At 42.3% G+C, this 54,259-nt stretch carries 45 protein-coding genes and 4 pseudogenes; 26 read left to right on the top strand and 23 right to left on the bottom strand.

Annotation, left to right across the window (positions count from 1 at the left end):
- A pseudogene (locus AACQ81_RS07060) lies at positions 1–97 on the top strand (IS5/IS1182 family transposase); the annotation flags it as partial.
- A gap of 279 nt (positions 98–376) precedes the next feature.
- On the opposite strand, the gene AACQ81_RS07055 reads toward AACQ81_RS07060, so the two are convergent.
- Entirely contained in the window at positions 377–919 is a 543-nt protein-coding gene (locus AACQ81_RS07055; protein WP_237386768.1) for an RrF2 family transcriptional regulator, read from the bottom strand.
- A 582-nt stretch (positions 920–1,501) separates the two neighbouring features.
- Between AACQ81_RS07055 and AACQ81_RS07050 the strand changes: the two genes are divergently transcribed.
- Positions 1,502–2,161 (top strand): methyltransferase, encoded by a 660-nt coding sequence (locus AACQ81_RS07050; protein ID WP_237386767.1) that lies wholly within the window; start codon positions 1,502–1,504, stop codon positions 2,159–2,161.
- A gap of 123 nt (positions 2,162–2,284) precedes the next feature.
- On the opposite strand, the gene trxA is transcribed toward AACQ81_RS07050, so the two are convergent.
- Positions 2,285–2,614, bottom strand: a complete 330-nt coding sequence (gene trxA / locus AACQ81_RS07045) for a thioredoxin (RefSeq protein ID WP_237386766.1) — start codon at positions 2,612–2,614, stop codon at positions 2,285–2,287.
- A gap of 493 nt (positions 2,615–3,107) precedes the next feature.
- On the opposite strand from trxA, the gene ydfG reads away from it, so the two are divergent.
- From ydfG to AACQ81_RS07030, 3 genes are all read left to right on the top strand, one after another.
- Positions 3,108–3,857 (top strand): bifunctional NADP-dependent 3-hydroxy acid dehydrogenase/3-hydroxypropionate dehydrogenase YdfG, encoded by a 750-nt coding sequence (gene ydfG / locus AACQ81_RS07040; protein WP_237386765.1) that lies wholly within the window; start codon positions 3,108–3,110, stop codon positions 3,855–3,857.
- Between the two features lie 136 nt (positions 3,858–3,993).
- Entirely contained in the window at positions 3,994–4,353 is a 360-nt protein-coding gene (locus AACQ81_RS07035; RefSeq protein ID WP_237386764.1) for a DUF1283 family protein, read from the top strand.
- A gap of 36 nt (positions 4,354–4,389) precedes the next feature.
- Positions 4,390–4,686 (top strand): DUF1161 domain-containing protein, encoded by a 297-nt coding sequence (locus AACQ81_RS07030; RefSeq protein ID WP_237386763.1) that lies wholly within the window; start codon positions 4,390–4,392, stop codon positions 4,684–4,686.
- Between the two features lie 78 nt (positions 4,687–4,764).
- Here the strand turns inward: AACQ81_RS07030 and bioD are convergent, their stop codons facing one another.
- Together bioD and AACQ81_RS07020 are read right to left on the bottom strand one after the other, a co-directional pair.
- Complete coding sequence (gene bioD, locus AACQ81_RS07025; RefSeq protein WP_237386762.1) at positions 4,765–5,427, bottom strand: dethiobiotin synthase; 663 nt, start codon at positions 5,425–5,427, stop codon at positions 4,765–4,767.
- A 332-nt stretch (positions 5,428–5,759) separates the two neighbouring features.
- Positions 5,760–6,674 carry a LysR family transcriptional regulator gene (locus tag AACQ81_RS07020; RefSeq protein ID WP_237386771.1) on the bottom strand — a complete coding sequence of 305 codons (915 nt, stop codon included), beginning with the start codon at positions 6,672–6,674 and terminating at the stop codon, positions 5,760–5,762.
- A 198-nt stretch (positions 6,675–6,872) separates the two neighbouring features.
- On the opposite strand from AACQ81_RS07020, the gene AACQ81_RS07015 reads away from it, so the two are divergent.
- Entirely contained in the window at positions 6,873–8,111 is a 1,239-nt protein-coding gene (locus tag AACQ81_RS07015) for an MFS transporter (protein ID WP_237386770.1), read from the top strand.
- Between the two features lie 97 nt (positions 8,112–8,208).
- Here AACQ81_RS07015 and AACQ81_RS07010 read toward each other — a convergent pair whose 3' ends face one another.
- On the bottom strand, positions 8,209–8,841 hold the full coding sequence (locus AACQ81_RS07010; RefSeq protein ID WP_237386761.1) for a helix-turn-helix domain-containing protein: 633 nt from the start codon (positions 8,839–8,841) through the stop codon (positions 8,209–8,211).
- A 286-nt stretch (positions 8,842–9,127) separates the two neighbouring features.
- Between AACQ81_RS07010 and tus the strand changes: the two genes are divergently transcribed.
- Entirely contained in the window at positions 9,128–10,054 is a 927-nt protein-coding gene (gene tus, locus AACQ81_RS07005; protein ID WP_237386760.1) for a DNA replication terminus site-binding protein, read from the top strand.
- Positions 10,055–10,131: 77 nt separating this feature from the next.
- Here the strand turns inward: tus and fumC are convergent, their stop codons facing one another.
- Entirely contained in the window at positions 10,132–11,526 is a 1,395-nt protein-coding gene (fumC, locus tag AACQ81_RS07000; protein WP_237386759.1) for a class II fumarate hydratase, read from the bottom strand.
- A 173-nt stretch (positions 11,527–11,699) separates the two neighbouring features.
- On the opposite strand from fumC, the gene manA reads away from it, so the two are divergent.
- The 3 genes from manA (at position 11,700) to add (ending at position 15,776) form a co-directional block, all read left to right on the top strand.
- Positions 11,700–12,872, top strand: coding sequence for a mannose-6-phosphate isomerase (manA, locus tag AACQ81_RS06995; protein WP_237386758.1), 1,173 nt, complete (start codon positions 11,700–11,702; stop codon positions 12,870–12,872).
- 171 nt (positions 12,873–13,043) lie between these two features.
- Positions 13,044–14,582, top strand: a complete 1,539-nt coding sequence (locus AACQ81_RS06990; RefSeq protein ID WP_237386757.1) for a YdgA family protein — start codon at positions 13,044–13,046, stop codon at positions 14,580–14,582.
- Positions 14,583–14,774: 192 nt separating this feature from the next.
- Positions 14,775–15,776 (top strand): adenosine deaminase, encoded by a 1,002-nt coding sequence (gene add, locus AACQ81_RS06985; RefSeq protein ID WP_237386756.1) that lies wholly within the window; start codon positions 14,775–14,777, stop codon positions 15,774–15,776.
- A gap of 113 nt (positions 15,777–15,889) precedes the next feature.
- Here the strand turns inward: add and AACQ81_RS06980 are convergent, their stop codons facing one another.
- The 3 genes from AACQ81_RS06980 to AACQ81_RS06970 form a co-directional block, all read right to left on the bottom strand.
- Positions 15,890–16,879, bottom strand: a complete 990-nt coding sequence (locus AACQ81_RS06980; RefSeq protein ID WP_237386755.1) for a bile acid:sodium symporter family protein — start codon at positions 16,877–16,879, stop codon at positions 15,890–15,892.
- 132 nt (positions 16,880–17,011) lie between these two features.
- Positions 17,012–18,052 (bottom strand): oxidoreductase, encoded by a 1,041-nt coding sequence (locus AACQ81_RS06975; RefSeq protein ID WP_237386754.1) that lies wholly within the window; start codon positions 18,050–18,052, stop codon positions 17,012–17,014.
- Between the two features lie 100 nt (positions 18,053–18,152).
- Positions 18,153–18,281, bottom strand: a complete 129-nt coding sequence (locus AACQ81_RS06970) for a hypothetical protein (protein ID WP_272903043.1) — start codon at positions 18,279–18,281, stop codon at positions 18,153–18,155.
- A gap of 151 nt (positions 18,282–18,432) precedes the next feature.
- On the opposite strand from AACQ81_RS06970, the gene AACQ81_RS06965 reads away from it, so the two are divergent.
- From AACQ81_RS06965 to nth, 8 genes are all read left to right on the top strand, one after another.
- Positions 18,433–18,861, top strand: coding sequence for a DUF2569 domain-containing protein (locus AACQ81_RS06965; RefSeq protein WP_237386753.1), 429 nt, complete (start codon positions 18,433–18,435; stop codon positions 18,859–18,861).
- A 142-nt stretch (positions 18,862–19,003) separates the two neighbouring features.
- Positions 19,004–19,585 carry an electron transport complex subunit RsxA gene (rsxA, locus tag AACQ81_RS06960; protein WP_237386752.1) on the top strand — a complete coding sequence of 194 codons (582 nt, stop codon included), beginning with the start codon at positions 19,004–19,006 and terminating at the stop codon, positions 19,583–19,585.
- Positions 19,585–20,208 carry an electron transport complex subunit RsxB gene (gene rsxB, locus AACQ81_RS06955; protein WP_237386751.1) on the top strand — a complete coding sequence of 208 codons (624 nt, stop codon included), beginning with the start codon at positions 19,585–19,587 and terminating at the stop codon, positions 20,206–20,208. Before rsxA ends, rsxB begins: the two co-directional genes overlap by 1 nt.
- Entirely contained in the window at positions 20,201–22,327 is a 2,127-nt protein-coding gene (gene rsxC, locus AACQ81_RS06950) for an electron transport complex subunit RsxC (protein ID WP_237386750.1), read from the top strand. The genes rsxB and rsxC overlap by 8 nt, the downstream gene beginning before the upstream one ends.
- 12 nt (positions 22,328–22,339) lie before the next feature.
- Positions 22,340–23,419 carry an electron transport complex subunit RsxD gene (gene rsxD / locus AACQ81_RS06945; RefSeq protein WP_237386749.1) on the top strand — a complete coding sequence of 360 codons (1,080 nt, stop codon included), beginning with the start codon at positions 22,340–22,342 and terminating at the stop codon, positions 23,417–23,419.
- Positions 23,420–23,436: 17 nt separating this feature from the next.
- Positions 23,437–24,063: an electron transport complex subunit RsxG gene (gene rsxG / locus AACQ81_RS06940; RefSeq protein WP_237386748.1), complete on the top strand. Its 627-nt coding sequence runs from the start codon at positions 23,437–23,439 to the stop codon at positions 24,061–24,063.
- A 2-nt stretch (positions 24,064–24,065) separates the two neighbouring features.
- Positions 24,066–24,785, top strand: a complete 720-nt coding sequence (locus tag AACQ81_RS06935; protein ID WP_237386747.1) for an electron transport complex subunit E — start codon at positions 24,066–24,068, stop codon at positions 24,783–24,785.
- Positions 24,786–24,799: 14 nt separating this feature from the next.
- Positions 24,800–25,432 (top strand): endonuclease III, encoded by a 633-nt coding sequence (nth, locus tag AACQ81_RS06930; RefSeq protein ID WP_237386746.1) that lies wholly within the window; start codon positions 24,800–24,802, stop codon positions 25,430–25,432.
- A 216-nt stretch (positions 25,433–25,648) separates the two neighbouring features.
- On the opposite strand, the gene AACQ81_RS06925 is transcribed toward nth, so the two are convergent.
- The 5 genes from AACQ81_RS06925 to AACQ81_RS06905 are packed head-to-tail and all read right to left on the bottom strand — an operon-like array spanning position 25,649 to position 34,925.
- Positions 25,649–29,695, bottom strand: a complete 4,047-nt coding sequence (locus tag AACQ81_RS06925) for an RHS repeat-associated core domain-containing protein (protein ID WP_237386745.1) — start codon at positions 29,693–29,695, stop codon at positions 25,649–25,651.
- Positions 29,696–29,705: 10 nt separating this feature from the next.
- Complete coding sequence (locus AACQ81_RS06920; protein WP_237386744.1) at positions 29,706–30,062, bottom strand: DUF4150 domain-containing protein; 357 nt, start codon at positions 30,060–30,062, stop codon at positions 29,706–29,708.
- Positions 30,052–31,272: a DUF2169 family type VI secretion system accessory protein gene (locus tag AACQ81_RS06915; protein ID WP_237386743.1), complete on the bottom strand. Its 1,221-nt coding sequence runs from the start codon at positions 31,270–31,272 to the stop codon at positions 30,052–30,054. The genes AACQ81_RS06920 and AACQ81_RS06915 overlap by 11 nt, the downstream gene beginning before the upstream one ends.
- A 12-nt stretch (positions 31,273–31,284) precedes the next feature.
- Entirely contained in the window at positions 31,285–33,174 is a 1,890-nt protein-coding gene (gene tssI / locus AACQ81_RS06910; RefSeq protein WP_237386742.1) for a type VI secretion system tip protein TssI/VgrG, read from the bottom strand.
- A gap of 11 nt (positions 33,175–33,185) precedes the next feature.
- Positions 33,186–34,925: a type VI secretion system baseplate subunit TssF gene (locus AACQ81_RS06905; protein WP_237386741.1), complete on the bottom strand. Its 1,740-nt coding sequence runs from the start codon at positions 34,923–34,925 to the stop codon at positions 33,186–33,188.
- A gap of 737 nt (positions 34,926–35,662) precedes the next feature.
- Here AACQ81_RS06905 and AACQ81_RS06900 point away from each other — a divergent pair.
- Positions 35,663–37,603 (top strand): exoribonuclease II, encoded by a 1,941-nt coding sequence (locus tag AACQ81_RS06900; protein WP_237386740.1) that lies wholly within the window; start codon positions 35,663–35,665, stop codon positions 37,601–37,603.
- Positions 37,604–37,811: 208 nt separating this feature from the next.
- Positions 37,812–38,657 carry a class A beta-lactamase gene (bla, locus tag AACQ81_RS06895; RefSeq protein WP_237386769.1) on the top strand — a complete coding sequence of 282 codons (846 nt, stop codon included), beginning with the start codon at positions 37,812–37,814 and terminating at the stop codon, positions 38,655–38,657.
- Between the two features lie 106 nt (positions 38,658–38,763).
- On the opposite strand, the gene yciH is transcribed toward bla, so the two are convergent.
- The 4 genes from yciH to AACQ81_RS06875 all read right to left on the bottom strand — a co-directional run bounded on the left by yciH (position 38,764) and on the right by AACQ81_RS06875 (position 41,448).
- Entirely contained in the window at positions 38,764–39,087 is a 324-nt protein-coding gene (gene yciH, locus AACQ81_RS06890; protein WP_237386739.1) for a stress response translation initiation inhibitor YciH, read from the bottom strand.
- The gene (pyrF, locus tag AACQ81_RS06885) at positions 39,080–39,820 is read right to left on the bottom strand and encodes an orotidine-5'-phosphate decarboxylase (RefSeq protein WP_237386738.1); all 741 of its coding nucleotides are present in this window, start codon (positions 39,818–39,820) and stop codon (positions 39,080–39,082) included. The genes yciH and pyrF overlap by 8 nt, the downstream gene beginning before the upstream one ends.
- Before the next feature lie 137 nt (positions 39,821–39,957).
- Entirely contained in the window at positions 39,958–41,127 is a 1,170-nt protein-coding gene (lapB, locus tag AACQ81_RS06880; protein WP_237386737.1) for a lipopolysaccharide assembly protein LapB, read from the bottom strand.
- A gap of 6 nt (positions 41,128–41,133) precedes the next feature.
- Complete coding sequence (locus AACQ81_RS06875) at positions 41,134–41,448, bottom strand: LapA family protein (RefSeq protein ID WP_237386736.1); 315 nt, start codon at positions 41,446–41,448, stop codon at positions 41,134–41,136.
- A 98-nt stretch (positions 41,449–41,546) separates the two neighbouring features.
- Between AACQ81_RS06875 and AACQ81_RS06870 the strand changes: the two genes are divergently transcribed.
- Together AACQ81_RS06870 and ribA are read left to right on the top strand one after the other, a co-directional pair.
- On the top strand, positions 41,547–41,675 hold the full coding sequence (locus AACQ81_RS06870) for a hypothetical protein (protein WP_272903042.1): 129 nt from the start codon (positions 41,547–41,549) through the stop codon (positions 41,673–41,675).
- A gap of 477 nt (positions 41,676–42,152) precedes the next feature.
- Entirely contained in the window at positions 42,153–42,749 is a 597-nt protein-coding gene (ribA, locus tag AACQ81_RS06865; protein WP_237386735.1) for a GTP cyclohydrolase II, read from the top strand.
- Positions 42,750–42,856: 107 nt separating this feature from the next.
- On the opposite strand, the gene acnA is transcribed toward ribA, so the two are convergent.
- On the bottom strand, positions 42,857–45,565 hold the full coding sequence (acnA, locus tag AACQ81_RS06860; RefSeq protein ID WP_237386734.1) for an aconitate hydratase AcnA: 2,709 nt from the start codon (positions 45,563–45,565) through the stop codon (positions 42,857–42,859).
- Between the two features lie 445 nt (positions 45,566–46,010).
- On the opposite strand from acnA, the gene AACQ81_RS06855 reads away from it, so the two are divergent.
- A complete protein-coding gene (locus AACQ81_RS06855; RefSeq protein WP_237386733.1) occupies positions 46,011–46,832 on the top strand; it encodes a hypothetical protein in 822 nt (273 codons plus the stop codon).
- A 361-nt stretch (positions 46,833–47,193) separates the two neighbouring features.
- Positions 47,194–47,961: a hypothetical protein gene (locus AACQ81_RS06850; RefSeq protein ID WP_237386732.1), complete on the top strand. Its 768-nt coding sequence runs from the start codon at positions 47,194–47,196 to the stop codon at positions 47,959–47,961.
- Positions 47,962–48,020: 59 nt separating this feature from the next.
- On the opposite strand, the gene cysB is transcribed toward AACQ81_RS06850, so the two are convergent.
- Entirely contained in the window at positions 48,021–48,995 is a 975-nt protein-coding gene (gene cysB, locus AACQ81_RS06845) for an HTH-type transcriptional regulator CysB (protein WP_237386731.1), read from the bottom strand.
- A gap of 347 nt (positions 48,996–49,342) precedes the next feature.
- The gene (gene topA, locus AACQ81_RS06840) at positions 49,343–51,940 is read right to left on the bottom strand and encodes a type I DNA topoisomerase (protein ID WP_237386730.1); all 2,598 of its coding nucleotides are present in this window, start codon (positions 51,938–51,940) and stop codon (positions 49,343–49,345) included.
- 307 nt (positions 51,941–52,247) lie between these two features.
- On the opposite strand from topA, the pseudogene AACQ81_RS06835 reads away from it, so the two are divergent.
- Positions 52,248–52,500 (top strand): annotated as a pseudogene (locus AACQ81_RS06835) (DUF2498 family protein).
- A 159-nt stretch (positions 52,501–52,659) separates the two neighbouring features.
- On the opposite strand, the gene sohB reads toward AACQ81_RS06835, so the two are convergent.
- Positions 52,660–53,706: a protease SohB gene (gene sohB, locus AACQ81_RS06830; protein ID WP_237386729.1), complete on the bottom strand. Its 1,047-nt coding sequence runs from the start codon at positions 53,704–53,706 to the stop codon at positions 52,660–52,662.
- A gap of 225 nt (positions 53,707–53,931) precedes the next feature.
- Between sohB and AACQ81_RS06825 the strand changes: the two are divergent.
- A pseudogene (locus AACQ81_RS06825) lies at positions 53,932–54,138 on the top strand (SDR family NAD(P)-dependent oxidoreductase); the annotation flags it as partial.
- Between the two features lie 3 nt (positions 54,139–54,141).
- Here the strand turns inward: AACQ81_RS06825 and AACQ81_RS06820 are convergent.
- A pseudogene (locus AACQ81_RS06820) lies at positions 54,142–54,259 on the bottom strand (IS630 family transposase); the annotation flags it as partial.

The raw sequence follows: 54,259 nt of genomic DNA, 5'->3' as shown, positions 1-54,259 counted from the left end.
AGCAGTAGCTACTCGGTATGACAAATTAGCAAGAAATTATGAAAGTCTCGTTGCTTTGGCATTTTCAATCATGTGGCTCCCTATGTGGGTCGATTGAAACATGTACAACAAAGGTCAACACGCTCTAATATAACTTTAATGCTATCTTCTTTATTAGCTTGTGAAATTACTCGCATTGCTGAGATAGAAGCCCAAAAACCGGCAAAGCCGGAGCCTGCAATCACAATTTTAGCTGTCATTGTTGAATTCCTTAGAAGGTTAATTTAATTAGAAGGGACTGTTTACAGATTTTAGGTAATACACCTTTCCCATCTTTAAAAGACGTAGTTATTCAGAAAGGAAAGGTTGTGATTTCCTATTTTACAGACCCCAGATATTAAGTTTTTCCTCGCTCCCCTTTATTTGTACGAATTGTTCGTGCCTCTATTTTTTTATCCATCCAAGAGTTGACGTCTCTATAAAATTTTTTTGGGGCGATCTGACATAAACGTGCAGCCACATCGGCAAGCGTTTGGTTAGCCAACACATCACGCATTGCTTTTTCAGCCTGAAGTATTACTTTATGAACTGAGCATGTATCAGAAATGGCCCAATCTGGTAGGTTAGTGTTTTCAAAGATAGCACAACGCTGGCGTACTTCCTGACATTCAAAGAGGGGTTTATGCCCTTCAATAGCATCAATAATAGATAAAAAAGTAATTTTTTCAGCAGGAAGAGCTAATCGATAGCCACCACGGATACCTTCATTTGAATTAACTATTCCTGCTTTTTCAAGGCGAGGTAAAATTTTTGCAAGAAAACTTGGAGAGATGCCTTGCAGCTCTGCCAATTCTCTACTGCTAAGAGAACGATCAGGGTTATCAACGAACCAGAGTAAACAATGAATTCCATATTCAACACTGACGGTAATGTATGCCATTTTTTCAAACTTCCTAAGCGCTAATTTATAAACGAGGACAATACATGTCTCCGTTTTACCTGTCAACATAAACTAGGATAATCTTAATCCTTGTTTTAACCAACTTTCAGCATTAGGAATTAAGTATCAAATGAAGAGTACTTAATCAGTTGTTGTGCTATTTCGGTTAAGCTTCAAGACCGCCTCGTCAAAGAGCTTATGTTCAACACCACCACCAGAAGTAGCCCAATAATACTGCCCTACCAACGCATCTTATTTTTATTAACACAGAATCGCCTGAGGAATAGTAATTAAATGTCCATCAAAAAAAACTCCCGTAACAAAATCTGTAATAGCGTAAATTAACAGCATGTTGATAGACTTGGTGGCAACAATATTCAGAGATTGAAAGAAATTTTCAGCATTATTCCCACTATCTGAAATGAAACTGTTTTGACCTTTGCAGATTGTTATCGGTTATTAGCCTTTATTCTAATGATGAAATAAACATCAATTTTTGTATGGTTGAGTACGTTAAATAAAAAACACTCGACTATCTCTATTTTTAATAATTGAGAATAATCCTAACAAAAGGAGTTTGCCATGAATAAAAACAGCAAAAATTATGTAAAATGGTGGTTGGAAAAGGAAAGATTAAGAACTAATAATGGAATTCCTGTAAAAATAACACTGGCAGGAATTAAATTATCTGTTATTCCTCAAGCATTCCTTCCATCCCCATTACAAACGTATTCTACGCCATTACTCATAAAAAACATTATACATCATGATATTACGGGGAAAAAAATTCTTGATATAGGAACTGGCAGTGGTGTTCTTGCCATTTATTCTGCCCTTAATGGTGCATCTTTGATAACAGCAACAGATATCGATGACCATATATTATACCATGCTAAAAATAATGCTTATCTGAATAAAATTACTGATATTCATTTTATAAATAGTAATCTCTTTGAGTCTGTCGAAGGTAAATATGATTACATATTTGCTAATGGGCCAATTTCTCCTGAATCTTGGTCAGAAAAAAGCCTTTCAGGGCATACTATATCAAGTTATGGAGAAACCCTTTTTAGCCAATATCGTAATTATCTGACAGATGAAGGGGTAATGTTTATGACATTCGCAGAATTTGGCCCAATAGAGGTATTCTACAAAACACTTCAAAAGTATTCAGTTATGCAAAAAGAAAAAAGAGAGAAAAAGTTTGGGGTATGGTGGAGCTTTCATGAAATAAAAAAATAAACTCGATACAACCTCCAACAAAAAGCCGGCTATGTTCCGATGTCTTGAATGTTCTATCAAGAATCAGTGGTTGTACTCACTAATTCAATACAACCACTTTCACTTTATACAACCTTAACAAATTTAAGAATCCAATACTTTTGAAAGCATCTCTTTAAACTGAGAAAGTGAAGCTACACCAACCAATGCATCAACGGGCTTGCCATTTTTGAATACAACAGTGGTTGGGATACTACGAATCCCATAACGTGCAGCAATGGAAGGTGCTTCATCAATATCCACCTCTCCGAACGTTGCGCTTTTGCCCATATCTTCGGATAGTTTCTCAAATATTGGAGCAACCATACGACATGGGCCACACCAAGGTGCCCAAAACCGGACAACAGAAATTTCTGTGTTTGAGGTCACTACATCATCAAAATTATTTTCAAACAGTTCAATTAGATTACTCATCATTTCTCCACATAATGTCATTTATGCCTAAAAATCCTTTTAGTTCAGTATGATAAATCAGTCATAGAGTTTATCAGTCTAGACTAGTGTTATCTCAAATGAACTTTATTCAATTATTCTATTGAATATCAGGATAATATCAACCATTGATCGTTCGAATTTTTCACTCTTTCCACGAAAATTTTTTAGTTATTATTGAGAAACTATATTTTAAAAACTGAAGAAAAGCACTGGGTTTACACTACCTGCTTTTGATAGAGTTGAAACAAAATGTCAGTCCCCTATTCCGTCAAATATATTGTTAGTTGATTTATTGAAGGAATCATCAAGAAAAATGACTTTTGGTTACGTAAAAAATTGGTCAAAATGTGGTAAAAATCGTTTCCCCTCGCATCATGAGGAGTAAGGAAGTGATCTACAATTCTGGTATGTTATTTATTTTTTAAATAATTTCCCAGCCATACAATTAATCATCACAGATAAGAGTCTAATTATGATTGTTTTTGTTACAGGAGCAACTTCCGGTTTTGGTGAAGCTATCGCTAAAAAATTTATCAAACATGGTTCCATAGTTATTGCTACAGGACGTCGTAAGGATAGATTAGATGCGTTGAAAAAAGAGTTAGGAGAAAACTTCCATCCCATTCAGCTTGATGTAAGAGATCGTACCGCTATTGAGCAAGTAGCTCAGCAATTACCCGACTCGCTGCGTAGTATAGATGTTCTTGTGAATAATGCAGGGCTTGCACTAGGGTTAGAACCAGCTCATCAAACTAACCCGGATGATTGGGATACAATGATTGACACTAATACCAAAGGACTGGTGAATATGACACGTGTCCTGCTGCCTGATATGGTACAAGCTAATCACGGACATATTATTAATATTAGTTCCACCGCAGCGAGCTGGCCTTATGCCGGTGGCAACGTATACGGTGCTACCAAAGCTTTTGTCAAACAATTTAGTCTAGGATTGCGAGCTGATTTACAAGGGAAGAATATTCGAGTTACTGATATTGAACCTGGGCTTGTTAGCGGAACAGAATTTTCTCATGTTCGCTTTAAAGGTGATGGGGGCAAGGTTAATAAAACTTACGAAGGAGTTGATGCTCTCACTGCCGATGATATTGCAGAAGCAGTATTTTGGGTTGCGAACCTCCCTTCTCGTGTCAATATTAATACATTAGAAATGATGCCAGTTTGTCAGTCATTTGCAGGTTTAAGTGTACATAGAAACCAATAGTTATTTTTACAAATTGTCAGCTTTTTTATCTAACTTGAAAGCTAGGTAGTCCGTTAATCTTTTTTAGTAGTTTCTATAAATGCCCTAGTCTTATAATAATCTATTTAGTAAATAGCTCCATGAAAGAGGTTTAAACATGCGCATTCATAGTTCTTTGATTGTTAAAAGCATTTCCGCTATTGCATTAATGTTATCGCTATTTTGGCAATCATCGGCATTTTCTGCGTCCTGTACATCAGATAGTACTTGCGTGATTATCAATGGGGGTGAGACTTCGTTGAATAAAGAAAAGGCTCGTCAAAGTAAAGAAGAATGGAATGAACAAAAAGGATTGCGTCAAAAAATAGGCAATAGGAAAGAGAAAGAATTTGATAAGTATGACGCAGAAGTTGATAATCGTGACGACTGTCTAAAAAGCGCCAATATTAACGCTTATTGGGAACCAAATACAAAACGTTGTCTGGATATCAATACAGGTCGTCCGATCAAACCTTGATAGACTCAACACCAACATCAATATAAGGAGATGAGGGTGAAAAAGATCCTACTGACTGGTGCTTTGTTTTTTGTACTTTCTCCTCTTACAGTGCAAGCTTCACAGAAAACGACATGTGAAAGTCTGAAAGAGGAAATTACGCAAAAAATCATTAAAAATGGTGTTTCCGAAACGAATTTTAGGCTTGATGTCGTTCCTAAAGACGATGCTGTAGCAAACGGTGGAAAAGTTGTTGGTCACTGTGATCTCGGCAAGCAAAAAATAGTTTATATCCGTCTTTCCCACACAGATGTATCCAGTGCCACTACCGACAAAAAGAAAGATCAGATGTAACTTTCTTATCGAGATCAGTTCAGTGTGAACATAAAAATAAAAAAGGGAGTAAGTAATGCTCCCTTTTTTATTTACTTATCAAAGCCCGCTAATAACAGAAACATCTAAATAACAGGATAAATCACGTTCTTCTGGCCTGAAAAGATAAGGAATTTCCCCCAACTGCGGGGCTGGTATGTGACAACGTAACCTATCCAGTATTTTAGCATAGTGAGCTAATCCAGGATTAATGCGATTAGCAATCCAGCCAATTAAAGGTACATTATCATTAATAATTGACTGAACAGTCAGAATAGCATGATTGACACATCCGGCTTGAATTCCCACAACTAAAATAACTGGAAGTTTTTCTTGTACAACCCAATCATAATAAAACGTCTCATCGTCTAGTAACATACGCCAACCACCGTTACCTTCGATGATCACGCGATCAGCTTTGCCCCCTAAATTTTTCAGGCCCTTTGTCATTTGAATAAAATCAGCCCGATTTTTTTCTCCGTAATTGCTTTCCCAGATAACAGGATTGATCTCTTCATAATCTACTTGAACTGATGAAGATTTATGTATGACTAAGGCATCATGATTACGTATTCCCTCCGGTGTTTCTTGTTTTTCTGTCGCAATGGGTTTATACCCAACTGCGGTGGCTCCTTCACGATTAAAAACTTGCAGTAATGCGCGGGTAACAACTGTTTTACCGATGTTGGTATCCGTGCCTGTGACAAATAAGCGCGTTAACATAAATTCATTTTTCCGTTTTCCGTAATAACAGTACAGATAGATCGGTTACTCTTTTAACGAGCAAGTTTAGAGTGTAGGAGATGTGTTTGAGATAGGGATTGCGTTAGCTCAATGTTTTTCCTGTTATACGTTATCTATTATTTTTATCCTTGCATGATCTGGTCGATATGACTTGGTTGAATATCAATACTCACCCCGCCTCCCATTATTTAATTCACGCCGCTAAAAAATTAATTATGTCGCTGTTTAAATGAGAAGATATCCGTTTGAGGTAGAAATGTGATCTTTCACACGAACTTAGTAATTATCACTTTTTTTATTAAAAATTTTTATCAGCCATGTCTGAAATCAAGAACGTTTGAAATTAAAAGATTGGTTAGTCTATCTGCCGCAGTACTATTGTTACGATTTTTATGTTTAACCAACCAGACTTCAGAATAAGCAGTATTATTTGCTAAAGGCAGATATTGGACACCATCCAGTTTCATTCGGGTAAATGATTCAGTGATAATACTTACCCCCAATCCTGCTGCAACTAATCCAAGTATTGTCATTGCTTCCCCCGCCTCTTGTGAAATCTTCGGGGTTACTCCCACATTCGCCAGTAAAGAAATAATCTCATCATACAAAGCCGTTCCTACATCTCGCTCAAAAAACACTAACGGATAATCAGATAACATTGCTAGTTCAACACCATTACCAGCGTAATCAAGTAAAGGATGTCCATCATATACTGCCAACATAAAACGTTCTCGAAAGAGTAATTGATGTTCTAGATTATCTGGTAATGACGTATTACGCATAATTCCTATGTCAATTCTACCCGTCTGCAAAGGTGCTATTTGCTGTTTAGTGTTCATTTGATGCATGTGAATGGCGATATCAGGATAACGTTCCCTGAATTGGCGTAAGCTAAGTGCAATCTTATACATAAAAGGGGTGGTGGACGTAAAACCAATGGATATTTCCCCTAATTCACCTTGTTGCATTCGCGCGGCCTTAATTGCAGCTGCATCAACTTGAGCGATGATTTGATATGCCTCCTGAAGAAACATGTGCCCGGCAGGTGTTAGGCTAACATTCCGGTTATTACGCATGAGTAGCTGTGCATTTATGTTTGCTTCAAGGGATTGTATTTGCTGACTTAATGGTGGTTGCGAGATATTTAACCGCTCCGCAGCACGCCCAAAATGTAATTCTTCCGCAACTGCAATAAAGTAACGTAAGTGTCTAAGTTCTATGTTAATAGCCATTGCCTATCACTCAATTGATATTTTAAAAGTATTATTTGTTACGATTAATATATTAGACAAAATATTCACAGATTCATATCCTTGATCTAAATCAAGTCTCTACAACAAAGCGACAACCTGAAAGACAATGAGTAGATATATAGATAAGGAAATAACGTGAATAGAATCCAAAGCGTTAGTGAAAAGTCGGTTATTTCTGGTGTTGAACATAATGTTGACCGCCCGATAAATCATGAAAGTATCCGTAAGCAACATTATATTCAGCGAGGAGATACTGCATATTTGCGTATAACCCTATCATTTTTTACCGTTGGGCTGGCTACTTTTGCACTGCTCTACTTTGTTCAGCCAATATTGCCAATTTTGTCAGAAGAATTTAACGTTTCACCGGCCAGTAGCAGCTTAGCTTTATCACTTTCTACAGGAATGCTGGCTCTGGGGTTATTAATCACCGGGCCTTTATCAGATGCTGTTGGTCGTAAAAATGTCATGGTCATTTCGTTAACTGCTGCCGCTGTTTTTACTCTCTTGGGTTCTGTCATGACAAGTTGGCACGGGATTTTAGTTATCCGCGCACTTGTTGGCTTATCATTAAGTGGTGTTGCTGCTGTGGCAATGACTTACCTTAGTGAAGAAATCCATCCCAGCTATGCTGCTTTATCTATTGGGCTTTACATTAGTGGTAATTCAGTGGGTGGAATGAGCGGACGTTTAATTACTGGCGTGATTGCAGATCATTTTCCCTGGAGATTTTCTGTCATTTTGTTAGGTACTTTTGCTTTACTCTCTGCCATAACATTTTGGAAAATGTTACCAGAATCTAAACATTTTAAATCCAGCCCACTAAAACCCAAAACATTAATCATCAACCTAAAATTACACTTCCGTGACCGAGGCTTATCTCTTCTATTTGCTGAATCCTTTTTACTGATGGGCGGTTTCATCACGATGTTTAATTACATTGGATATCGGCTATTAGAAGCGCCCTATCATCTCAGCCAAACTGTGGTAGGGTTACTGTCTATTGTTTACTTGACAGGAACTTATAGCGCAACAAAAGCCGGAGCGTTAACAAGTAAACATGGCAGAGGAAAAGTATTATTAATTGCAATCAGTATGATGTTAATTGGTTGCATAATTACAGTTTTTCCTCCTATCTGGGCTGTAATGCTTGGAATGATGATACTAACGACAGGCTTCTTCGCTGCTCATGCTGTTGCTAGTGGATGGGTTGGACAAAGAGCCAAGCGTGCCAGAGCACAAGCATCATCGCTTTATCTATTCGGTTATTATGCAGGATCAAGCATTGCAGGAACATTAGGTGGCATATTTTGGTTCCATTTTGGTTGGAACGGTGTTGCCGCATTTATTTCATTATTAATGATAGTCGCTTTTTCTTTGAGCTTAAAACTTAATCAATTGGAGAAATGATAAAATAAAATTGCCGGCATTCATTTAATACCGGCAATTTTTAAACGGGACACTTTAAATAGCCTTATTTGTTTATGTTTATTTTCCGCCCTAACCTTCAATAATAAGACTGACTAGGTAATGCAATAATCTTTGTTAAATATCCCTCAATAATTTCTATATTCCCTTCCTTCTTCAATGAGAGCAATATTCTTTGTATACAACTTCGAGAAAGTGTACATCGTTTCTCTATATACTTGATGGCGGAGATATTTTCCCGAAATTCGGCAGGTAGATCCATCAAACGAGATAATAGACTACATACAATTTCTTTGTTGTCATGGCGGTAGATACTGATATCTCTGGCATAAAGAAAGGAGATCTTATACGAAATTATTCTCATCCACTCCCTATAAAGATCATGCTTCTTTATGGCATTTAACGCACTAATCCTAGGAATTTGGTGTACTTTACAATTTGGCCCTAGTTCAAGTGAGTAGTAGATTTCAGAACCAGAATAGAAAGACAAGCCAATGATATGAGGTGAAAAAAAAGTAGCAATGATTAGATCGTCATTTATTCTATGCATATTGACGTATCCTTGCTCCAATAAAAAAAACTTAGCGAACTCATCTTCGATTCTGATTAATAATCCTTGTGTCGGTAAATCAGACGTAATTAACTCTGAATATGGTAATAATGTATCGATAACCTTTTTAAAAGAATTCACAGGCTTGAGTAATTTTTTCATATTTAACAACCTTAGAGCCTTACTCATTCCACTTGGAAAAATAAATAGTATTGCATCAATACTTAGAATGAAGCACTAATACCCCTATTAATGAATAAAATACCTCCTGTTAAATTTTTATCACAACATAGAAATACTATGCAATAAATGCTTTTTATCTTTTACTTATGATTGAATTTTTTGTTTGATTTTATTGCTGATGTTTGAGAGAGTTGTTTTTGAATTAACAGAATGTTGTAACTAAGTGCATTCAAAAAGCTATGATGTGTAACCGTAGAGAATAATTATGAATAAATACCTTTCAATAGAATCGCTTACAGCTTGCTTCAAAAGACAAGAAGAAAAGTTATCTGAACTGATTGGACTGTTAATTGACTATCCACTTATTGATGCCCGGGTATTTGAATTACCTCAAATCGAAAAAGGTGAAGAACATGAGCAAATAACTGAAATTCAAGTTAACCCGCTGAAGGGTAATGAAGCCCTCAACTTAGGCTTACGCTTCTATCAGAAGCTATTCATACACCATAACAATCCCAATATAAGTAGCAAAGCCGCAAGCCGGCTTCCAGGAGCGCTATGTTTTTCTGTAAGCCACCAGCAGTACAAAAAAGCGGTGAATGTAATCAATGAAGTGAATCAATTTAAAGCTGAACTAGAAAATATTGTTACCAAAGAATCCGGTATCAGTAAAGAACAGAGATTCGAATTTGTTCATGATCATTTAAGAGGGTTAATTACTCTGAATGCTTATCGCACCATTACTCCCCTATTAAACCCTGATTCCATCAATTTTGGTTGGGCCAATAAAAATATTATTAATAAAGTTACTAAGCAACAAATTCTGGAACGGCTGGAGAAAAGTCATAACGCAGGACGGGCAGTCCCTCCCTACTCCAGTGAACAATGGGCTGCATTAGTCGAATTAGAAATTACAGATATCAAAAAATTCCCGAATGATGCAGTACTGAAAATCAAACGGCCAGTGAAAGTACAACCCATTACCCGAGTGTGGTATTCAGAGTTACAGAAACAAGTTCAATATGCATGCCCTCTTCCCGTTATTGTTTTCTATACAGAAGATAGTGAGATCAAACCGAAAATCGGTGCATTACCTGACTATAATGCCAATACCATAAAACATAGATACAAGCCTAAAGCAAAACCACTTGAACTTATTATTCCTCGTCTACATCTCTACAGAGAAATCTAAGATCTAAAAAGGCCGGAACCATAATCAGATCCGGCCTTTTTAGTTAGTAACGTAGATAGGTCATTCAGTAGCAAGCATTATTTCATGCTACCTACCATTTCCTCTGGGCGAACCCACTCATCAAACTCAGCTTCAGTCAAATACCCTAACTGCATCGCTGACTGTTTCAAAGTCAGACCTTCTTTATGGGCTTTCTTGGCAATTTCAGCCGCTTTATCATAGCCAATATGAGTATTCAGTGCAGTTACCAGCATCAGCGATTCATTCAACAATTGAGTGATACGGCTATGATTAGGCTCAATACCAACAGCACAATGCTCATTGAAACTACGCATACCATCCGCCAGCAGACGAACAGATTGCAGGAAGTTATCAATCACCATTGGTCGGAACACGTTCAGTTCAAAATTACCAGATGCCCCGCCAATATTAATAGCAACGTCGTTACCCATAACCTGAGCACACAGCATTGTCAGTGCTTCACACTGAGTTGGATTGACTTTACCTGGCATAATGGAACTGCCAGGCTCATTTTCTGGAATGGAAATTTCACCAATACCACAACGAGGGCCAGAAGCCAGCCAACGAACGTCGTTAGCAATTTTCATCAACGATGCCGATAAACCTTTTAGTGCACCATGTGAGTGAACTAGTGCATCACAAGTTGCCAACGCCTCAAATTTATTAGGAGAAGTTACGAAAGGCTGACCGGATAACTCTGCAATTTTCTTTGCAACACGAACAGCATATTCAGGATGAGTATTCAGGCCCGTTCCTACCGCTGTACCACCCAGAGCCAATTCACATACATGAGGAATACTGTCTTCAATGTGTTTCAGGTTATGTGTCAACATAGCCGCCCAACCAGAAACTTCCTGACCTAAAGTCAGAGGAGTAGCATCTTGTAAGTGAGTACGGCCAATTTTTACGATGTTTTTGAACGCTTCCGCTTTATCTGACAACGTTTTTTGTAATACTTTTAACTCCGGCAACAGATGTTCGCGTAATGCAACAACAGCCGCGACATGCATTGCGGTTGGGAAAACGTCATTGGAACTTTGACTTTTGTTGACATCATCATTAGGGTGAATCAAACGTTCGTTGCCCCTTTGACCGCCAAGGATCTCACTACCACGGTTCGCCAACACTTCATTCATGTTCATGTTGCTTTGAGTTCCCGAACCGGTCTGCCAAATAGCAAGAGGGAATTCTGTTGGGTGTTTACCTTCCAACACCTCTTTCGCCGCAGCGATAATTGCGTCACCACGTTCTTTAGGTAGGAGGCCCAAATCCATGTTAACGCTGGCTGCTGCTTGTTTAGTCAATGCAAGAGCATCAATCAGCGCAACAGGCATTTTTTCCTGAGAAATGCGGAAATGCTCCAGTGAGCGCTGGGTTTGCGCTCCCCATAATTGGTCAGCAGGTACTTCGATAGGTCCCATTGAGTCTTTTTCAATGCGAGTGGCTGCCATTACTATCTCCTTAGCACACAGAATAATTGAATACGCCGGAACAAAATTTGCAGATAAATTAGTCGGCATCTCATTATAATGCCATAAACTTATTATCGATAATGCGACCTAATCGTGTTTATTGTATTGTAGTCATATAAATAAATTTATTTTTTACAACAGGAAATTACGCCATGCTGAAAATGACCAACAATATCCAATATTATGATTGGGGGAGTAAAACCGCTCTGACGGATATTTATGGTATCGGAAACCCCGATAATCAGCCAATGGCAGAATTATGGATGGGAGCACACCCGAAATGTAGTTCACTTGTAGCCGATCCTCAAACAGGTGAAACCATCACCTTGAATACTCTGATTGCCAAGGAGCCGACAAAATACCTTGGGGATAAAGTGGCCCAGCAATTCCAACGATTACCTTTCTTGTTCAAAGTATTGTGCGCAGCCCAGCCACTTTCAATCCAGGTTCATCCTGACAAAACATCAGCAGAACAAGGATTCGCCAAAGAAAATATGGCAGGGTTACCTTTAGATTCAGCACAACGCAACTATAAAGACGATAATCATAAACCTGAATTGGTATATGCACTCACCCCATTTAAAGCGATGAATGCTTTTCGGCCTTTATCTGAGAGCGCGCAATTACTGGGTTATGTTTCTGCCGCACACCCTGATATTCAGACATTCATCCAGCAACCGACTGAGAAAAATCTATCATTTCTTTTTTCTCAGTTATTGAATATGCAAGGTAAGCAAAAACGTTTAGCCATTGCGGTCTTGAAGTCTGCTTTAAATAGTCATCAAGGAGAACCGTGGGATACCATCAGAAAGATGACAACCTTCTATCCTGATGATAATGGCCTATTTTCTCCCCTTCTGCTTAATGTAGTCGAACTGAAACCAAGTCAAGCAATGTTTCTTTATGCCCGTACTCCTCACGCTTATCTTGAAGGTGTGGCTTTGGAAGTTATGGCTAATTCTGACAATGTGCTACGAGCCGGTTTAACCAGCAAACATATCGACGTCCCAGAATTAATGGCTAATCTAGACTTTATTCCAAAACCTGCCAATACCTTGCTGACTATTCCAGAACAGAAAAAAGACGCGCTGGACTACCCTGTTCCCGTCAATGATTTTCGTTTTTCTGTTTATACTATCCAAGAACAACCGATAACATTGGAAAATGATTCTGCATCAGTTCTATTTTGTGTTGAAGGTCAAATAGTTATTAGCACTGATGAGCAGCAATTGAGATTATTCTCGGGTGAATCAATTTTCTTATCTGCTATAGAAATAACCGTGACTGTTCATGGTGATGGTAAATTAGCCAAAGTATTTAATTAATTTTTTATATTCATTTAGTTATATGAGTCCCCATCGGTTGTTAGTCACATTTTTAATGAAAATTAATTAAACATTTTTTAACTAGACTATACACTTAACAACCACAATTGGCATAAATACAGAACGCAAAAATCTATTATGTTGTATGCGTTAAAAGGGTGAGATTCACACATGAAAAAATCGTTAGTCGCTGTAAGCGTTATTGTTGCTCTAGGTGCGATATGGACAGGTGCATCATGGTATACAGGTAAGAAACTTGAAGAGCATTTAAATCATATCGTCAATAAGGCAAACACTGAGATAGAAAAAGCATTTCCTGAAAGTGGCGCAGAATGGCAAGCAAAAGATTTTAATCGTGGTATTTTCAGTTCTGATGTCCGTTTAATTCTGAATGTCAAAAATGGTGTGGAAAATGCGGGTATCCAGCCAAATGAAGAGATTGTTTTCAAATCCACCATCGAACATGGGCCATTCCCTATTGTAAACCTGAAAAAATTTAACCTATTGCCAAAAATGGCATCCATCCATGCAGAGCTTGAAAAAAGCGATGCACTGAAAGAACTGTTTAATTTTACGCAAGAAAAATCGCTGTTTAACTTAAATGCCAATGTTGGTTATAACCGCAGTCTTTCAGCCAATATTGATTTGATCCCGATTAATCACACAGAAACCAAAGAGAATGGAGAAAAATATGTTTTCTCTTTTTCAGGAGCAAAGATCGTTGCTGACACAAATCATGACTTAAGCGCATTCTCATTCGACATCAATAGTGATGGGCTGTCTTTCAGTAGCCAGACCAAAAAAGAAGCAATTATCCTGAAAGGTATTCATTTTACCGGCGATAACAAAAAAGGTAATTTTGATATCTATGTTGGGGATCAAAACTATAGCATCGGCGAAATTTCTATTCATGGAGATGAAAGTAAACCCAAAGCTGAAGACTTCAATGATGTCTCTTTCAAAGGAATTAAAATCACATCTAACCTGAATGATGATAAAGATAATCTGAACATTAAAGTCGGTTACAGCATTGATGGCATAAAAATCAAAGATATGGAATTAGGTTCAGGTAAGTTTGTCCTGGACATGGAAAAACTGGATGGTGAATCTGTTCGCAAGTTTACTCAGGCCTATAATGATACCGTAGCGAATGCTTTAACCAATGATGAATTAGATTCTGATACAGTTTCCTATGGTATTTTCAATAACTTGCATCTACTCTTTAATAAAAATCCTCAATTCAGTATCTCCCCTTTTAGCTGGAAAAACAGTAAAGGTGAAAGTTCTGTCAATTTCAAACTTGCCTTACAGAACATACCAGAAGATAAAAACACGCTGCTCTCTATGGAACCAGAAGAGATGATCCGTAACCTGATCCAAGAGTTGTCATTACAAATCAACATCCCCAAAGCTATGTTGATTGAATCTTTGACAAAAACAGAGATATTAGAGGGTAAAGATAAAACAGCCGCAGAAGTTAAAGCGGAAAAACAAGTCCAGAAACTGACTCAGGAAGGCCTTAAATATAAGATCATCACTGATGAAAACGGTGTTATTGGACTTAACCTCCACTATGCCAAAGATAAAGTGGAATTAAACAACAAAGAATCCAGCCTGAATCAATTCCTGCTTGATAATGGACTTGGCGGGTCCTATGATGGTACAGATGGTGAGCAAGACAATGAGACTGAAATTCCTACAGTTAAATAAGTGAACAACAGTCACCATAACGAATAAACAGAACCCGAACCGGTTTCTTCTACAAGAAAGCACATGCTAAAGGTAAAAAAACCTACGCAGTGAATAGATCGTCAAAACATCGATAGTGCTTTAACTTTCTTGCCAGTCAACGCGTTGACTGGCTTTTTTGTATATATAAAATTTAATAAGAAGGATAAACAAATGATTGATACACGGCTTCCACTGACCGATTTGCACCGTCACCTTGATGGTAATATTCGCCCTGAAACCATTCTGTCTCTCGCACGTCAGCACAATATTCCTCTGCCCGCTTATGAACTGGAAGCATTACGTCCCCATGTCCAGATTATTGAAAACGAACCTGACCTTATCAGTTTTCTCCAGAAACTGGACTGGGGAGTCGCGGTTCTGGCTGATTTAGATGCCTGCCGCAGAGTAGCCATTGAAAACGTTGAAGATGCCGTCAATGCCGGCCTTGATTATGCTGAACTACGTTTCTCCCCTTACTATATGTCCATGAAACACCAGTTGCCTGTTGAGGGCGTCGTTGAAGCCGTTATTGATGGTATTCATTCAGCAAGCCAACAACATGATATTCAGATCCGTTTGATTGGTATTCTGAGCAGAACATTTGGTGAAATAGCTTGTTCTCAAGAACTATCTGGGCTTCTTGCTCATAAAAAACACATTACAGCATTAGATCTCGCGGGTGATGAACTGGGATTCCCTGGACATCTCTTTGAACCGCATTTTATTCAAGCACGCAATGCAGGCTGGAATATTAGCGTACATGCCGGTGAAGCCGCTGGTTCAGAGAGTATCTGGCATGCTATCCGTGAATTGGGAGCAACCCGTATTGGACATGGTGTTAAAGCCATCAATGACCCAGCACTGATGGATTATTTGGCAAAACATGGTATTGGCATTGAATCCTGCCTGACATCTAACTTACAAACCAGCACCGTCAGCTCCTTGCAAGCTCACCCACTGAAACAATTCCTTGAGCATGGAGTTCTGGCTTCAATCAATACCGATGACCCAGCAGTAGAGGGTATTGAAATCCGTCATGAGTATCATGTTGCCGCACCTGCGGCAGGATTGTCACCAGAACAGATTAGACAGGCACAGATTAACGGATTGGCAACCGCGTTCCTCAGCGAAGCGGAAAAACAGGCACTGAAAGCTAAAGTAGCCAAACGCTAAGAAATGCTGCTTATTCCAATCCATTTAATCTTGAAGGCAGACATAAATCTGCCTTTTTTGTTTCAGAAAGATAGAGAAAGACTATAGATAGATATAACCACACCATGTCTTGATTAACTGATTGACTTCCTTTTTAAACGCCGTGCATAACGTTGAGCAAGCACGGCGCAGACCATCAGTTGGATCTGGTGGAAAATCATTAGCGGTAACAGCATTACTCCTACCATTGAAGCAGGAAACAGCACATTGGCCATCGGAACACCATTCGCAAGACTTTTCTTTGAACCACAAAAAACAATTGTAATTTCATCTTCCTGACTGAAACCCAAGAGACGTGAGCTATATACGTTAATAATTAACACCACAGCCAATAAAACACAGCATACAAGACCGATCATAAAGAGCGAGTAGGCATCAATTTTATGCCAAATACCTTCTACCACCGCTTCACTGAATGCAACGTACACCACCAGCAAAATAGAAGAACGGTCTGTCATATTGATCAGTTTCTTATGTTTCTCCACCCAACTGGCAATCAAGGGCCGCGATAAATGCCCAACAATAAAAGGCACCATTAGTTGCAAAATGATATCTTTTATCGCTTTCCATGTATCACTATGAGCGCCACTATCATGAGTCTGGATCAGAAAACCCACCAATAAAGGGGAAACGAAGACACCTAACAAACTTGAAGCAGAAGCACTACATATCGCCGCTGCAACATTTCCACCAGCAACAGAAGTAAATGCAATAGCAGACTGTACAGTAGCAGGTAAAGCACAAAGATACAGGAAACCCATATAGACGGTGGGTGATATCCATTCCGGTACAATGAAATGAAGCCCCATCCCCAGTATCGGGAATAAAACAAAAGTACTACTGAAAATAACCAAATGCAGCCGCCAATGTCCGATCCCCGCTAGAATAGCGTCACGGGACAACTTAGCACCATGCATAAAGAACAGCAACGCAATGGCAGCAGTGGTTAAATACTGAAACCATTTTTTCACCTCTCCTTCACTGGGAAAAAATGAAGCAATGATGACTACAGTAATCAGCGTCACCAAAAAAGAGTCAATCTTTAACTTTTGCAACAAATTCATCAAAATGCTTCCTTTGCCCACAAGGAACGAGTTGAACTATCAATACCCCCATTGACTACTGAACAATTTTCTAACCAACGGGGATAATTCACTGCGCACCGATTGAATTGATTGATGTGTCCAGAATCGAAACTAATCAATCAGAATAGCGCGCTGTTCTTTTGCTGATTTTTCACCAGCTTCAATCAGTTTCATAATCAGAATAGCTTCACTGGCTGTAACAGGATTAGGTTTCCCAAACAAAATAGCATCACGAACAGCAGCATAATACGCACTGTAATTACCCGGTATCGTGGGGACAACCTGCGTAATCAAGTCATCTCCTTGTGACAACGTCACTGATCCATCGCGGGCATCGTAACCCCACTCTGCCCGTGGCAGCTTCTCACCTGCTTTCAGACATTCTTCCTGAGGATCCAATCCATATTTCATATAACTACCTGCCATTCCGTGCAATGTATAAATAGGCGATTCCGCTGCTGCAAGCATTGTTGCATGTAACACGACTTTCAAATCAGGATAATGAAGCTGTGTATGAAAATAATCCGCTGTTTCTGCATTCGGGCGGATCATACCTAAATCAGTCGTAATGGCTTGTGGCTTACCGAAAAGCTGAACAGCCTGATCTAACAAGTGTGGTCCCAAATCATACCAAATTCCACTACCCGCACCGGCAGCTTCCCGCCAGCGTTGACGAACAGCAGGACGATAACGATCAAAGTGGGATTCATAGTATTTCAACTCACCCAATTTATTCTCTTTAATGATTGATTTCACTGTCAAAAAACCAGAGTCCCAACGACGATTATGGAATACAGACAACAGCAAACCTTTTTCTTCCGCTTGCTTTTTCAACGATTCTGCCTGTTCCACAGTAATGGTAAAAGGCTTATCAACAATAACATGCTTACCCACCGCCAATGCCTTTTGTGCCAGCGGATAGTGAGTATCATTGGGAGTTGGGATTACAATAAGATCGATAACTGGATCATTGAACAGAATTTCCGGCGAAGAAACAACTGACACCGCTGGCCAATCTTTTTTGACTTTTTCTGCATCACTGCTGGAAATTGCAACCAGTTCAACATTCGGTGTTCCTGCAATCAGTGGCGCATGGAAGGTTTTACTTGCATAACCATAGCCCACCAAACCAACTTTCAGAAAATCACTCATAACAGCCCCTAAAAAATGATAGTAATACCCTAGCCTGTAACACAACAAATTCAGCCACAAGACAGTGGATTAGTAACAAAATATCAGAAAATATCACCGTCTATACCCAATGGATTTCAAGATGCAGCGCGGCGGCAAGAGAATGACAAATTCGTCGGGAACGAATTTGCCCAGCCAAAGGCTGGCCTCCGGTGAAAGGCAGGAGCCTTTCATTAATCCCCAGGAGCATAGATAACTATGTGACTGGGGTGAATGAGTGCAGCCAACAAAGCGGCAACTTGAAAGACGAAAGGTATATCACACGTTAACAAATAATCACGATTCCTGTGCTACTATCTTTTCCTTATCTCAAGATACTCATTATGGAATGAAAATTTTTTATGTATCAGTCTAATGATTATTATCGTATTAACGGTTGGTTATTGGCTCCTGCTGCTTATCTAATCATGACATTAATCACCGCCAGTTTGATGTTGTTGCTATATGCCATGAAAAATCAGGAAATCCACCAATTCGATAATGGTTTCATCTTTATGTGGTATATCTCTACATTAACCACGGCAATAATGTGGTGTTTTACTGTATGGGTATTGCGATTGCTTTTTATGCGTTCAAAACGTTTTCCGCGTATTTTTATTATTTGGCTTATGGTTTCCATTTTAATTTCCATAAAAACCTTCGCTTTTTCCCCTATTACTGATGAGATAGCAACACGTTCATTACTATGGCCATTACTGGCTGCCGCTATTTTCGTTCCTTATATTAAGCGTTCTCATCGCGTAAAAATGACTTTCACACAAGATCGATAACATACCCTACAATTGATTGTTATTATTGCATCCGCTTACCCCACCATAAGGTGGGGGAATTTCTATTCAGACTATATATACCCAATAGAATGACGGGTATAACAGTGTTTTACTTTCCAGCATCTTATTTTCAGGTATAGCAATGACTGAATACCTTCTGTTATTTATTGGCACAGTATTGGTCAATAACTTTGTTTTAGTAAAGTTTTTAGGCCTATGTCCTTTTATGGGTGTATCTAAAAAACTCGAAACAGCCATCGGAATGGGGTTAGCAACAACATTTGTTCTAACCTTAGCTTCCATTAGTTCATGGTTGATAAACACCTTTATTCTCGTACCTCTTGATTTAATTTATTTGCGTACTCTGAGCTTTATTCTTGTTATTGCGGTTGTCGTTCAATTTACCGAACTGGTCGTCCGTAAAACCAGTCCAACGCTTTACAGGCTCTTAGGTATTTTCCTGCCACTGATTACAACCAACTGCGCTGTACTCGGTGTCGCCTTACTGAATGTCAATCAATCTCACGGTTTTTTACAGTCCGCTGTCTACGGTTTTAGCGCTGCCACCGGGTTTTCCCTTGTTATGGTGCTGTTTGCCGCCATTCGTGAACGTCTGGCTGTTGCCAATATTCCAGCTCCTTTTCGTGGTTCATCTATAGGGCTTATTACGGCGGGATTAATGTCCCTCGCATTTATGGGCTTCAGTGGTTTGGTGAAATTCTGATGATGTCATTGTGGATTGCTATTAGCGTATTAGGCGTACTCGGATTAACCTTTGGTCTGATTCTTGGCTTCGCCGCCCGCCGTTTTAAAGTCGAAGAAGATCCGATTGTTGAGAAAATTGATGATCTGTTACCTCAGAGTCAATGTGGACAATGTAGCTATCCCGGCTGTCGCCCTTATGCAGAAGCGGTCGCCAATAATGGTGAAATGATCAATAAATGCGCCCCAGGCGGAGAGCAGGTTATGCTCAAAATATCCGAATTACTGGGTGTTGAACCACAACCACTGGATGGTGATGACAACGTGCAGAATCCGGCCAGAAAAGTCGCTTTCATTGATGAAGAAAACTGCATAGGCTGCACAAAATGCATTCAGGCATGTCCTGTCGATGCCATTATTGGTGCAAACCGCGCTATGCACACCGTTGTTGAAGATCTCTGCACAGGATGTGACCTGTGCGTCGCACCTTGCCCAACAGATTGTATTACGATGATCCCCGTTGCCACGACCACCTCAAATTGGAAATGGGATTTAAACACCATTCCAGTAAAAAACATCCCCATAACTCCAGAATCCGCTTTGTTCTCTTCTGTTAAGCCAGTTGAGGTTAAAACCCATGTTTAATCTATTTAACTTGCTCAACAAGAATAAAATCTGGGATTTTGATGGAGGCATCCATCCACCGGAAATGAAATTACAATCCAGCCATACACCGCTGCGGCATGCACCATTACCAGATGAATTCATTATTCCCTTGCAACAGCATTTAGGACCGGAAGGTGAATTGTTGGTTAAGGTTGGAGATAAGGTACTGAAAGGCCAGCCATTGACGATCGGGACAGGCCGAACCGTCCCCGTTCATGCTTCTACATCCGGGACGATTACAACAATCGAACCTTGTGTTACCGCACACCCTTCCGGGCTGAAAGAATTGTGTATCCGATTACGTCCTGATGGTGAAGATAAATGGTGTGAACTCACCCAGTCCCCTGATTACACTCTGCTTGATGCTAATGAACTATTACATCGCATTCATCAAGCGGGTATTGCGGGATTAGGGGGGGCGGGTTTCCCTACTGCAACCAAGCTCAATGGAGGGAAACACGATCTCAAGACATTGATTATCAACGCTGCCGAGTGTGAACCCTATATAACGGCTGACGACCGTTTAATGCAGGAGCATGCGCAAGAGGTTATCGAAGGCATTCGGATTTTGATGCATTTACTCAATCCAGAACAGGTGCTGATCGGGGTTGAGGATAATAAACCTGAAGCCGTTGAAGCACTCAATAAAGCGCTCAATGGTGATAAATCGATTATTGTACGGATGATCCCGACAAAATATCCTTCTGGCGGTGCCAAGCAACTTACAAAAATCCTGACAGGTAAAGAAGTACCATCTGGCGGACGTTCTTCTGATATCGGTGTGCTTATGCAAAACGTCGGTACAGTGATGGCAATTAAGCGCGCCATCATTAATGGAGAGCCACTGATTGAACGTATTGTGACCCTGACAGGAGAAGCCATCGCCTCTCCGGGTAACTTCTGGGCACGCCTCGGTACACCTGTTCAATTTTTGTTACAACAAGTCGGATTTAAACCCAAAACAGAACAAATGGTGATTATGGGCGGGCCATTAATGGGCTTTACTCTGCCTGATCTCAATGTCCCCATCGTTAAAATCAGTAACTGCATTCTTGCGCCTTCGGCACAGGAAATGGAACCCAAAGAGATTGAAGAGGCATGTATTCGTTGTGGCTTGTGCGTTGAAGCATGCCCTGCCGGATTATTACCCCAACAGCTTTACTGGTTCAGCCGCGGTCAAGAACACGAAAAAGCCAAGAACCATCATTTATTCGACTGTATTGAATGTGGAGCCTGCGCTTATGTATGCCCAAGCAATATTCCGCTGGTTCAATACTATCGACAAGAAAAAGCGGAAATACGGGCGATAGATGCAGAAACACGACGTTCAGCTGAAGCGAAGCTTCGTTTTGAAGCCAAACAATCCCGTATGGAACGAGAAAAATCAGCGCGTGAAGAACGTCACAAGAAAGCTGCTGTTCAAATCGATAACAGCGATAAAAGTGCGGTACAGGCTGCTCTCGCCAGAGTGAAAGAAAAACAAGGTAATGTAGGTGATGTGATCACCGTACAAGCCGGACAATCCCCTGATAATGCAGCAGCCATTGCGGCACGCAAAGCCAGAAAAGAACAATTGCGGGCTCGTCAGGCCGAAAAACAAATGACTACACATTTGAATGCGGAAACACCTGCTTCCGTCATTGAAAATGAGGACCCACGTAAAGCCGCCTTAGCCGCCGCAATCGCCAGAGCAAAAGCGAAAAAGGCCGCCCAAAATGGAGAAGTGACAACGTCACCAGAAGAACCTCAACAAAATAATGCGGCTGAGACACCCGACCCGCGCAAGGCGGCAGTTGCCGCAGCAATTGCGCGCGCCAAGGCTAATAAATCAGCACAAAGCCCGGCCGAACCCGCAACGCAACCCACCGTAGTCGCTGAACCGGAAGATGCCGACCCACGTAAAGCCGCTGTAGCTGCCGCAATTGCACGGGCTAAAGCCAAGAAAGCGGCAAAAAGCCCGGCCGAACCTACAACGCAACCTGCCATAGTCGCTGAACCGGAAGACACCGATCCACGCAAAGCCGCCGTGGCTGCCGCCATTGCCCGCGTTAAAGCAAAGAAAGCTATGCAAGAAAAACAAGAAGTTCCAACAGAATAGTGACATTAGACGATGAAATTTAGACCAGTAAACACGGATAATAACCAGTTAAAAGTCGCGAGTTCGCCTTTTACACATAATCAAAAAAGTACCAGCAAGATCATGTTTTGGGTGGCTTTAGCTGCCATTCCCGGCATTGCTGTACAGACTTATTTCTTTGGCTATGGAACATTGTTCCAGATCTTGTTGGCCATCATCACTGCCTTATTAGCAGAGTCGACAGCCATTGCACTTAAAAAGCAACTGGTCATGCCATATCTCAGGGATAACTCTGCTCTGGTGACAGGGTTACTTCTGGGGATTAGCTTGCCTCCACTGGCACCGTGGTGGTTGATTGTGCTCGGAACATTTTTCGCCATTATCATTGCCAAACATCTGTACGGCGGGCTTGGACAAAATCCATTTAACCCTGCTATGGTTGGCTATGTTGTCCTGCTTATCTCATTCCCCGTACAAATGACAGGTTGGATGCCACCAGCCTCTTTGCAAGCATTCACTCTAACGCCTTGGGATACCCTGATGGTCATTTTCACAGGACATACACCCGATGGTTCGATCTTATTACAACTGCAACTAGGCATTGATGGATTAAGTCAGGCAACGCCATTGGATAGCTTCAAAACCGGCTTGCTGATCCACAATATCAATGACGTATTACAGCAGCCTATATTGCAAGGTGCTGTGGCCGGTATTGGCTGGCAATGGGTCAATATTGCTTATCTGGTTGGCGGGTTGATTATGCTCAACCGAAAAATCATTCATTGGCAGATCCCGACCGCATTTCTTTTATCGCTGGGTGTTTGTGCATTACTCAGTTGGTTGATAGATCCTACCCGCTATTCCCCCCCTTTATTGCAACTCTTTTCCGGCGCGACCATGCTAGGAGCATTTTTCATTGCAACCGATCCGGTCAGCGCGTCAACCACACCAAAAGGCCGCCTGATTTATGGCGCAATTATCGGAATTCTGATTTGGGTTATTCGTGTTTACGGTGGCTATCCTGATGCCGTCGCATTTGCCGTCTTGCTGGCAAATATTTGCGTACCGCTGATTGACCATTACACACAGCCCCGCGCTTACGGCCATAAATAGGGAAAGGGAGAACTGGCATGTTAGAAACTATGCGTCGTCACGGGATTACTCTTGCAATCTTTGCCGCCTGTACGACAGGGTTAACAGCTATTGTTTATTCATTGACAAAAGACCGGATTGCAGAACAAGCGGCAATACAACACAAGACGTTGCTGGATCAAGTGGTTCCCCCTGCTTTATATGATAATCAAATGCAGGATAAATGTTATTTGGTGACAGACAATGCGCTGGGTAACAAACAGACTCACCGCCTTTATCTTGCCCGTAAAAATGGCATTCCTGCTGCTGCCGCTTTGGAAAGCACCGCTCCTGACGGTTATTCAGGTGCTATTCAATTACTGGTAGGTGCTGATTTTTCCGGCAAAGTTCTGGGCGTTCGCGTGACTAAACACCATGAAACCCCCGGATTGGGGGATAAAATCGACACCCGTATTTCCGATTGGATCTATGCTTTTTCCGGCAAAAAAGTGATGTCAAAAAATGACCACAATTGGGCAGTCAAAAAAGATGGCGGTGAATTTGACCAGTTCACCGGAGCAACCATTACGCCTCGTGCTATTGTCAATGCCGTAAAACGCACCGCCCTTTATCTGGAAACAATACCAGAGCAGCTTTCTTCGCTGCCAACGTGTGGAGAAAAATAACCATGAGCGAAACCAAAAACCTATTTATTCAGGGACTCTGGAAGAACAACTCTGCATTGGTACAGCTTTTGGGGCTTTGTCCCCTGCTGGCGGTTTCCTCCACCGCAACCAATGCCCTGGGATTAGGGTTAGCCACGACACTAGTTTTATTAAGCACCAATATTGCCGTATCCGCTTTGCGACGTTGGGTTCCCCATGAAATCCGCATTCCCATTTACGTGATGATCATTGCGTCCGTTGTCAGTGCTGTCCAGATGCTAATCAACGCCTTTGCGTTCGGGCTATATGAATCATTGGGGATTTTTATTCCGCTGATTGTCACTAACTGTATCGTGATTGGCCGAGCGGAAGCTTACGCATCAAAGAATTCCATTTATAGTTCAATGATTGATGGCCTTGCGATGGGCTTTGGTGCAACTTTCGCCCTGTTCGTACTGGGAGCGATACGTGAAATTCTGGGTAATGGCACACTGTTTGATGGCGCGGATTTACTGCTGGGTAGCTGGGCCAAATCATTGCGGATTGAAATAGTTCATATGGATTCGCCCTTCCTGCTTGCCATCCTGCCACCCGGAGCCTTTATTGGATTAGGTTTGATGCTGGCAGGAAAATATATTATTGATGAACGCCTGAAAAATCGTTCAGAAAATAAAGAACGCCAATACAACATAGAAAAAGACAATGTAGAAAAAGGCTGCGGCAGCCATATCACAAGAAGCTGAGGGTGTAATCAGATATGAATCAACAAAAACGGGTCGAAATTCTCACCCGCTTACGGGATAACAATCCGCATCCGACAACAGAATTGGTTTTCAATTCGCCTTTTGAATTGCTGATCTCCGTATTGCTGTCTGCACAGGCTACCGATGTCAGCGTGAATAAAGCGACGGCGAAACTCTATCCCGTTGCCAATACCCCGCAAACCATCTTCGCTCTCGGTGTGGATGGTTTAAAAGAGTATATAAAAACCATCGGGTTATATAACACCAAAGCGGAAAATGTGATTAAAACCTGTCGGCTTTTACTGGAAAAACATCAAGGCGAAGTGCCAGAAGATCGTGCAGCACTGGAAGCGCTGCCGGGTGTTGGTCGCAAAACGGCCAATGTTGTATTAAACACCGCTTTTGGTTGGCCGACAATTGCCGTCGACACGCATATTTTTCGCGTCAGTAATCGAACTCAGTTTGCACCGGGAAAAAACGTTGACGAGGTTGAAAAGAAACTGTTGAAAGTCGTACCGGCTGAATTCAAGGTTGATTGCCACCATTGGCTGATCCTGCACGGGCGTTATACCTGTATTGCCCGTAAACCACGTTGTGGATCTTGTATTATTGAAGATCTGTGTGAATTTGAGGATAAAACTGAGTGATGACTCTATAAACTAAGTATTTAATCTCTCTCCTATTGGAGAAGGAGAGAGATTAAATAATAAAGGTAGACATATACAATAGGATCTTCTTGCACTTTATCAATAAAAAATAAGGAATCGGAGGAGTAGCGGGTCCCATTGAGTATCTTTACGGGCAATATAGATATCCGCCATGCTCCTGTTCAGGTACAAATGTGATTAAAGGGGCTTTGGGGTTTATTTCAAAACCGGGCTTCCACCGCTGATGCCCTGGTAATTGAGTTTAACAGACTGATATCTTCCACCAGACCATTTTTCAAATTGCCCTTTCAGGTTGTTCAATGTCCACTGATAATAATATTGAAAAAGATCCATACTTCCCTCCAACAATCTCACATGGAGGTAGTTATACGCTGTGGTAGTAGGAGGCCCATTCATACCGCAAGTAGTAACTAACCCAAATGGATCAGTCCAAATTATCGGGTTATAAACATATCCATATAGATTAAACCCGCCCAGCAGCCCTATCGGATCGGATGTCAAATATTGCGACGTACCACAATCATAATACCGAAACCGATTATAATATAACCCACTTTCCGCGTCCTCGTACTGCCCGGCAAACCGCAGGTTGCAGCTCATCTGGTAATCTTCATCATCTGCCGCCAATAGTGGCATCCGTTCAGCTTTACCCCACGTTGTCAGCCGGTTTGCCCAGACCAGCTTACCGGATTCACTCAGTATTTCCCGCGGTGTGCCCTGATGGTCACTGACAATATAATGCAGTTTGCCTTTTTCATAACGGGCTGACGGGGTGAATGCACCTGGCTGATACAGCCAGCAAATGCTGTGGTCATAGGCCGGGGTGCCATCTGCATATAACGGAGTTTCTTCCACCAACTGGTCACCACTCCACAGGTAGTCATACCCCATAATGGTGTCCGGTTTCGCCGTCAAATCTGGTTTACCGTGCAGCCAGCGTTGCAAGTTAGCGGCGGCCAGTTTGCCATCGTGGACTTTCAGCTTGCGGATACGCCGCCCAAAGGCATCATAGCGATAGTGCCAACGGGAACCGTCCGGCGTTTCACAGTGGGTTAGCTGATTGTGCGTATCCCAACGATAACGCCATACCTGTGGACGAAAGCCATCACGGTGTTCGGTTTTTTCTACCTGCCGGCCATTGGCGTCATAGCGGTAAGTGACATTGCCACGTTTAATAACCCGCCCGGCCTGCTGGTGCTGTTCAATCTGCTCAATCGCCCCTTTGGCATCCACCCGCACATGCAGGTTTACATTGCCATTCGGGTCATAACGAAACTGCTCTTCATAGGGCAACCGGCCATTAAATTCGGCGCTAACAATCTGGTCATTCTGATTATAGCGGTAACGGGTTTGTCCCCAAATGCCGTCATCGATCATTCTGACACTGTATGCGCGGTCATACTGCCAGCTACGGTTAACCGCGGTGGCTTGCGGTGGAAAATGGGGATCGTTCTGCGCCAACGTTTCACGGAACAACGCGGTCGTCCGCCCCGCGGACTGGTGTGCTAATAGCCCGGTAGAAGTATACCGGCTGGCCAGAATAAACCCTGCCGCGCTTTCCCGCACAGTTTCCCGCCCTAACGCATCATGGCTAAAGCTCAACGGCGTATGCTGGTTAAACTGAAAATGGTTCACAGCCCCCATGATGTTATAACCCCAGTTCAGGGTATGCCCATCGCGGGTTTCCGCGGTTAACTGCCCGGTCAGGCTGTTCCACTCACGGGTGATTTCACGCCCATTAATGCGTTCACACACAAGTAAACCAGCCGCATCATATTCGTATTCCACTACAGCATCGTCATTGGTTGCCCTGATAAACTGGCGGCGCGCGTTATATTCGTAAGTGGTGGTGGCGTGCAGTTCGTACTGGTCTTCCTGCTGATGCCCGCTTTCCTGTCGGGTCAATAACCCTGATGACGAGTAATGCCAACGCAAGACGTGATTATCCGGATAGCGGGCCTGAATGCGACGCCCCAGCGCATCATACTGGTAGTCGATGGTACGGCCGGTAAAGTCGATTTCACGGATAACCTGACCCGCGGCATCCCGTTCATAGCGATACGTTTCCCCTGTCGAGGCGGTGACGGAACAAAAACGCGTAAGACGGTCATAACCAAAGTGTAACGTTGTGCCATCCGGGCGGGTCATGTGGGTCAGCAAATCAAACGCGCCAAAGCGGTAGCGCGTCGTGCGGCCTTCCCCGTCAGTTACCGCGACCACACGCCGTTCGCTGTCATATTCAAGCTGTTGAGTCACCCCATCCGGTAATTCAATTTTGGTCAGGCTGCCATTATCGAGGCTGGCATGAACAGCACTGTAGCGATAGCGGGTTTCCTGCTTAAGCGCATCGGTAATACGGCGCAGACGCCCCAGTTCATCCAGTTCCAGACCGGTTGTCTGACCATCGGGTGTCATCATCGCGGCCAGCCGCTGATGTTCGTCATAGGCGTAGTGCCACTGCCGGCCATCCGGCAACAGACGTTGCCGCAACTCGCCATGAATACCGTACTGATATGCTTCTGTATGCCCTTGTGGGTTAGTGACCGCGGTCAGATTGCCTTGCTCATCATGCCGGAAGCGCCAGATATCCCCCGGGGGTAAAATCGCTTCGGTAAGCTGACCGTGTTCATTATAGTCATAATAAAAAGCGTCCCCCGTGGGCAGTACAATTTCGGTCAGTGCCCCGTCATGGTTGTAATCAAACGTGGTGTAACCGCCCAGTGGATCAATTTCCCACACCTTCTGGTTATAACGCCACTGCGTCCGGGTTTCGCGCCCTAACGGATCAACCTCACGGATCACCTGATTATTTTGATTGTAATAGGACAGGGTTTTTCCGCCTTCGGCATCCAGATACGTGGTCACACGGGCCTCATCGTCATAGATAAAACGATCTGCCCAATAACCTTCGGAAGAATGGGTGGAAACGACCCGGCCACGTTCATCATAGCGAATATAAAAATCCGTCTTATCCGTATCATGCCAGCGGGTCATCAATCCTTGCGCAGTGTATTCATGCCACAGATGGTTTTGCTGAAAGGCGTCACATTCGGCCAGATAACCGTATTCATCATAATGGCAGGTGAGTAACCGTTGCTGGATCTGCTGAAAATGGTAATCCACTGCCCGGAGCTGATTATCCTGATAATGAAGGGTTAAGCGGAAACCATCATTGCGCACCACTTCAATCAACTGATGCTGGTCGTTATAGATAAACTGAATATGATTCTGATGGCGATCCGTGATGGCGGACAGCCGGCGCCGGTTACCCTCAATCTGGTTAAAATGGAGAGTTTGCTGGTTTTGTTTGTTGATGATGGATAATTCACTCTCAAGCTCCCCTGTCAGTAAACAGTGAAGAAAATGGCGATTACGTGCCAGCACCTGATTTTCCGGTGTCAAAAAAGCATAAACCTGCCCGTCAGCATCGGTAAAATGGACTTTTTCACCGTCCAGCACTAACTGACGTGACCAGTCATCAGCCCATTTAGGTCCCAATAACCCATTTAAGGGAGCGGCAGAGCGATAAGTCCGGTTTAAGGTAATCGGCAATAGTCCGGGAATGACAATGATTGAGAACGTTTGTAGGTAATCGCCAGAGGTGATATCAACAGGTTCGCCTTGTCCACAGCTACCCCCTGTACATTTAGGATGTTCTTGATCAGATTGGTGAGCAGGATCTGTTTTTTTTTCCTTTGGCTTATCAAAATTATTAGATTTATCCTTATCATCTCCTCGTGCAACTTTACCTCCATTTTTCTTTTTATTATCAGTAACGTTTGGCTTTTTCCCTGCCGTTGTCGCTGCCTCCACTACCTTACCTACCATTGTCCCTATCTTCCCTACCATTGCCCCTACCTGCCCTAGAATTGCCCCTACCTTCTCTGCCTTCTCTACAATTGTCTCTTCCTTCCCTACCATTGTCCCTATCTTCCCTACCCGACCTAGAATTGCCCCTGCATCCCCTACCTTTGCACCTACCTTACCTACCTTTGTCGCTGCCTTCCCTACCCCTAATCTAAGATCAGAATTAAATTCAAATGTCATCGGACTCGCTGAACTTGGGTCGGTCTCTAATACAACACTTTTTGCCCCCCCCAAATGTGATTCTTGTGGTGTTTCTGACTCAACAGGTTTATTCGCCTCTTTCGTACCCATTTTCGCTCTCTTTTGCTGACCAACAATAATTCCCACCGTATTCCCTGTACCCGTTGGACTATCGTTTTTTATGCCTTTTTCCATATATCCTCCCTTATGCCCCATTCATCCAGAATTTATCTGTATGGCGCAATATCAATTTGCCATCCGCCCGGACTGTTTGCGTATGCTCTTTCGGATGACACTTTCCTCCCACCGTGCCACTTTTCACCCCCATTGCCGTTCCCGCTTCATCTCCTAATGTCTGCGGGACAAAACTTTGCCCGAATACCACCACCGGCTGCCCGTTTGCCCGCACCGATGTAACCGATGCAGAGGAATCTTCCAGTTTGGCGATTACGGGATAAGGAATCGGAGGCGTGGCCGGTCCCATCGGGGTTTTGCAAACATCGGGAACCAGACTGATAATCAACCATTGAGTATCTTTACGGGCAACATAGTTATCCGCCATGACCCTGCTCCTGTTCAGGTGAAAATGTAATTAAAGGGGCTTTGGGGTTTATTTCAAACCGGGCTTCCGCCACTCGGATGGGGAAGTCAATGCTGAAATGCAGACGAAACGTCAGCGCCAATGTCATTGCATCGGTATCAATAATCAGGGTATCGAAGTTCATCAGAATGGGGAAAAGAGCACCATCCTCCATGCGGAACAGGATAAAAGGACGATGTCCCGGCAGTTCGGTTTGTAAAGAGCCATCCGGTGTCAGATTAGTCAGTTGCAGCGTGATATCGGTGGACGGCCAGTCAATCTGTTGATCTTGTGGTGCGCCATTCCAGTAACCAAAGTCAAAATCCTGTGGCAGGTAAGGATGGCGCTCGTCCAGCCACGTCTGGTCATAAGTGCCGGCCAGTGTTCGCCGTGGCAGCCACGCCCGCCCGATAACGCCCATACACTGCGGTTGACAGGCTGGCTCGGTGGCTGAGAAACGGTCTGCCAGCATATCAGTAAAATGGTGTGCGGTTATCGGTGCATTCGGATGGATAATGCGCGGTGCCGGATAACGAGGCAGATCTTTCGCCTTCGCATACCACGGCAAAACAAACCCCGTACCAATGGGATTGTATTCATAAACTGCATGAGCTATGGGAGCCTTTTCGCCATCAGGGTGTTGGCTGCGTTGTTCAGGAGAGAGCTTGTCTTCCTCTATTAATGCCTTCGCCGCTTTATCATCTTCGGCTTCAATCCGGCATCCCCCGCCAAAGGCATAACGATAATCAAGGGGTAAATGGTTAAATGGTTTGGGATCAGAAAGCTGCCATTGCCCGTTATCGGGGCGGAAAAATTCCCGTTCACCTGTAATATTCAGTGTCTTATTCAGTAAAATGTCGCCATTGGCATCCATGACTGACAAACGAACAGGGAAAGATGAGCAGGGCTTACCTTCTGGTGCATAAGCCGTACCATTGACAATTACATCACACTTGGGCTTAAACGGTGCCAGATCACTTTCCTGCAATACCTGTGAGACGTTCAATGCACCCCGGTATTGATCCTGTACACATAAGGACATAATCGGCAGCAGTTCAGCCAGATATTCACCCTTCCCTACGGGCAATAGCTGATAACCCACTTTCATGGCAATCACATCGTATTCCTGATCTTCTGTATCCAACATCCGGTAGTTCATCACCGAAAAAGGGGTGAGATTCCTGAATTCCATCGCCCTGTCTCCTCAGTTCAAATCAATATCTTTGCCGTGGATTTGCACAGGGCCGCTGGCATCAAACAGGAACGCTTTCCCTTTGATAGTAATTTTGCCGTCTTTGTCCATCCGCAATGTGCTGTCACCACATTTCAGTTCAATCATCTTACCTGCCGAAATAGACAGGATTTGCCCCACGGACACTGTCTTCTGCATTTTGACCGATTCAGTTTGACTCATGGCAACCGTGGTATTCATACTGGCACCAACGGTAATGGTATAAGACTGTCCCACTGTCAGGGTTTTGACCATCCCGACCACTTCAGTGCTGGTATGTCGCACAACTTCTTGTTTGTTTTTTTTCACAATAACGGCCTGATTACCCTCAAGTATTTCAGTGTGATTGCCCAGCACTTTCGTGGTACGGTTATTCAACACTTTGGTATTCATATCCTTCTGGGCATGAATAAACACTTCTTCACTGCCTTTGGCATCTTCAAACCGCAGTTCGTTGAACCCTTCACCTTTATGGGTATGCGTTTTTAACGTGGTACGGGTTTTCTCGGCAGGTAAATTAAGGGGCGGTTGGTTACGGCCGTTATAAGTACTGCCCGTCACGATGGGACGATCAATATCGCCATTAAGATAAGAGACAATTACTTCCTGACCAATGCGAGGGATCGCCATAAAGCCAAAACCATTACCGTTCCAGCCCTGTGCCACTCGTACCCAGCATGATGAGCCATCTCCCGCCGGATCATGACGATTCCAATGGAAATGCACTTTAATGGCACCATGTTCATTGACAAAAATTTCTTCACCGGGTGGTCCAACGACCGTCGCCAGTTCATCACCATCCGCCAGCGGCTTATAACGGTACGGCGGGCGCCAGTCATTTTTCCCCGGAATAAACGTAATATCGTTCGTCAATGTTGTCCCTTCACCGCCAATGCCTGCGGCTTGGGGTTGGGAACCATAATGATTCACCGTGACAATCTGCCAACGATTATTCATGGTCGCAATGGGATGGGATTGCAGGCTAAAAATTTTACCGGGACGCAACTGGATACAATTGGTGTGTGCCGAACCCGATTTACTTTCGTTATTCAGTTGATTAAGGCGCACATCGCCCAAGGGTTTGCCTTCCTTGCTCCACGGGAAACGGCCATAACTTTCAAATATCGCATGACGCCCGCCTTCGGGCAAAGTGGCCTGAGACTGCAAAGGTTGTGAAGGACGCAGATAGTTATAATCTTTGTGGATATACTCATCTACACGGAGGTATTCCCCATATTGCCACTGCCATGCAGTCGTATCTTTATCATCAGTATTGGGCTGATTGTTATAAATCAGGTTAAGATCGGCCGTCATCCCCAAATGGGAATCACTGAAAAAGAGTTGTTCTTCTTCAAACCAGAAAGCAATCCCCTCTTCCGCCGCCAATCGACACCAGAAGTCATAGGCAGATTCACGTTTTTGCGTCGTGTATTCCCGTTCCGGATGAAGCTGACTGTCTTCATAAAATTTATTATCCGATTTAACACGGTGCTCTTTTAACAACTGTTTGAGAATATCCGGCACAGATTGGCGCTGAAACAGGCGGCTATCCTGATGAAGCGTCATTCGCCACATTTCAGGCCGGATAGTAAAAGAATAGTAAGTTTGCCTTCCGTCGGTATTACCCTGCGAAGCCCCTGCCACGATACCTTTAACGGTACGTTCTGCCTTGCCATTGCGGGTTATGGTCAGAGAGGCATAGGTGCCCAGTTGATCGTTGAGGACCACATTATCAAGCTGACTGACTACCGTCAGAGACAAATGATAAAGCTGGGATAATCCTTCCTGTAAGTTGAAATTGACTACCTGAAAAGTTGTGCCCGGTAACGCACCGATTTGACACGTAAAGACTAATCCATCCATTTTGCAACTCCTCACATAATGGGGCGATACCCTTGAAGTGGACAAGGCGATAAATGCCAGCGGATATTGGAAACATGCCCGATGACACTCATTCGCACCCGCATGTTTTCGGTCAGACAAAACGGAAAAAACTGATATAACGCATTGGCAAAACGAAACATTTCTCCCTGACCGGTATAAACAGATTCATCCAGTGTCAGTTCAATATGTACACAACGGTGAGGAATTCCACGGATAAGCCAATCACCCGGCTCAGACTGAATGGCTAAAATACCCGTAGCCATTCGCTTGATATCACGGTGGATATGGCGGTCAAGGTCAGCGTAAAAATCGTAATCGAGTAATAGCTGCTTTAGTGAAGAGACTGAATTCAACCAGAAACCATTTGCACCGTAATGAGACAATAATTGCCAATATCGTGAAGAATCGGTCACGGGTGGGTAACTGGGGGCAGTAGGCGTAAGATTTTTGACTTGCAAACTATCAGGAATATCCTCACTGGTATAACAGATGTCACCTTTCGCCAATGTCGGCAGCTCTGTTGCAAATGCGACAAAATGGCAGGTCAGCTCTTGATCTGGTGCCTGTTCCATCGGTCGGGCATAACGATCATAAAAAATCAGGGCATATTCCAAACGCCCCAATGAATCGCGGGTGATATCCAACGCATAAAACCAGATTTCTTCATCAGCATGACGAAAAAAATGCGTGAATTCACTCATAGGATAAAACTGACATCGTTTACCGCGTTCTTTACCCGGCTCATCTTTTAATACAAGGTCAGTGAAATGCAGTATTCCTTGCTGTGGTGGCAAAGGCAGCGGGTAACGGGCTGTATCTGGCGCAAAAGCGAGTGTCAGTTGTGACTCAAGTTCAAGATTCATCGCAGGAACACAATGGAGATGGAAAGCATCGGATAATTGTGCTTCAGACAGAGAAAGCACGTGATTCAGTTTCAATATAACGCTGAACTGCCGGCTTTCCGTCATGGATAAACGGTGACACATGACAGTTGGTAAATTCAGCGTCAGGAAATGGTGTACATGAGGCAAATAAAGCGATTCCATCAATATTTGGGGTGCCCAGTTACCTTCTGCTGAAGTGGGTGATGGTGAGATTAAACGTGACGTGCCTGACATGGGTTCAAACCAGAGCGGTTCAGCAGGGTAAGTCAGCCCGTTTTGATGTAACTCCGCACCGATCAGAGTCTGGCACAATGCCTGCGTCAAATTATCCGCAATGGCTGCGTCAGGGCTGAGAAACAGACTGATAGGACGTATAAGCCAGTGATCATCCCGGCCGGTGTATTGAAAAGTCAGGGTAATGCAACTGGTTTCTGCCTGATAAGTGATATTCCGTGCAACCAATATCAGAGGCTCAATATCACACGCCCGGCTTGTCAAAAATTTTGTGCCCGTACTACTTGATGAGACTTCTGAATACTTAGGCAAAGTAACCGTAATATCATCCCCTTCCACTGCATTAAATTGAACGACACTTGTTGCAGGAATACCTTTGACAGGCAGCGCATTCAATCGTTGCAGTAAAGGCAGAGTCATCTCAGGAAAGGCATCATCCACTTTTTGATGCACGCGAGCCATTAATGCTGAAAAGCCCTGATTGACTCTTTCGATATCAGGATCATATTCCCCCAGAATTTTGGCCAAATGAGGTTTTTCTTCACCAGACAATTTTCCAAGTTGCTTCAGGTAGTCCAATTCCCACTGATAATAATATTGAAAAAAATCCATACTTCCCTCCAATAAACCTACACCAGACGGAATATTATGCTTAAATTTCAAGTTATTTTTTATTTAAAAGATTATTATAGATATTAGTTAAATATAATCTCTTTAATCATATTAATTATTCTTTTATTTTAAAAGATCATATGAAGTTACATAACATCAAAGATCAATAAAACAACAAATATAAGCATATTGTTAACATTTATTATAATAGTTAAGTTATTTTACTTTATCCCTGCTATTTATCTGACTGAGTGTAAATTATAGTGTTGATTGTTTTGTTATTTTAAATGTTGCTGAGAAGATGTTTAGGTTGATTATAAAAAGTATGTTGTAACTAATATAAATAAAAATTTTATCACGATCATTTTATGTTTTGTTCATCATCAGAAAAAATACAATAATCAAAATTAATTACGGCAATTAATTTTGATTGATATCCGCCACAATCATTAAAAAAGAAATCAAATAACAATAATTGGAAATGATTATTTCCATAAGTCAGTCCACCAACAAATCAGAAACTTTAAAAACGATTGATATAAATTTAATACACCAATCGGTCAATCATATTCATACCCGGCAAGAGGAAGATAGCGTTCACCACGATAAATGTCGAATTATTGATCTCATTCCACAGTTTTTCCTGTTTTGATAAGATGTTACTTGCTCCATACCCTCGATTCGCGTAAAACTGTTACCTAAAATTATTGATAATAACTCCATACTCTCCAGATATTATGTTTCAAAATAATCCGCTGCTTGCGCAGCTAAAACAGCAACTTTACGCACAGACCACCCGCGTAGAAGGTTTAGTTAAAGGAACTGAAAAAGGCTTTGGATTTTTAGAAGTCGATGGCCAGAAAAGTTATTTCATTCCGCCTCCCCATATGAAAAAAGTCATGCACGGTGACCGAATTACCGCTGCTATCCATACAGATAAAGAAAAAGAAATCGCTGAACCAGAAACCCTGATTGAGCCATTCCTGACCCGCTTTGTTGGAAGAATCCAGAAGAAAGAAAACGATAATCGACTATGGATCGTTCCTGACCATCCATTATTAAAAGACTCTATTCTGTGCCGCCCTGCCAGCCAAGTTACCCATACTTTCGAAAATGGCGATTGGGCTGTTGCTGAGATGCGCCGCCACCCACTGAAAGGTGATCGCGGGTTTTATGCCGAAGTTACGGGTTACATTACTAAAGGCGATGACCATTATGCTCCGTGGTGGGTAACACTGACTCGCCATAGTCTGGAGCGTCAGGCTCCGGCTATGACAGACTGTCAGTTGGATGACGATTCTATCGAACGCATTGATCTTACTTCTTTCGATTTTGTTACTATCGACAGTGCAACAACTGAAGATATGGACGATGCTCTGCATATCTCCAAAAATGATGATGGCAGCCTGAAATTGTCTATCGCTATTGCTGACCCAACAGCTTATATCCAAGCTGGCAGTGAATTGGATAAGATTGCCTATCAGCGTAGTTTCACTAACTACCTGCCCGGCTTTAATATCCCAATGCTCCCGCGTGAACTATCAGATGATTTATGTTCGCTGCGCCCCAATGTTCACCGTCCTGCTCTGGTTTGCCAGGTTTCTATTCTGGAAGATGGTCAATTGGGTGATGACATTCAATTTTTCACAGCTTGGGTAGAATCTAAATGCAAATTGGTTTATGACGAAGTTTCTGATTGGTTAGACGGTCAAGAAAGCTGGAAACCCGAATCTGCGGCTGTGACTACTCAAATCACTCTGTTGAAAGAAATGTGTGACCGCCGAAATAACTGGCGTCAGCAACATGCCCTGGTTTTCAAAGAACGACCAGATTATCGCTTTATTCTGGATGAAGGCGGCAATGTTGTTGATATCGTTATTGAGCAACGCCGTTCCGCTAACCGCATTGTTGAAGAAGCCATGATCACTGCGAATCTGTGCGCAGCCAAGATTTTACGTGATAAGTTAGGTTTTGGTATTTATAACGTCCACACAGGCTTTGAATCCACTCAGATTGATCAAGTCGTTGAAGTAATTAAAGAAAATGGCATTGAAGCTAATGCCGAAGCATTATTGCAATTAGAAGGTTTCTGCAAATTGCGTCGTGAGTTGGATAATCAACCTACACAATTCTTAGATAGCCGCATCCGTCGTTTCCAGACTTTCGCAGAAATTAAAACAGAACCAGGCCCACATTTTGGACTGGGTTTTGATGCTTACGCTACTTGGACATCCCCTATCCGGAAATATAGCGATATTATCAACCATCGACTGTTAAAAGCGATTATCCAGCAGGTTGAAGTGGAAAAACCAACTGAAGAAATTTGCTTGCAATTGACAGATCGCCGACGAGCAAATCGCTTGGCTGAGCGCGATGTCGGTGACTGGCTCTATGCACGTTTCTTACATGTTCATGCCGGGACAGACAAAACATTCCCGGCAGAAATTATTGATATTACGCGTGGCGGCCTGCGTGTTCGTCTGGTTGATAATGGTGCCATCGCTTTTGTACCCGGGCCATTCTTGCATGCCGTTCGTGACGAACTACAATGCAGCCAAGAAACAGGTTCCGTATTAATCAAAGGTGAAACTGCTCACCGCTTAAATGACATCATCAATGTCCGTATTGAAGAAGTCAGAATGGAAACCCGCAATATCGTAGCCCGCCCTGTAGGTTAATGTTACAGGTTGTTCTACATTAAACATGCAACTGCCGCCATTTATGGGCGGCAATCTTGTCAGAAAGATCGCTTTGTAATCACAACCGTTCTGTAATAACAATAAATAAGAGTTTCCTAATATGCGATTTTCTCTGTTCAGACAGGCAAGCATCCCGGTTGTACTTTTCCCTCTCATTGGCTCCCTGATAACTTTTCCAACCAGTGCCATGACTCAAAGTGAAGTACCTCATCAAAATGTTATATTCAAACAAAATCTGATCATTAATCAGCTCTCAATACTTGAAAAAAACGCTAATGGCCGCCTTGGTGTTGTATTAATAGATACAGCAGATCATTCCACTATAACTTATCGTGCAGAAGAACGTTTTCCATTGTGCAGTACCAGTAAAGTTATGGCAGTAGCTGCAATTTTGAAAGAAAGCGAAACAGATAGCCGCTTATTAAATCAGCGCATTCACTATCAACCATCAGATCTTGTTGAATACAGTCCTATTGCGGAAAAACATCTTAAGAAAGGCATGACGTTGGGCGAACTGAGTGCTGCGACACTACAATACAGTGATAATGCAGCAATGAATCTGTTGCTTAAACAATTGGGCGGCCCAGATGAAGTCACAAAATTCGCTCGTGTTATCGGCGATAAATACTTTCGTCTCGATCGTAAAGAGCCAGAACTGAATGCCGTTGTACCGGATGATGAACGTGATACATCAACACCACAAGCCATGGCGGACAGTTTATATCATTTAGCATTAGGAAATACTCTAGCCACCACGCAACGTGAGCAATTAGTTGAATGGTTAAAAGGAAATACAACCGGTAATACCAGCATTCGTGCCGGACTACCGGAAAATTGGATTGTGGGAGATAAAACCGGGCGCTGCAATTATGGTTCAACAAATGATATCGCGGTAATTTGGCCAGATACTAAACGCGCGCCATTAGTTTTAGTTACTTATTTTACTCAGCCAGATAACGAAATAGCCCGCGCCCGTCCCGATGTGCTGGCTGCGGCCGCACGTATAGTGACTCAAAGCGGAATGCCTGAATGAAGAAAGTCGGAGAAAGCGGAATGCCTGACTAAAGTTGTTAGAAATAAATTCAATTAACAAGCTATGTGACTTATTTTCTACATAGCTTGTTAATAAGAAATAAAATTTAGCCTCCTGCCAGTTTCACTTTCATTCCTTTAGCTTCCAACAACTGTTTCAGTAAATCACGTTTATCACCCTGAATCTCAATTTCTCCATCTTTGACAGAGCCGCCGCAGCCACATTTTTTCTTCAATTCCGCTGCCAGCTTGGCTAACGTTTGATCATCAGCATCAATGCCCGTGATTACACAAACACCTTTACCTTTGCGCCCACTCGTTTGACGCTGGATACGTACAATACCATCACCTTTTGGACGCGCTGGCTTGATATTTTCTTCTTGGATACGGCCGCTATCCGTCGAATAAACCAAACGAGAGTCATTACCCATGAACGATTCCAATAGATTGATTAATATTCTTCAATGCCAGTGCTGGATGTTCTGCACGTGTAATAGGACGCCCGATCACCATATAATCCACTCCGGCCTGAACAGCCTGAAAGGGTGTCATAATACGACGCTGATCGCCAGCATCCGCACCTTCAGGACGGATACCCGGAGTCACAAGCTGGAACGCTTTACCGCATACTGTTTTCAGTTGTTGTGCTTCATGAGCAGAACAAACCACACCATCCAGACCACACTGTTGAGCCAACAAAGCCAAACGTTCTGCGTGCTGTGCCGGGGTCACATCAATTCCAATCCCTGACAGATCAGACTGTTCCATACTGGTCAACACGGTAACGGCGATCAGCAATGGTGCCTCTTTAGCATAGGGCAACAGAGCCTCTTTAGCTGCGGTCATCATTCTTGCACCGCCACTCGCGTGAACATTGACCATCCAAACGCCCATTTCAGCGGCAGCCGCTACCGCTTTTGCCGTTGTATTAGGGATATCGTGGAATTTAAGATCCAAAAATATATCAAAACCGCGCTGATGCAATGTCTGAACAAATTGTGGGCCGTACAGTGTAAACATTTCTTTGCCTACCTTCAGACGGCAGGATTGTGGGTCAATCTTATCGACAAATTCCAATGCCGAATTCTGATTATCATAATCCAATGCAACGATCACAGGCGGGTTAATCTGTTTATCTATTGTTTGAGCTATGTGGGAAGTCATTTTTAGGCCCTTTTCATTTACCAATGAACTTGAACTGTTCAAGAACTGTTAGTGAATGTTACTCACTAATACTAATGAAGATAAACATGTCTGTAGTCAAACATGCATTTATAATAACTTGATAATAAGTGACGGTGTCACTGACCATCTAAACCTCGAATCGGTTTAATCGAATCCCATGAGCGACACGATGGGCAATGCCAATATAACGCGCGGGAGGTGAAGCCACATTTGTGGCATCGATAATCAGGTTTCGTGCGGATTTGTTCACCTACTATATTACGCAAAAGAATGAGGCTTTCTTTTGCACGCCCTTCTTCTGCATCCGTCAAATGGTAATCCATCAAGCGATAAAATAACCGCATTGTTGGATGGAATTCCAACTGACGATTAATGTAATTTTGGGCAATATCACGCCCTTCTCTCTTCTCAATAATGTCAGCCATATGCAGTTCGGCAATTGCACCACATTTTTCTTCCACACAGCGCTGTACAAAAGCTTCCCATTCATCCGGCTGGGACAGGTGCTGATAACATTCTTGCAACATCGGCAGAGCTTCACTGATCAGTTGCTTATCTTGTTCAAGGATACATTTCAATGCGTCAGCTGCTTTCAAATATTCTGCCTGCGCCATATAAACACGACCAAGCATAATTGAAACCCGAGCACAATTTTTATCTGCCTGAGCCGCTTTATGCAAATGACCATTCGCATCACTAAAATCATCATTACCCATACATTGCAGTGCAAGTTCACAGTAAAAATGGGAAATTTCTTCTCTAAAATGATGTTTCCCCAGTTTCACTAGCTTTTCAGCTACTTCAATAGCTTTATTCCAATCACTGATTGATTGATAGATGGTTAACAAAGAGTTGAAGGCATTTTCATGGAAGTCAGTTTCATCAACCAACTGAATGAACATATTTTCGGCTCGATCATAAACTCCAGCGGCCATATAATCCCGGCCAAGTTGCTGGATCGCAAGCAAACGCTGCTCGAATGTCAAAGAAGCACTTTCCATCAGGGATTGGTGAATCCGAATAGCTCTCTCAACTTCACCACGGGAACGGAACAGATTGCCTAACGTCAGATGAGCCTCAAATGCAGAACTATCCTCTTTCAGCATATCAAGAAATAGATCTACCGCCTTATCCTGTTGATTGGAGAGTAAAAAGTTAACACCATCAACATATTCACGTGAAAGACGGTCAGCCGATTGCTGTTTGTCTTGTTGAGCACTTCTGCGCCCCATATACCAACCATAGGCGGCAGCAATAGGAAGCAGCAGAAACAACAGCTCTAACATGGAGTATTATTCCTTGTTTAATGCTACGGTAGAAACGGCTTTTACAGATGAATCAGATGGTTGATTCAACTGACTTTCCAAACGCTTAATTTTACGTTTTGCACGTTGCAGAGAAATACGAGTGCGTAGGTAAAAGGCCCCACAAATCCCCCAACCAAGGGTAAAACCGATAGCAAACAACGCGGCTAATAGTGTGGATATAGAATAATCGCCTTTGGCAATCAAATAATTAAATGTCACGATTTGATTATTATTTGCTCCCAGCGTGACTGAGATAACAAAAACAACCAGTGCCAGTAATAAAATCAAAAAGTATTTCACATTTCTTCCTGTTATCTATTGTTACTGATTTATACCTGTCGTCTTTCAAGTTGCAGCTTTGTTGGCTGCGCTCACTCACCCCGGTCACATAGTTATCTATGCTCCAGGGGATTAATGAAAGGCTCCTGCCTTTCACCGGAGGTCAGCCTTTGGCTGGGCAAATTAGTTCCCGACGAATTTGTCATTCCCTTGCCGTCGCGCTGCATCTTGAAATCCAATGGGTATAGTTATGCCAAATAACAGACATAGTGGCGTGCTAAATTAGCATTTCTCGTCTACGCAAAGGAAGCAATTTATTGCAACAAGCGCTGATTTGCTTCTTTTTGTGATGTTATTCTACTTGTCTGTTCTTAACCCTACTTTTTCTCTGAAATAATTTTATTCAATTAAAGCTACAAAAATCCGTTTATAGTTTAGCATGCTAATATTCTTATCATTGAGAACATTCCGCTTTATCCCCTTTGTCTATGAATTTACTGCTTTGTTAGCTGCATTTCCCTGTTAACGTATATTTGGTTATAGAAGACCTTTTGAAATCTATTAGGTTTATATTCATACATATTAATAAGCTCTGTTATAATGCGATGGCGTACATGCGTTGTGATCAGAGAAAATTTTTGCGTAGTTTTAACTGATATCTGAACCGATCTTGTTCTGAGTATCGCAATATTTATAACGAGTCAAATCAATATATGAATACTAAAATGCAGCTAAAACGAGTAGCTGAAGCGAAGTTACCTACGCCATGGGGTGAGTTTTTGATGATTGGATTTGAGGAAATCGAAACAGGCCGCGATCATGTTGCCCTAGTTTTCGGTGATATTTCTGGTGATGAGCCAGTATTATCAAGGATCCATTCAGAATGTCTCACCGGAGATGCTTTATTCAGCCTAAGATGTGACTGCGGTTTCCAATTGGAAGCTGCAATGTCACAAATTAGTACGGAAGGTCGTGGTGTTCTTCTGTACCACCGTCAGGAAGGCCGCAATATTGGCTTGCTGAATAAAATCCGGGCCTATGCTTTACAAGATCAGGGTATTGATACCGTTGAAGCCAATCATCAGTTAGGATTCGCTGCCGATGAGAGAGATTTCACCCTTTGTTCAGACATGTATAAGTTGTTGGATATTCATGCAATCCGTCTTCTGACTAACAATCCTAAAAAAGTTGAGATCATGGTAGAAGCTGGCATTAATATTGTCGAACGGGTACCGCTGATTGTCGGGCGCAATCCCAAAAATGCTTACTATCTGGATACCAAGGCCAGCAGGATGGGGCATTTGCTATTCCAAGCGAAATAAAAGTTATTTATCTTTTGCAAGATCTAAAAAAGAAAAACTGCGTCGGTGTGGGCGCAGTTTTTCTTTATAATTCTCTTTTATACAAACACTGATATTTTACTTTGCAATTATTTCAACATATTACGAATTACATAATGCAAAATACCATCGTTATAGAAATAAGCCAGTTCTGTACCGGTATCAATGCGGCAACGAGTATCAATCACAGTTTCCAGCCCATTGGCATAAGTAATTTTTATCCCGATTATCTGTCCTGGCTTAAGATTCCCCAATCCTGCAATATCAATCTTTTCATCGCCAGTTAAATTTAATGTTTTACGACTGACGCCCTGAGGAAATTCAAGAGGCAATACCCCCATACCAATTAGGTTAGAACGGTGAATGCGCTCAAAAGACTCTGCAATCACAGCCCTGACTCCCAACAGTCTTGTCCCTTTTGCTGCCCAGTCGCGACTTGAACCTGAACCATATTCTTTACCTGCAATGATGGTCAGCGGTATCTTTTCTTCCTGATAACGCATGGCTGCATCATAAATCGCAAGTTGAGACTGTGACGGGATATGGCGGGTGTACCCTCCTTCAATATCCGGTACCATTTCATTGCGAATACGAATATTGGCAAATGTCCCTCGCATCATGACTTCATGGTTACCGCGCCTTGAACCATAAGAGTTAAAATCCTTTGGCTTCACGCCGTGCTCTTGTAAATAGTAGCCTGCTGGACTATCGGCTTTGATATTTCCCGCGGGGGAAATATGATCTGTTGTGACCGAATCTCCCAATATCGCCAATATATGTGCCTGATGGATGTCCGTCACTGGTTTAGGTTCGGCAGTCATATCACTAAAGAACGGTGGATGACGAATGTAGGTGGAATCCAGCTGCCAAGGATAAGTTGCTGAACCCTCGACATTCAAAGCCTGCCAACTTTCATCACCATCAAATACAGCATTATATTCTTTGTGGAACATTTCAGTTCTGACTTTCCCAACCGCTTCCGCAACTTCCCGGCTATTGGGCCAGATATCTTTCAAGTAAACATCATTGCCTCGTTGATCTTTTCCGATAGGCTCACGAGTCAGATCTTTTTTCATACTGCCAGAAAGTGCATAAGCAACCACCAGCGGTGGCGATGCCAGCCAGTTTGTTTTTACCAATGGATGGATGCGCCCTTCAAAATTTCGGTTTCCCGAAAGCACCGCGCCCACCGTTAGGTCAAATTGCTTAATGGCAGCTTCAATCGGTTCTGGAAGTGGGCCAGAGTTACCGATACAGGTTGTACAACCGTATCCCACCAGATTGAAGCCCAGTTTTTCCAGATATGGCATAAAACCCGCCAACTCCAGATAATCGGTCACAACTTTGGAGCCGGGTGCCAATGAAGTCTTAACCCATGGTTGGCGCTGTAATCCTCTCTCCACTGCCTTTTTAGCAAGTAAAGCAGCCGTCATTAATACACTGGGATTAGAGGTATTGGTACAGGACGTAATGGCAGCAATAACTACTGCACCATCTTGCAATGAAAAAGTCTGGTTATCTAAGACAATGGATACCGCTGATGAACGCACCGGATTTTTATGGATATCAAGTTCCATGGCAGATTGGAAAGCCTGCGGTACATTCCCCAGCGCAACTCTATCCTGAGGACGTTTCGGCCCTGCCAGACTTGCCTCAACCGTCGACATATCCAACTCAAGACTGCTGGTGAAAATGGGTTCATCTCCTGCATTACGCCATAAACCCTGCGTTTTACAATAGGATTCAACCAAAGCGATTTCGTCTTCATTGCGCCCGGTTAAACGCATATAACCCAATGTTATATCATCAACAGGGAAGAAGCCGCAGGTTGCACCATATTCAGGTGACATATTGGCAATAGTCGCTCTATCTGCCAATGGTAAATCAGACAATCCATCTCCATAAAATTCAACAAATTTCCCTACAACACCATGCTTACGCAGCATTTGCGTCACCGTCAGAACAAGGTCAGTAGCCGTGATCCCTTCCGCCAATTTTCCTGTTAATTTAAAACCAACAACATCTGGGATGAGCATAGAAACGGGTTGCCCCAACATTGCAGCCTCAGCTTCAATGCCCCCGACTCCCCAACCCAGTACACCCAAGCCATTAATCATCGTTGTGTGAGAATCCGTTCCGACCAGCGTATCAGGGTAGGCAAAATTCTTTCCATTCTGATTTTCATACCAAACAGCTTTCCCCAGATATTCAAGGTTAACCTGATGGCAGATCCCCGTTCCCGGCGGTACAACCCGGAAACGATTAAAAGCCTTCTGTCCCCAACGCAAGAACAGATAACGTTCATAGTTACGTTCCATTTCAATCTGAACGTTTTCCGCAAATGCCTGCTGTGTGCCAAATTTATCTACCATCACCGAGTGGTCAATGACGAGATCAACCGGAGACAACGGATTGACTTGTTCTACATTTCCACCAAGCCTCAACACAGCTTCCCGCATGGCAGCAAGATCCACCACCGCCGGAACGCCAGTAAAATCCTGCATGAGTACACGGGCTGGACGATAAGCAATCTCTCTATCTGCATGACCGTTTTTCTGCCATGCCACCAGCGCCTTTAAATCATCCTCCACGACAGATTCACCATCAATATTGCGCAGGAGATTTTCAAGCAGAACTTTAAGGGATTTTGGTAAGCGGGAGATTTCACCTAATTGCTCAGATAACAGAGGTAAACTGTAATAGTGATAGATCTGACTGTCAGTTAATTTGCCATCGATCAAAGATTTACCTTCGATCAATAGTGTTGAAGCACAGTCCGTTTTCAATTTAAACGACATAACTTCTCCTTTCTTATTATTTTATGGCTAGCTACCCCTATTAAACATAACATATAAGTAGACATTTGTTATTCAGAGACCACATATTTTGCTAACCAGCTGTAAATTCTCAATTATTGATAAACTTTAGTGATGACATATAGAAAGTAGATGTGTTTTATTCTGCCATATACCCAATGGGTTTCGATTTTCTACGGGACGGTAAGAACCGAATCCCAGAAACATAACTATACTTATATTCAGTGAATTTCAAGATGCAGGACAACTGCAAGAACGGTTGCTCGGAATCCCAGATCATCGTACTTTTATAAAAACAGTGATCTGGGATGAATATGTGGATTCAGCAAAACTACAGCTTGAGAAACGAAAGACATATAAAAACAGATGAAAACTAAAGGGTATATCCATGATATTCAATTAATTTTTAAAGATGGGAGAATGAATAATGAATATGAAAACGGATACTATACGCCAAAATCATTTAAATCATATACAGCAAGCTAACCAATTCTTTTCTACTGAAAGTAAGAATCCATTTTCTTTGTCAGATTATCGGTTCAATGATACAGATGGCCTTCTCCAATTTGTTATAGCCTCGCAGATTGCCGACAAAACCCGTGTCATACAACAATTGAATAACATCAAAAAAACACAGATAGCCCTTTCTTCAATAGCAACTGACTATATAACCAAATATTCTGATTTTCATGGAAAACAGTATAAAACCGATATTCAATTTTGGGGTGATGTCATAGAGAAATTGCCATTGATGAGCATTAAAAATATAGAAACACAAACTTATCATCATGAAATGAAAGGCGTTTCCATTGCAACCAACTTACTCCAACTCATCATGGATATCGTGATCAACACTTATTCTCCGTCCATTAAAAGCTTTGCTGATTTCCTGCAAAAACAGGGGGATGCCATAAGGTTAGGGTTAAAACGGAATAAAGATCACTATTCTACTCTGACACTGGCTAGTGTCATTGAAGCAGTTGGCATTGAAGATCAGATCATGTATATCCCTAAAATGAAACTTTATAAAATAGATTTCGACCGAACCAATTCAGAAGTGACATCTAATTGCGCCTCTAATGAAAATGTAACTATCGAATTTACTTACTCATCCTGCATTTCGTTATTTGACTATCAATCATTAGAAGATCCAGAAATAAAGGCAGCTTTTGATGGTTTTATTCTTAAACACACAAAATCATCAATAGAGAATTCTGTCAGTTTTTTCAGTGGTGAATTTAATGTCTGAAAAAAAACCATAAAATAACAGGTAAAGACAATGTCACTGAATTTATTTCCATTTATAGCTTTGGATTGCTGGTTTCTTCCTCTTTGGCTGAGATTCATCTTCCGTTAGTATTTACTAGAGCAACACAAAAGTGAGGATGATCAAGACGGTGTATTCACAATACTGAATGAGCGAAAACATTAAAGAGTTGGCGGATTATATGAAAGTACGCAATATAGATATTAGTAAATGACATATCTAAAACAAACAGGGAATTGTTAAGAATTATTCGCTTGTTGTTTGATGAAAATAGGGGGATAAAGGTCTATCTCTTGTACATTCGTTGTACATCCATATTTGATCATTCTTACAGGGGAATAATATGAATTATGAGAATTTTCCATTAATTAATTATTTTGATTTTTTGCAAAACAAAGGCCTCGTAACAGAATATATGATGCCTAATGGGAAAAAATCACTAGAAATAAAATTCAATATGTTAAATGAATTAAAGCCGTTAACTCAAAAACAAGAACCAGATGATATTACCCGCACTAGACTGGTAAGCATGGGATTTATAGAAAATAATAATAGAAGATACATATTATGGAATGGGCATCTTTATGACATAAACCATATTACATATCAAAGCGCTATTTTACCTCAATTATCATATAGTGCTAATGAGTCTCATGCAGCGGGACATGCTCAATCTATACTCAGTCAATTTGGTACTGCATCACCCATCGGCTCGTTAAGGATAAATCCAACAACGGAATATTATGAATCTATAAGAAACACCAACTTCGCTGATTCATATAATGTACGCCCACAAACCCACAGAAGACATAGAGATTCTAGGAGACAGCCACCCGAATCCCTTCCTCAACCTCAACATAGTGTACCTTCTACCTCCTCTTATAATAATAGTCCTCCTCCCTATGAAGCACCACCACCCTATGACTCACCTCCTTCTTATGATTCACCACCCCCTTATGAGGCACCTCCGGCCTATGAGTCAATTACTCAAGATCCAACAATGAGGTCCAGAGGGGATATAGCAGGTCCATCTCATTTATCACAAGCGGGTTCCAGAGGCTCTGTACAGCCCCCTCGTTTTCAAAGAGGAGGAAGAAGGGGAAGAAGATAAAGACCAACCACCTCCCTACTTTTTGGAGGTGGTTTAATCTTCTTTATGATGCTTTTCCTTTATACAATCGGCAGTTCAATGTCTTTAAACATCTCTTCGATCTCTTCATTGGAGCGCAATGCAATGGCTTTATCTACAACATCACGGGTTAAATGCGGAGCGAAACGCCAAATAAAATCATACATATAACTACGTAGAAAACTACTGCGTCGGAAGCCAATTTTAGTTGTGCTGTAACTAAATTTATCACGCATATCAATACGTACAAGATCACTGTCCTGAACAGGTTCTACAGCCATACTGGCAATCACACCAACCCCCAGCCCCAACCGTACATAAGTTTTAATCACATCGGCATCTGTTGCCGTAAATACGATTTTAGGTTTCAGGCCCGCTCGGTCAAAAGCAACATCCAGTTCAGAGCGACCGGTAAAGCCAAAAGTGTAGGTTACTATCGGATACTCTGCCAATTCTTCTATCGTCACATTCTGCCTATTGGCGAGGGGATGATCTTTCGTTACAACAACAGAGCGGTTCCAGTGATAACAAGGCAACATGATCAAATCGTTATAAAGATGAAGTGCTTCTGTTGCTATAGCAAAGTCACTGTTCCCTTTACATACTTCTTCTGCAATCTGAGTGGGTGAACCTTGATGCATATGCAATGATACGTTGGGATAACGTTCAATAAAGCCTTTAATCACAGGAGGCAGAGCATATCTTGCCTGTGTATGGGTTGTCGCAATATATAAAGAACCGCGATCAGGATAGGTATGTTCACTAGCAACAGATCGAATTGAATCGATTTTTGACAGGACCTCACGTGAAATACGGACAATTTCTTCACCAGCAGGAGTCACATGCGTCAGATGTTTGCCACTACGGGCAAATATTTGAATACCCAACTCATCTTCAAGCATTCTGACTTGTTTGCTGATCCCTGGTTGAGAAGTGTACAATCCTTCCGCCGTAGAAGATACATTCAGATTGTGATTAACCACCTCTACAATATAACGCAATTGCTGTAGTTTCATATCAGCACTGTCCCTAATAATAATATTGACGAATGTTTCGTAGTCTAATTAACTTCTATATTGCTAATGGTTATTCACATATAACTATATAGAATATCTTTTTGTAGGCATATAACCACTATAACATTAGCTGTATATTTATATAACAAATAATTAGGTTGAGTAACGATTATCAAACTCTCATTATAGATATATTGTGTTTAAATTCTCTTTAAATACAAAAAAGCCAGCCCTTAGGACTGACTTTTTAGAAATAAAAGTTATATTTTTAGCAAAAAAAGAAATATCTGTCTGAATACATTTCATCGAGTAATACCCAATAATGGGTATATTCAATCATCATACTATTATTTCTCTTTCACCACCCAAGCACCCTCAACAAAAAAGGCAGCCCATCCGGTAGCTTTGCCATTTTTTTCAGAAGAAACATACTGTTGCTTAGTTTTGCGGCTAAAACGTACAACTGTTTTATTTCCTTCAGGATCAGTAACTGGCGCTTCTGCCAAGTAACGTAATTTTTCCGACAAACGGTCTTTGAACCTGACAAGCTCCTCAACCAGAGGCGCACGTGTTTCTCGCGATTTTGGGAATGTATTGGCGGCTAAAAATACCCCCGCTGCACCATCACGCAAAACAAAATAAGCATCCGATTTTTCACATGCCAATTCAGGGAGTGGCACGGGATCTTCTTTCGGGGGCGCAACTTCCCCATTACGTAAGATTTTACGGGTGTTTTTACACTCTTCGTTTGTACAGCCCATATATTTTCCGAAACGTCCCATTTTCAGGTGCATTTCCGAACCACATTTATCACACTCGACAATAGGGCCATCATAACCTTTGATGCGGAACTCACCCTCTTCAACTTCATAACCGTCACACGCAGGGTTATTACCACATACATGCAACTTGCGCTGGTTATCAATCAAATAGCTATCCATCGCTGTACCACATTTCTTACAGCGGCAGCGAGCACGTAAAGCATTAGTTTCCGCATCCTCCCCTTCCAAAATATTCAGAATTTCATTTTCAGGGATCAGGTTAATTGTCTGCTTGCATCGTTCTTTGGGTGATAACGCATAACCCGAGCAACCCAGAAATACCCCCGTCGTTGCTGTGCGAATTCCCATTGAACGATTACAGGTCGGACATTCAATGGAAGTAATTACCATCGGATTTGTACGCATGCCACCTTCATCAGGCTCTCTATTGGCGACATCAAGTTGTTCACTGAAGTTGGAGAAAAATTCATCCAACACACCTTTCCAATCCGCTTCATTATTAGCAACATGATCGAGCTGGTCTTCCATTCTTGCAGTGAAATCATAGCTCATCAATTCATTGAAATTCTCTTCCAGGCGATCATTGACGATTTCACCCATTTTTTCTGCATAGAAGCGGCGGTTTTCAACTCGAACATAACCGCGATCCTGAATGGTTGAAATAATCGAGGCATAAGTTGACGGACGACCAATACCACGTTTTTCCAGCTCTCTGACCAGTGATGCTTCGCTGAAACGCGCTGGTGGTTTTGTAAAGTGCTGACTTGGAAGCAACTGCTGCAAATCAAGTTCCGTACCCGCCTCAATAACTGGCAAGGTATTATCTTCATCTCCTTTGCGCAATGCCGGCATCACTTTCGTCCAACCATCAAAACGCAGCGTACGCCCTTTAGCCCGCAGTTCAAAATCACCAGCCTTAACAGTCAGTGTGGTGGAATCATATTTCGCTGGCATCATCTGGCAAGCGATAAACTGACGCCAGATAAGCTGATACAGCTTCTGAGCATCAGCTTCTATATCTTTCAACTGTTCCGCCATCACTTCAACATTAGAAGGACGGATCGCCTCATGGGCTTCCTGAGAATTTTCTTTGCTGCTATAGACATTGGCACTTTTTGGCAAATATTTGTCACCAAAATACGAACTGATATAACCGCGAACCATGTCCAACGCATCCTGACTCAAATTAGTCGAGTCAGTACGCATATAAGTAATATGGCCCGCTTCATATAAGCGTTGCGCCATCATCATAGTTTTCTTGACACCAAACCCAAGGCGCGTGCTTGCAGCCTGTTGCAATGTTGAGGTAATGAACGGCGCGCTGGGTTTGCTGGATGTCGGGCGATCTTCACGGTCAACGATCTTATACTTTGCTTTCTCAAGCAGAGATACCGCCGCCTGTGTTTGTTGAGCATTTACTGGCTCGAAAGATTTTCCCTTCTCGTGGGTCACTTCCATACGGAGAGCGATATCTCCCTTAGCCACTAAATCCACGTGCAGTTGCCAATACTCTTCCGGCACAAATGCCTTGATTTCACGCTCCCGCTCAACCACGAGGCGAACCGCGACAGATTGAACCCGTCCAGCAGATAACCCTCTGGCAACTTTTTTCCACAGCAGCGGTGAAACCATATAACCGACAACGCGATCCATAAAACGGCGCGCTTGCTGTGCATTGACACGGTCAATATTCAATTCACCCGGTTTATCAAAAGCGTGTGTGATTGCATTCTTGGTAATTTCATTGAACACAACACGACTGAAACGTGTATCATCCCCACCAATCACTTCCCGCAGGTGCCATGCAATGGCTTCCCCTTCGCGGTCAAGATCCGTTGCAAGGTAGACATGTTCGGCTTTTTCAGCCAACGTTTTCAGCTCCGCGACAACTTTTTCCTTGCCGGGTAAAATCTGGTAATTTGCTTCCCAATCGTGATAGGGATCGACCCCCATACGACTTACCAGTGCTGTTTTCTCATCTTTTTTTGCTTTATTTTTATTCTTATCGGTAGATGAGCTTCGACTCTTTTGACTCGCTGCCCCACTTGTCGGCAAATCACGGATATGACCCACACTGGATTTCACAACGTAGTCATTCCCCAGATATTTATTGATTGTTTTGGCTTTTGCCGGGGACTCCACTATAACAAGAGCTTTAGCCATAGTTACCTTTACCTAATTATCTTCTTTTCAGATGGCGAAAATCACGGCGTTATGTTGCGATATATAAAATAAAATCTCTTTTTATATTGCGATAGATTTACAAGATATCAACTAATTTTTATCTTGTGCTTTTGTTTAAGCGCAAAAACCTTTGAAATATTTAAGGTATTTTATATACCAACACAAACCATGCAATTGTATGATTTAACAGTTGTAAACAAAATCTTCCATCTGCATGACGAAAAGCCCACACTCTACCTGATAAAAAACGATGCGCAACAACTTATTTATCGAAGGAGTACAATAGATGCAAACTGAAACAATACCTATTAGGCAAGAACAATTACTGAAAAAAGCAAATGAAATCATCAGGGCACACGAAGATTTTATACAAGGGATGTATGCAGGGAGTGTTGAGTAAAAAGGCGGAGTGTTAGTATTTCGTGGTGCATACTTTTCAGATGAATAAGATTTACCTACTGTAAAGTAGTACAGCTGTGTTTAATATGTTTAAACATTTAGCGCATATATTGTCCGAAAAGCATCATTTAGCTGATTAAATAATGTACTCCATCACTCCATAACAGTTAGCAATGATTATGCGGGTAATAAAAAGCATAACTGCCCTCTATTTACCCACATGATACTAGCAATGATTTTAATGATTAATTATTGCAATTGTATTTTATCAATTATCGCCATAATCCACATTATCATAATCATAACAGTGGCTTTTCGCCCCTTTGCCACCAGCGCATAAACAGTTTATCAATATTTTCCATTGCGCCACCCATAACGCGTTCTACCATGCGTTTACGGCGGGAATAGCTGACACCAATAACTTCACAATGCTCGATTTGTTCAATCAGAAAATCATCGCTGACACCCACTTCATCAATCAGCCCGTGTTCTTTTGCTTGTGTACCATACCAATATTCACCCGTAGCCACATTTTCCACATCCAAAGAAGGACGGTGCTGATGAATAAATGATTTAAATAATTTATGCGTTTCATTTAAATCTTCCTGAAATTTCTGGCGGCCCTGTTCAGTATTTTCACCCAGAACAGTCAAGGTACGCTTGTATTCGCCAGCAGTATGCAGTTCTACATCAATATCATTTTTCTTCAATAATCGATGGAAATTAGGCAATTGAGCCACAACACCAATCGAGCCAATAATCGCAAAAGGTGCAGCTATGATGCGATCGGCCACACAGGCCATCATATAGCCACCACTTGCCGCCACTTTATCCACAACTACTGTCAGACGTACCTCTTTCTGCCGCAAACGGGCTAATTGAGATGCGGCCAGTCCATAGCTATGCACCATGCCTCCCGGACTTTCCAGCCGTAACAAAACTTCGTCTTTTTTATCTGCTACCGCCAATACAGCGCTGATTTCCTCACGAAGGGAATCAACTTCATGGGCATCCATACTGCCTTTAAAATCCAGAACATAAAGACTCGGTTTCTGTAAGCCTTTTTGACCCGTTTTAGCTGCCGTTTTCTTCTGTTTGGCATCATCTTTTTGCTGCTTTTTTAATGCTTTTTGCCAGATTTTTCGTTCTGCCTCACTCATTCGGGCTTGCAGCATCTGGCGTTGTTTCTTCTTATATGACTCACCAAGATTAGTCAGCCTTAACTCTCCTTTCTGAATGGTTTTACGTACACCCAATCCAATACTAAATACCGCCAGAACGACGATCGCTAATACTACAGTAAGCACTTTGGCCAAGAATAATCCGTATAGAGACAAATATTCCACAGATCCACCTTTATTATCTTCTGATGAACAATATGCTTCATTTTAACTAAAAACTGGAGGCAGCGCTCTAACAGTTTACTTAACTCTTTTTTAATTAAGGTTTACTCCCACTACTGATTTAGACAAATTTGACGAGGGCTTTAAGTTTTGTTTTGATGATGGCCTGCGTGTGCCATCCTGAAATGGCAAATATCAGATTTACAAGAATTATAGGAAGATTGTTTGATGTTCAACTACCAACCCAATCATGATCTGCTGCAACACAAAATTATTTTAGTAACCGGTGCTGGCGATGGTATTGGGCGTGAAGCCGCTCTGACTTATGCCCGCCACGGTGCACAAGTTATTCTGCTAGGGCGAACTACTGCAAAGCTTGAAGCAGTGAAACAGAAAATTGAAAATGATGGGGGCTTGCCTGTCAGCATTTATACCAATCTAACTTGAAGATGCAGGTTTTAAAATCTGAAAGTTGTCAGTCAGTCGAGTCGTGAGTTCTTTCGCTTTTTCTGGCAAAGTGGTATGAAAAAAGTGGCGAAGGGTTTCACGGAATGTC

Origin of the sequence: Xenorhabdus sp. Sc-CR9 (assembly GCF_963897815.1) — a bacterium.
GTDB lineage: Bacteria > Pseudomonadota > Gammaproteobacteria > Enterobacterales > Enterobacteriaceae > Xenorhabdus.
Note: the sequence above shows the minus strand (reverse complement) of the source record. Positions and strands in the feature narration are given on the sequence as shown.

Excerpts from the sequence above, each read along its gene's own strand:
- tssI (WP_237386742.1), bottom strand. The coding sequence starts at position 33,174 with ATGGATGGATTAGTCTTTACGTGTCAAATCGGTGCGTTACCGGGCACA.
- fumC (WP_237386759.1), bottom strand. The coding sequence starts at position 11,526 with ATGGCAGCCACTCGCATTGAAAAAGACTCAATGGGACCTATCGAAGTA.
- AACQ81_RS07055 (WP_237386768.1), bottom strand. The coding sequence starts at position 919 with ATGGCATACATTACCGTCAGTGTTGAATATGGAATTCATTGTTTACTC.
- rsxB (WP_237386751.1), top strand. The coding sequence starts at position 19,585 with ATGATGTCATTGTGGATTGCTATTAGCGTATTAGGCGTACTCGGATTA.
- AACQ81_RS06965 (WP_237386753.1), top strand. The coding sequence starts at position 18,433 with ATGTATCAGTCTAATGATTATTATCGTATTAACGGTTGGTTATTGGCT.
- pyrF (WP_237386738.1), bottom strand. The coding sequence starts at position 39,820 with ATGACTTCCCACATAGCTCAAACAATAGATAAACAGATTAACCCGCCT.
- topA (WP_237386730.1), bottom strand. The coding sequence starts at position 51,940 with ATGGCTAAAGCTCTTGTTATAGTGGAGTCCCCGGCAAAAGCCAAAACA.
- AACQ81_RS06870 (WP_272903042.1), top strand. The coding sequence starts at position 41,547 with ATGCTCCAGGGGATTAATGAAAGGCTCCTGCCTTTCACCGGAGGTCAG.
- AACQ81_RS06855 (WP_237386733.1), top strand. The coding sequence starts at position 46,011 with ATGAATATGAAAACGGATACTATACGCCAAAATCATTTAAATCATATA.
- rsxC (WP_237386750.1), top strand. The coding sequence starts at position 20,201 with ATGTTTAATCTATTTAACTTGCTCAACAAGAATAAAATCTGGGATTTT.
- ribA (WP_237386735.1), top strand. The coding sequence starts at position 42,153 with ATGCAGCTAAAACGAGTAGCTGAAGCGAAGTTACCTACGCCATGGGGT.
- AACQ81_RS06925 (WP_237386745.1), bottom strand. The coding sequence starts at position 29,695 with ATGGAAAAAGGCATAAAAAACGATAGTCCAACGGGTACAGGGAATACG.
- AACQ81_RS06915 (WP_237386743.1), bottom strand. The coding sequence starts at position 31,272 with ATGGAATTCAGGAATCTCACCCCTTTTTCGGTGATGAACTACCGGATG.
- AACQ81_RS06990 (WP_237386757.1), top strand. The coding sequence starts at position 13,044 with ATGAAAAAATCGTTAGTCGCTGTAAGCGTTATTGTTGCTCTAGGTGCG.
- AACQ81_RS06935 (WP_237386747.1), top strand. The coding sequence starts at position 24,066 with ATGAGCGAAACCAAAAACCTATTTATTCAGGGACTCTGGAAGAACAAC.
- AACQ81_RS07050 (WP_237386767.1), top strand. The coding sequence starts at position 1,502 with ATGAATAAAAACAGCAAAAATTATGTAAAATGGTGGTTGGAAAAGGAA.
- AACQ81_RS06975 (WP_237386754.1), bottom strand. The coding sequence starts at position 18,052 with ATGAGTGATTTTCTGAAAGTTGGTTTGGTGGGCTATGGTTATGCAAGT.
- lapB (WP_237386737.1), bottom strand. The coding sequence starts at position 41,127 with ATGTTAGAGCTGTTGTTTCTGCTGCTTCCTATTGCTGCCGCCTATGGT.
- nth (WP_237386746.1), top strand. The coding sequence starts at position 24,800 with ATGAATCAACAAAAACGGGTCGAAATTCTCACCCGCTTACGGGATAAC.
- AACQ81_RS06900 (WP_237386740.1), top strand. The coding sequence starts at position 35,663 with ATGTTTCAAAATAATCCGCTGCTTGCGCAGCTAAAACAGCAACTTTAC.
- bla (WP_237386769.1), top strand. The coding sequence starts at position 37,812 with ATGACTCAAAGTGAAGTACCTCATCAAAATGTTATATTCAAACAAAAT.
- acnA (WP_237386734.1), bottom strand. The coding sequence starts at position 45,565 with ATGTCGTTTAAATTGAAAACGGACTGTGCTTCAACACTATTGATCGAA.
- AACQ81_RS06970 (WP_272903043.1), bottom strand. The coding sequence starts at position 18,281 with ATGCTCCTGGGGATTAATGAAAGGCTCCTGCCTTTCACCGGAGGCCAG.
- ydfG (WP_237386765.1), top strand. The coding sequence starts at position 3,108 with ATGATTGTTTTTGTTACAGGAGCAACTTCCGGTTTTGGTGAAGCTATC.
- AACQ81_RS07035 (WP_237386764.1), top strand. The coding sequence starts at position 3,994 with ATGCGCATTCATAGTTCTTTGATTGTTAAAAGCATTTCCGCTATTGCA.
- rsxA (WP_237386752.1), top strand. The coding sequence starts at position 19,004 with ATGACTGAATACCTTCTGTTATTTATTGGCACAGTATTGGTCAATAAC.
- rsxG (WP_237386748.1), top strand. The coding sequence starts at position 23,437 with ATGTTAGAAACTATGCGTCGTCACGGGATTACTCTTGCAATCTTTGCC.
- bioD (WP_237386762.1), bottom strand. The coding sequence starts at position 5,427 with ATGTTAACGCGCTTATTTGTCACAGGCACGGATACCAACATCGGTAAA.
- AACQ81_RS06905 (WP_237386741.1), bottom strand. The coding sequence starts at position 34,925 with ATGGATTTTTTTCAATATTATTATCAGTGGGAATTGGACTACCTGAAG.
- AACQ81_RS06920 (WP_237386744.1), bottom strand. The coding sequence starts at position 30,062 with ATGGCGGATAACTATGTTGCCCGTAAAGATACTCAATGGTTGATTATC.
- tus (WP_237386760.1), top strand. The coding sequence starts at position 9,128 with ATGAATAAATACCTTTCAATAGAATCGCTTACAGCTTGCTTCAAAAGA.
- yciH (WP_237386739.1), bottom strand. The coding sequence starts at position 39,087 with ATGGGTAATGACTCTCGTTTGGTTTATTCGACGGATAGCGGCCGTATC.
- AACQ81_RS07010 (WP_237386761.1), bottom strand. The coding sequence starts at position 8,841 with ATGAAAAAATTACTCAAGCCTGTGAATTCTTTTAAAAAGGTTATCGAT.
- rsxD (WP_237386749.1), top strand. The coding sequence starts at position 22,340 with ATGAAATTTAGACCAGTAAACACGGATAATAACCAGTTAAAAGTCGCG.
- cysB (WP_237386731.1), bottom strand. The coding sequence starts at position 48,995 with ATGAAACTACAGCAATTGCGTTATATTGTAGAGGTGGTTAATCACAAT.
- AACQ81_RS06850 (WP_237386732.1), top strand. The coding sequence starts at position 47,194 with ATGAATTATGAGAATTTTCCATTAATTAATTATTTTGATTTTTTGCAA.
- trxA (WP_237386766.1), bottom strand. The coding sequence starts at position 2,614 with ATGAGTAATCTAATTGAACTGTTTGAAAATAATTTTGATGATGTAGTG.
- manA (WP_237386758.1), top strand. The coding sequence starts at position 11,700 with ATGCTGAAAATGACCAACAATATCCAATATTATGATTGGGGGAGTAAA.
- AACQ81_RS06980 (WP_237386755.1), bottom strand. The coding sequence starts at position 16,879 with ATGAATTTGTTGCAAAAGTTAAAGATTGACTCTTTTTTGGTGACGCTG.
- add (WP_237386756.1), top strand. The coding sequence starts at position 14,775 with ATGATTGATACACGGCTTCCACTGACCGATTTGCACCGTCACCTTGAT.